General features: G+C 69.7%; 48 protein-coding genes and 1 riboswitch (1 of these 49 running past the window's edge). Of the genes, 14 read left to right on the top strand and 34 right to left on the bottom strand.

The features are described from left to right. Positions 1-37, top strand: the 3' portion of a protein-coding gene (mgrA, locus tag ACFQW8_RS15020) for an L-glyceraldehyde 3-phosphate reductase (protein ID WP_380088789.1). 1,010 nt of this gene lie to the left of the window's left edge; the window shows 37 of its 1,047 coding nt (coding positions 1,011-1,047); its start codon lies beyond the left edge, outside the window; it ends in the stop codon at positions 35-37. Here the strand turns inward: mgrA and ACFQW8_RS15015 are convergent. Then, entirely contained in the window at positions 26-439 is a 414-nt protein-coding gene (locus ACFQW8_RS15015) for a hypothetical protein (RefSeq protein ID WP_380088787.1), read from the bottom strand. The two genes, mgrA and ACFQW8_RS15015, sit on opposite strands and share 12 nt — an antisense overlap. Then, positions 432-794 (bottom strand): hypothetical protein, encoded by a 363-nt coding sequence (locus ACFQW8_RS15010; RefSeq protein ID WP_380088785.1) that lies wholly within the window; start codon positions 792-794, stop codon positions 432-434. The genes ACFQW8_RS15015 and ACFQW8_RS15010 overlap by 8 nt, the downstream gene beginning before the upstream one ends. Positions 795-876: 82 nt before the next feature. Here ACFQW8_RS15010 and ACFQW8_RS15005 point away from each other — a divergent pair, with 82 nt between their 5' ends. Then, a complete protein-coding gene (locus ACFQW8_RS15005) occupies positions 877-1,776 on the top strand; it encodes an alpha/beta fold hydrolase (protein WP_380088783.1) in 900 nt (299 codons plus the stop codon). On the opposite strand, the gene ACFQW8_RS15000 is transcribed toward ACFQW8_RS15005, so the two are convergent. From ACFQW8_RS15000 to ACFQW8_RS14980, 5 genes are all read right to left on the bottom strand, one after another. After that, a complete protein-coding gene (locus ACFQW8_RS15000; protein WP_380088782.1) occupies positions 1,739-2,536 on the bottom strand; it encodes a tryptophan-rich sensory protein in 798 nt (265 codons plus the stop codon). The two genes, ACFQW8_RS15005 and ACFQW8_RS15000, sit on opposite strands and share 38 nt — an antisense overlap. Positions 2,537-2,720: 184 nt before the next feature. Then, entirely contained in the window at positions 2,721-3,956 is a 1,236-nt protein-coding gene (gene rocD / locus ACFQW8_RS14995; protein WP_380088780.1) for an ornithine--oxo-acid transaminase, read from the bottom strand. 99 nt (positions 3,957-4,055) lie between these two features. Beyond that, positions 4,056-4,736 (bottom strand): pyridoxamine 5'-phosphate oxidase, encoded by a 681-nt coding sequence (gene pdxH / locus ACFQW8_RS14990; RefSeq protein ID WP_380088778.1) that lies wholly within the window; start codon positions 4,734-4,736, stop codon positions 4,056-4,058. A gap of 90 nt (positions 4,737-4,826) precedes the next feature. Then, positions 4,827-5,351 carry a TIGR03086 family metal-binding protein gene (locus tag ACFQW8_RS14985; RefSeq protein ID WP_380088776.1) on the bottom strand — a complete coding sequence of 175 codons (525 nt, stop codon included), beginning with the start codon at positions 5,349-5,351 and terminating at the stop codon, positions 4,827-4,829. A gap of 66 nt (positions 5,352-5,417) precedes the next feature. After that, entirely contained in the window at positions 5,418-6,137 is a 720-nt protein-coding gene (locus tag ACFQW8_RS14980; RefSeq protein ID WP_380088774.1) for a SprT-like domain-containing protein, read from the bottom strand. Positions 6,138-6,243: 106 nt separating this feature from the next. On the opposite strand from ACFQW8_RS14980, the gene ACFQW8_RS14975 reads away from it, so the two are divergent. After that, positions 6,244-7,164 carry an oxygenase MpaB family protein gene (locus tag ACFQW8_RS14975; protein WP_380088772.1) on the top strand — a complete coding sequence of 307 codons (921 nt, stop codon included), beginning with the start codon at positions 6,244-6,246 and terminating at the stop codon, positions 7,162-7,164. A gap of 90 nt (positions 7,165-7,254) precedes the next feature. Here the strand turns inward: ACFQW8_RS14975 and ACFQW8_RS14970 are convergent, their stop codons facing one another. After that, positions 7,255-8,844 carry an HNH endonuclease signature motif containing protein gene (locus ACFQW8_RS14970; RefSeq protein ID WP_380088771.1) on the bottom strand — a complete coding sequence of 530 codons (1,590 nt, stop codon included), beginning with the start codon at positions 8,842-8,844 and terminating at the stop codon, positions 7,255-7,257. Positions 8,845-9,047: 203 nt separating this feature from the next. Between ACFQW8_RS14970 and ACFQW8_RS14965 the strand changes: the two genes are divergently transcribed. The 4 genes from ACFQW8_RS14965 (at position 9,048) to ACFQW8_RS14950 (ending at position 15,223) form a co-directional block, all read left to right on the top strand. Beyond that, complete coding sequence (locus tag ACFQW8_RS14965) at positions 9,048-9,866, top strand: ceramidase domain-containing protein (RefSeq protein ID WP_380088770.1); 819 nt, start codon at positions 9,048-9,050, stop codon at positions 9,864-9,866. 9 nt (positions 9,867-9,875) lie between these two features. Continuing rightward, complete coding sequence (locus ACFQW8_RS14960; protein WP_380088768.1) at positions 9,876-10,790, top strand: NYN domain-containing protein; 915 nt, start codon at positions 9,876-9,878, stop codon at positions 10,788-10,790. Positions 10,791-11,142: 352 nt separating this feature from the next. Continuing rightward, on the top strand, positions 11,143-12,003 hold the full coding sequence (locus tag ACFQW8_RS14955) for a nuclease-related domain-containing protein (protein WP_380088766.1): 861 nt from the start codon (positions 11,143-11,145) through the stop codon (positions 12,001-12,003). 127 nt (positions 12,004-12,130) lie between these two features. After that, positions 12,131-15,223 (top strand): DUF3427 domain-containing protein, encoded by a 3,093-nt coding sequence (locus tag ACFQW8_RS14950; RefSeq protein WP_380089791.1) that lies wholly within the window; start codon positions 12,131-12,133, stop codon positions 15,221-15,223. 123 nt (positions 15,224-15,346) lie between these two features. On the opposite strand, the gene ACFQW8_RS14945 is transcribed toward ACFQW8_RS14950, so the two are convergent. The 5 genes from ACFQW8_RS14945 to ACFQW8_RS14925 form a co-directional block, all read right to left on the bottom strand. Next, positions 15,347-15,832, bottom strand: a complete 486-nt coding sequence (locus tag ACFQW8_RS14945) for a hypothetical protein (RefSeq protein ID WP_380088764.1) — start codon at positions 15,830-15,832, stop codon at positions 15,347-15,349. A 125-nt stretch (positions 15,833-15,957) separates the two neighbouring features. Continuing rightward, positions 15,958-18,942, bottom strand: coding sequence for a vitamin B12-dependent ribonucleotide reductase (locus tag ACFQW8_RS14940; RefSeq protein WP_380088762.1), 2,985 nt, complete (start codon positions 18,940-18,942; stop codon positions 15,958-15,960). Positions 18,943-19,078: 136 nt separating this feature from the next. Continuing rightward, positions 19,079-19,594 (bottom strand): transcriptional regulator NrdR, encoded by a 516-nt coding sequence (gene nrdR, locus ACFQW8_RS14935; RefSeq protein ID WP_380088760.1) that lies wholly within the window; start codon positions 19,592-19,594, stop codon positions 19,079-19,081. A gap of 301 nt (positions 19,595-19,895) precedes the next feature. Then, positions 19,896-21,545, bottom strand: coding sequence for an alkaline phosphatase D family protein (locus ACFQW8_RS14930; protein WP_380088758.1), 1,650 nt, complete (start codon positions 21,543-21,545; stop codon positions 19,896-19,898). Between the two features lie 265 nt (positions 21,546-21,810). After that, complete coding sequence (locus tag ACFQW8_RS14925; RefSeq protein ID WP_380088757.1) at positions 21,811-24,447, bottom strand: hypothetical protein; 2,637 nt, start codon at positions 24,445-24,447, stop codon at positions 21,811-21,813. A gap of 88 nt (positions 24,448-24,535) precedes the next feature. Here ACFQW8_RS14925 and ACFQW8_RS14920 point away from each other — a divergent pair, with 88 nt between their 5' ends. Next, entirely contained in the window at positions 24,536-27,016 is a 2,481-nt protein-coding gene (locus tag ACFQW8_RS14920) for a CHAT domain-containing protein (protein WP_380088755.1), read from the top strand. 61 nt (positions 27,017-27,077) lie between these two features. Here ACFQW8_RS14920 and ACFQW8_RS14915 read toward each other — a convergent pair whose 3' ends face one another. From ACFQW8_RS14915 to ACFQW8_RS14885, 7 genes are all read right to left on the bottom strand, one after another. Beyond that, positions 27,078-27,719 (bottom strand): hypothetical protein, encoded by a 642-nt coding sequence (locus ACFQW8_RS14915; RefSeq protein ID WP_380088753.1) that lies wholly within the window; start codon positions 27,717-27,719, stop codon positions 27,078-27,080. A gap of 249 nt (positions 27,720-27,968) precedes the next feature. Next, positions 27,969-29,477: a S8 family peptidase gene (locus tag ACFQW8_RS14910; protein ID WP_380088751.1), complete on the bottom strand. Its 1,509-nt coding sequence runs from the start codon at positions 29,475-29,477 to the stop codon at positions 27,969-27,971. A gap of 156 nt (positions 29,478-29,633) precedes the next feature. Beyond that, positions 29,634-30,497 (bottom strand): carbohydrate ABC transporter permease, encoded by an 864-nt coding sequence (locus tag ACFQW8_RS14905; protein ID WP_380088750.1) that lies wholly within the window; start codon positions 30,495-30,497, stop codon positions 29,634-29,636. Further along, positions 30,494-31,498, bottom strand: coding sequence for an ABC transporter ATP-binding protein (locus ACFQW8_RS14900; protein ID WP_380088748.1), 1,005 nt, complete (start codon positions 31,496-31,498; stop codon positions 30,494-30,496). The genes ACFQW8_RS14905 and ACFQW8_RS14900 overlap by 4 nt, the downstream gene beginning before the upstream one ends. Beyond that, on the bottom strand, positions 31,495-32,787 hold the full coding sequence (locus tag ACFQW8_RS14895; protein WP_380088747.1) for an ABC transporter substrate-binding protein: 1,293 nt from the start codon (positions 32,785-32,787) through the stop codon (positions 31,495-31,497). Before ACFQW8_RS14895 ends, ACFQW8_RS14900 begins: the two co-directional genes overlap by 4 nt. Next, on the bottom strand, positions 32,784-33,560 hold the full coding sequence (locus ACFQW8_RS14890; RefSeq protein WP_380088746.1) for a carbohydrate ABC transporter permease: 777 nt from the start codon (positions 33,558-33,560) through the stop codon (positions 32,784-32,786). The genes ACFQW8_RS14895 and ACFQW8_RS14890 overlap by 4 nt, the downstream gene beginning before the upstream one ends. Before the next feature lie 89 nt (positions 33,561-33,649). Next, positions 33,650-36,028, bottom strand: coding sequence for a WD40/YVTN/BNR-like repeat-containing protein (locus ACFQW8_RS14885; RefSeq protein ID WP_380088745.1), 2,379 nt, complete (start codon positions 36,026-36,028; stop codon positions 33,650-33,652). Positions 36,029-36,157: 129 nt separating this feature from the next. On the opposite strand from ACFQW8_RS14885, the gene ACFQW8_RS14880 reads away from it, so the two are divergent. The 3 genes from ACFQW8_RS14880 to ACFQW8_RS14870 all read left to right on the top strand — a co-directional run bounded on the left by ACFQW8_RS14880 (position 36,158) and on the right by ACFQW8_RS14870 (position 38,437). Continuing rightward, positions 36,158-36,628, top strand: a complete 471-nt coding sequence (locus ACFQW8_RS14880; protein ID WP_380088744.1) for a hypothetical protein — start codon at positions 36,158-36,160, stop codon at positions 36,626-36,628. A 69-nt stretch (positions 36,629-36,697) separates the two neighbouring features. Then, entirely contained in the window at positions 36,698-37,297 is a 600-nt protein-coding gene (locus ACFQW8_RS14875; RefSeq protein ID WP_380088742.1) for a GNAT family N-acetyltransferase, read from the top strand. A gap of 18 nt (positions 37,298-37,315) precedes the next feature. Next, positions 37,316-38,437: a winged helix DNA-binding domain-containing protein gene (locus tag ACFQW8_RS14870; protein ID WP_380088740.1), complete on the top strand. Its 1,122-nt coding sequence runs from the start codon at positions 37,316-37,318 to the stop codon at positions 38,435-38,437. Positions 38,438-38,583: 146 nt separating this feature from the next. Here the strand turns inward: ACFQW8_RS14870 and ACFQW8_RS14865 are convergent, their stop codons facing one another. Both ACFQW8_RS14865 and ACFQW8_RS14860 read right to left on the bottom strand, forming a co-directional pair. After that, entirely contained in the window at positions 38,584-39,027 is a 444-nt protein-coding gene (locus ACFQW8_RS14865) for a VOC family protein (RefSeq protein WP_380088738.1), read from the bottom strand. 259 nt (positions 39,028-39,286) lie between these two features. Beyond that, positions 39,287-39,694 carry a LysM peptidoglycan-binding domain-containing protein gene (locus ACFQW8_RS14860; protein WP_380088737.1) on the bottom strand — a complete coding sequence of 136 codons (408 nt, stop codon included), beginning with the start codon at positions 39,692-39,694 and terminating at the stop codon, positions 39,287-39,289. Positions 39,695-39,889: 195 nt separating this feature from the next. Here ACFQW8_RS14860 and lexA point away from each other — a divergent pair, with 195 nt between their 5' ends. After that, on the top strand, positions 39,890-40,636 hold the full coding sequence (gene lexA, locus ACFQW8_RS14855) for a transcriptional repressor LexA (RefSeq protein ID WP_380088735.1): 747 nt from the start codon (positions 39,890-39,892) through the stop codon (positions 40,634-40,636). 10 nt (positions 40,637-40,646) lie between these two features. Here the strand turns inward: lexA and ACFQW8_RS14850 are convergent, their stop codons facing one another. Next, positions 40,647-41,522, bottom strand: a complete 876-nt coding sequence (locus ACFQW8_RS14850) for a Sir2 family NAD-dependent protein deacetylase (protein ID WP_380088734.1) — start codon at positions 41,520-41,522, stop codon at positions 40,647-40,649. 339 nt (positions 41,523-41,861) lie between these two features. Between ACFQW8_RS14850 and ACFQW8_RS14845 the strand changes: the two genes are divergently transcribed. Next, positions 41,862-42,803 (top strand): LysR family transcriptional regulator, encoded by a 942-nt coding sequence (locus ACFQW8_RS14845; protein WP_380088732.1) that lies wholly within the window; start codon positions 41,862-41,864, stop codon positions 42,801-42,803. 3 nt (positions 42,804-42,806) lie between these two features. On the opposite strand, the gene ACFQW8_RS14840 is transcribed toward ACFQW8_RS14845, so the two are convergent. The 7 genes from ACFQW8_RS14840 to ACFQW8_RS14810 form a co-directional block, all read right to left on the bottom strand. Then, positions 42,807-45,185: a ComEC/Rec2 family competence protein gene (locus ACFQW8_RS14840; protein WP_380088730.1), complete on the bottom strand. Its 2,379-nt coding sequence runs from the start codon at positions 45,183-45,185 to the stop codon at positions 42,807-42,809. Next, on the bottom strand, positions 45,182-46,135 hold the full coding sequence (locus tag ACFQW8_RS14835) for a helix-hairpin-helix domain-containing protein (protein ID WP_380088728.1): 954 nt from the start codon (positions 46,133-46,135) through the stop codon (positions 45,182-45,184). Before ACFQW8_RS14835 ends, ACFQW8_RS14840 begins: the two co-directional genes overlap by 4 nt. A gap of 92 nt (positions 46,136-46,227) precedes the next feature. Then, positions 46,228-46,839, bottom strand: a complete 612-nt coding sequence (locus ACFQW8_RS14830; RefSeq protein ID WP_380088727.1) for a glycerol-3-phosphate acyltransferase — start codon at positions 46,837-46,839, stop codon at positions 46,228-46,230. A gap of 13 nt (positions 46,840-46,852) precedes the next feature. Then, positions 46,853-47,695, bottom strand: a complete 843-nt coding sequence (locus tag ACFQW8_RS14825; RefSeq protein ID WP_380088726.1) for a DegV family protein — start codon at positions 47,693-47,695, stop codon at positions 46,853-46,855. Between the two features lie 92 nt (positions 47,696-47,787). Then, positions 47,788-49,236 carry an aminotransferase class V-fold PLP-dependent enzyme gene (locus ACFQW8_RS14820; protein ID WP_380088724.1) on the bottom strand — a complete coding sequence of 483 codons (1,449 nt, stop codon included), beginning with the start codon at positions 49,234-49,236 and terminating at the stop codon, positions 47,788-47,790. Positions 49,237-49,279: 43 nt separating this feature from the next. Beyond that, positions 49,280-49,394: riboswitch (SAM riboswitch) on the bottom strand. Between the two features lie 70 nt (positions 49,395-49,464). Continuing rightward, positions 49,465-49,935, bottom strand: a complete 471-nt coding sequence (locus ACFQW8_RS14815) for an anthrone oxygenase family protein (RefSeq protein WP_380088722.1) — start codon at positions 49,933-49,935, stop codon at positions 49,465-49,467. Continuing rightward, positions 49,932-50,810, bottom strand: a complete 879-nt coding sequence (locus ACFQW8_RS14810; RefSeq protein ID WP_380088721.1) for an NmrA family transcriptional regulator — start codon at positions 50,808-50,810, stop codon at positions 49,932-49,934. Before ACFQW8_RS14810 ends, ACFQW8_RS14815 begins: the two co-directional genes overlap by 4 nt. Positions 50,811-50,890: 80 nt before the next feature. Between ACFQW8_RS14810 and ACFQW8_RS14805 the strand changes: the two genes are divergently transcribed. After that, positions 50,891-51,847 (top strand): AraC family transcriptional regulator, encoded by a 957-nt coding sequence (locus ACFQW8_RS14805; RefSeq protein WP_380088719.1) that lies wholly within the window; start codon positions 50,891-50,893, stop codon positions 51,845-51,847. 27 nt (positions 51,848-51,874) lie between these two features. Here the strand turns inward: ACFQW8_RS14805 and ACFQW8_RS14800 are convergent, their stop codons facing one another. From ACFQW8_RS14800 to leuS, 4 genes are read right to left on the bottom strand one after another with little or no spacing between them, the layout of a single operon-like run. Next, on the bottom strand, positions 51,875-52,819 hold the full coding sequence (locus ACFQW8_RS14800; RefSeq protein ID WP_380088718.1) for an NAD(P)H-hydrate dehydratase: 945 nt from the start codon (positions 52,817-52,819) through the stop codon (positions 51,875-51,877). After that, complete coding sequence (locus ACFQW8_RS14795) at positions 52,812-53,564, bottom strand: histidine phosphatase family protein (RefSeq protein ID WP_380088716.1); 753 nt, start codon at positions 53,562-53,564, stop codon at positions 52,812-52,814. Before ACFQW8_RS14795 ends, ACFQW8_RS14800 begins: the two co-directional genes overlap by 8 nt. Positions 53,565-53,573: 9 nt before the next feature. Then, positions 53,574-54,416, bottom strand: coding sequence for a DUF72 domain-containing protein (locus ACFQW8_RS14790; RefSeq protein WP_380088715.1), 843 nt, complete (start codon positions 54,414-54,416; stop codon positions 53,574-53,576). Positions 54,417-54,468: 52 nt separating this feature from the next. Next, positions 54,469-57,384 (bottom strand): leucine--tRNA ligase, encoded by a 2,916-nt coding sequence (gene leuS / locus ACFQW8_RS14785; protein ID WP_380088714.1) that lies wholly within the window; start codon positions 57,382-57,384, stop codon positions 54,469-54,471. Positions 57,385-57,671 lie beyond the last annotated feature (287 nt).

Genomic DNA, 57,671 nt, shown 5'->3' with positions numbered 1-57,671 from the left:
GGGCATCGACCTCTGGGCGACGTCCTCACGCGGCTGACGTCCGAACCCGGCTCAGCCACCAGATGCCGAGCATCGGCAGGAACAGCGGCACGTAGCCGTAGCCGGAACCGAAGTGCGACCAGACGGTCTTGTCCGGGAAGGCGTCCGGAACGGCATACGACAACGCTCCGACGACCAGGACACCGACGAGCTCGACGGTGCACGCGAGCAGGGCGATTCGGGTGCTCCGACGGTCGCCACGGGCCATGCCGACGGTGGCGACGAGATAGATGACGGCCGCGAGCGCCGAGAGGATGTAGGCGAGCGGCGCCCGCTCGAAGTACTCGACGATCTGCAGGATCGAGCGGCCGGTCGCCGCGAGGGCGAGCACGCCGTAGACGGCGACGAGGATCCGGCCGGGTCCCTGCGCGGAGTGGGCTTCTCGGAAGGCGTCAGGCATGGAGGTCCCAGATCTGCTGGAGGCGCAGGGTCATCACCGCGACGGCGAAGGCCCCCACGGCGATCGACCCCATCGCCCAACGGGTCTTGTCCTTGATGGCGCTCCACACGGTGATGGCGAGGACGAAGGGCAGGGTGACGAGGTATGCCGTGAACGTCGCCTTCGGCTCCGTGCCCTCCAACGAGGGAATGCCGACGAGCCCGCGGACGAGCTGGACGAGCACGCCCAGCTCGACGAGTGCCGCCAGCCCGAGCACGACGTTGCCGATGAGCCGGTCGAGGAGCGCGTAGGCACCGGCGACGACGGTCAGCAAGAGCGCTGCGGCGACGAGCACCTGGGTGAGCGGGAGGAGCACGGCGGACAGCCTACGTCTCGCGGATCAGCCGTCTGCGTCACCTCCTCGGGTGATGGTCAGCCTCGTTTGGTTTGATGCGATCATGACTTCCGCCGAGATCGGTGACCAGCGCATCGAGTACGTCATCGACGGTCCCGACGACGCCGAGCCGATCCTGCTCATCATGGGCATGGGCGCGCAGCTCGTGGCGTGGCCGACCGACCTCGTCGACCTCCTCGTCGCAGCGGGCTTCCGGGTCATCCGCTACGACAACCGCGACCAGGGGCTGTCATCGTTCACCGACGCGCCGCCCCCGACCCGGGGCCACGTCGTGCGTGGCCTTGCCGCCCGACGCTGGGCCACGTCGGACTACACGCTGGCCGACCTCGCCGACGATGCGGCAGGTTTGCTCGAGCACCTCGGCATCGACTCGACGCACGTCGTGGGTGCGTCGATGGGCGGGATGATCGCCCAGGAGCTGACCCTGCGGCACCCGCAGCGGGTGCGGTCGCTGTGCTCGATCATGTCCAACACGGGGCACCGCCGCTACGGACGGTCCTCCGCCCGGCTGCTCCCGGCGTTGCTCCGACAGGTCCGGGCGACGCCACCGACCACGCGCGACGAGGCGATCGCGGCGGGCGTGGAGGCGTTCCGCGTCATCGCCGGGCTCGACTTCGACGAGGTCGAGATGCGCGAGCTCGCGGAGGCGCACGTCACCCGTCGCGCCAACACGGCGACGAGCCGGGACCGGCAGCTCAACGCCATCAACGCCTCCCCCGACCGGACCGCTCGACTGCGCACGATCGCCGTGCCCACGCTGGTCATCCACGGGCTCCGCGACCGCCTCGTCCTTCCCAGTGGCGGCGCGGCGACGGCCCGTGCCGTCCCGGGGTCACGGCTGCTGATGTTCCCTGAGATGGGTCACGACCTGCCTCGTGGGCGCCGCGCCGAGATGGTCGACGCGATCACGCAGAACGCGCGCCGGGCCTCGCCCGCAGGGTGAAGACCACGGCTGCGGTCGCGATGGCTGCCGCAGCAAGGAGTGCCGTCACACCGACCACTGTCGACTGCGGCTCGTCGGTGAAGCGCCCGATGGCCAACCAGCCCAGGCCCCAGACGGCTGCGACCGCAACTCCCCAGCGGGTGGGCTCGGCGCGCATCAGCCCGATGACGAGGGCTGCCACGACGACGACACCGACGAGGGCCGCAGTGACCGCTCCCGCACCTCTTGTCAGGTCGACACCGCTGCCTGCCACGGCCGCTGCGATGTTGGCGAACGTCGCCACGGCCACCCACCCGAGATAGAGCCCGGCGGTCGCACGGGTGATCCACGTGCCGACGGCATCGGCAGGACGCTCACTCATTGCGGCCAGCTCGAGAGCCAGCCGCACGAGCACGAGCAGCAGGGTCGCGATGACGAGGACACTGAACCAGACCCACCCCTGCGGGGTCACGAGCAACCAGACGGCGTTGAGCACCATCGAAGCCGCGACCAGCCAGCCGGTGCGCCGGGCCAGCTCACTCCGGCCGGCCGCCGGGAGCCACTGCCACACCGTATAGGCGGCAAGGCCCACGTAGACGACTGACCAGATCGAGAACGCCGGGCCGGCCGGGGCGAGCAGGGTGGCGTCCGCCGAGAGCGAGCCGCCGGCGGACTCCGCGACCCGGGTGCCGATCACGCCGACCCCCACGAGGGTGCCGAAGACGCAGAAGATCTCGGCGAAGGTGACGGCGATCTGACGGGTCCGGTCACTGGAGGTCATGGCTCCAGCCTGCCATCGCGGGGAGTGCTCCCCATTGCCTCCCGGTCGCAGGACCCCTGGCGTTCGAGCCATGAGAGTTCGGGACGGCACCTCATCGGCCGCGTCACGGACAAGGTCCCGCAGGGCGGCATGGAGCACGCGCTCTGCGGGACCTTGTTTCGTCTGGCTGAAGGGGTGACGGCGGTCAGGCTGCGGTGAGGGAGTCCTTGACGGCGGCGACGAGCTGGTCGACCTCGTCCTCGGTGATGACGAGCGGTGGAGCGAGACGGATCGTCATGCCGTGGGTGTCCTTGGCCAGGATGCCGCGCTCCATGAGGCGCTCGCACAGCTCGCGGCCGGTGGGTCCGCCGGGCGTGACGTCGAGGCCCGCCCACAGCCCTCGCACCCGCACCGCGTCGAGACCGTTGCCGACGAGCGGCTCGAGGCCGGCGAGCAGTCGCGCACCCAGCCGACGGGCGCGCTCCTGGAACTCACCTGTGGCGAGCAGACGGCATACCTCGTGCCCGATCGCGGCAGCGAGCGGGTTGCCACCGAAGGTGGACCCGTGCGACCCGGGCGAGATGACGCCGAGGACGTCCTTGTCGGCGGCCACGGCCGAGACCGGATAGAGGCCACCGCCGAGGGCCTTGCCGAGGATGTACATGTCGGGCACGACGTTCTCGAGGTCGCACGCGAAGGTCGTGCCGGTGCGCGCGAGACCCGACTGGATCTCGTCGGCGACCATGAGGACGTTCTCCTCGGTGCAGAGCGCGCGGACGTCGCGGAGGAAGCCCTCCGGCGGGACGACGACACCGCCCTCGCCCTGGATCGGCTCGAGGAGCACGGCGACGGTGAACTCGTCGACGGCGGCACGCAGCGAGTCGATGTCGCCGTAGCGGACGGCCCGGAAGCCCGGCGTGTAGGGGCCGTAGTTGTCGTGGGCGACCTTGTCGTCGGAGAAGCTGATGATCGTCGTCGTGCGGCCGTGGAAGTTGCCCTCCATGACGATGATGTTGGCCTGGTCCTCGGGGACGTTCTTGACCTCGTAGCCCCACTTGCGGCTCACCTTGAGTGCGGTCTCGACCGCCTCGGCGCCGGAGTTCATCGGCAGGACCATGTCCTTGGCGGTGAGCTCGGCGAGGGCCTGGGCGAACGGCCCGAGCTGGTCGTTGAAGAAGGCGCGGCTCGTCAGTGTCAAGGTGCCGAGCTGCTGGCGGGCCCGCTCGACCAGCTGCGGGTGCGAGTGGCCGAAGTTCAGGGCGGAGTAGCCGGCGAGGCAGTCGAGGTAGCGCTTGCCGTCGACGTCGGTGACCCACGCGCCCTCACCACTGGCGATCACGACCGGAAGGGGGTGGTAGTTGTGCGCCGCATAGCGCTCGGTCGTCTCGATGTGCTGCTCGGTGCTCACTGCCGGGCTGGTGCCGGGCTGCTCGGGCGTCATGGCTGGGCTCACTCCTTCGTTGCGTGGTCGCGATCACTGTAACTGCGCTGGATCGCGCCGCCGAACCGCTCATCGGAGCCCCTCTGTCGCGCCGCGTGCTCAGGGCTGGCGGCGGCTGAGCGACCACGCCGACGCGTCGTCCAGGGACCCCTCGCGGACGCGGGTGAAGACGAGCCGGTCGTGCAACCGGTTGGTGCGGCCTCCCCAGAACTCGACCTCCGTGCAGGTGATCCGGTAGCCGCCCCAGAAGTCCGGGACGGGGACGTCGTCGGACTGACCACGGTCGGGCCACCGAGCGGCATACCTCTCGTATGCCGTCTCGAGCTCGGCTCGCGATGCCACCGGCTGGGACTGCTGCGAGGCCCACGCCGAGATTCGCGAGCCCCACGGCCTCGAACCGAAGTAGTCGCTCACCTCGTTGCGGTCGAGCAGGACCGACTGCCCACGGAACCGGATGGCGCGGAACATGGAGGGCCACGTGAGCGAGGCCGCGATGCCCCGGTTGTCTGCGAGCTCGGCTCCCTTGGTGGACAGCGTGTTGGTGAGGAAGCCGGGACCGCGCTCGTCGAAGAAGCGCATGAGGACGGTGCGGACGTTGGGCAGGCCGTTCTGGTCGACCGTCGCGACGGAGAGTGCGTGCGGTTCGGGCACGTCCGCCTGCGCACCCGAACGCTCGACGGCATCGTCGACCCAGCGCTTCGCCTGGACCCATGGGGTGGCGGCGACCTCGTCCTCGGAAAGACCGGTCCCGGTGTAGTCGATGCGCGTCACGTCGTTCACGAGGTCGAGCCTAGGGCCGACCAGGTGTCGGCGGGCGTCGCGAGGATCCAGCGACCCATGGGGCACCCGGATGGGGTGATCTCGGACTGCTCAGCGAGGCGTGCGGCCGGCGAAGGCTGCGAGTCGGTCGTGCACCGATGCGTCCGGTGCGGCGTCCACCTCTGGCTCGAACGCCCCTGCCCGGTTCTCCGGCGTGAGGTTGGCGGTCATGAAGGCGTAGGCGTGCTCGGCCACCTCGTCGTCGAGTGCCGTCCGGCTACCGATGGACCGCGCGAGGTCCCAGCCATGGACGGCGAACTCCGGGATCGCGGCGCCGGACGAGCGCCCGGACGCATCCGCGCGAGCGTGTTCGAGCAAGTCCGCGGCTCCCGCCCGGAAGTCCGCCGCAGGGTCGTCGCCGAGCTCGGGCGGGTTGGCCCAGTCGACGTCCTTGCCGGTGAACATCGAGACGAAGTTCCGCGGCGACGCGACGACGTGTCGGACGAGGTCGCGGACCGTCCAGTCCTGGCAGGTCGAGACGTCGTCGTACTGCTCCGGCGACACCTCGTCGAGCAGACGAGCCGTCTGGTCGAGTGCACGTGCGAGGAGCGTGCCGGCGTCAGGTTGGGCTTTCATGGCTGGCCTTCCGTCGACGATGAGCGGGCGGTTGCGACGCTACTCCCGCTCAGCATGGTCCCGTGGTCAGCTCGCCACGAGCTCGGCGCTGGCAAGAACCTCGTTGGGCACGGCATACAGCTCGTCGCCGACCCTCACCTGACTGCGTGTCGAGAACGCGCCCTCGACCTCTCCGACGAGGCCGTTCATCGGCCCGTCCGCGACGATGCGCACCATCGCCCCGACGGCGAAAGCAGCGTGCGCCGCTGCGGCAGCGTCCGACCCGGCACCCTTCGAAGCCTCGACTCCGAGAGTCAGCGCCTCGAGCTCCGCGCGATAGGCCTGCCCCATCGGGACCCGGCGCCCATGGAAGGTCCAGGTGAGGACGAACTCCGGGTCGAAGCCGTGGCGGCAGCGCGAGCAGCTCAGCACCCGGGTCGGCCGACGGTGCCGGGTCGAGACGTGGCCGTGGGGGCACACGCCGCGCCAGGGACCCTCGACGCTCGGCGCGCTCGTGGGGACGGTGCGCTCACCGGAGCAGCCGATCGCCCGGGCCTTCGCACGCCACACCTCGTCGTGCCCGTGGGCCGGGCCGACGAGAGCGTGAGCGATCTCGTGCAGGATCGTGTCGCGCACCTCGGCCTCGCCGTGGAGGCGGGTCAACGGGGCGCTGAGCGAGATCGTGCGAGACGCGAAGCGGCACACGCCGGCCCTGGTCTTGGCGCGATCGGTCGTGACGCTCCAGTGCTCCAGCCCGTGCTCACGCAGCAGGCGGCGCCCGAGTGCGAGTGCCGGTGAGATCTCCATGCACTCATGCTGTCAGCGAGCACTGACACTGCCCGCCCCCACACGAACCGCCCCTTGCCAGAAGCGACGTATAGGGTTTGTGGAATCTCGCCCACGAGGAGCTGCGATGGCAACCGCCGACGACACCGACACCACCCCCACCCGTTGGGACGAGCGCGCCCGCACCCAGCTCGCCCACGCCCTGCGTTCGAGGGTGGCGGGTGACGACGCCGCAGCCAAGGCTGCAGTGATCTGGGGAGCCGAGGGCGAGCGATGGTTCACGCCGGAGGACCCCATCTGGCGGGTCCACGCGGACGCCGCCATGTTTCCTGGCGGCATCCGGGCGCTGCTGCTCCAGTCGCTACACCCCCTCGCCATGGCCGGGGTCGCCGGTCACTCCGGGTTCAAGGGCGACCCGTGGGGGCGGCTCCAGCGCACGAGTGAGTTCCTCGCCACGACGACGTTCGGGACGATCGAGCACGCCGAGGTGCTCATCGAGCGCGTGCGCTCCATCCACGAACGGGTCCGCGGCAAGGCCGAGGACGGGCGCCCCTACGCCGCGAGCGACCCGCACCTGCTCCGCTGGGTCCACATCACCGAGGTCGACAGCTTCCTGACAGCGTTCCAGCGCTACGCCTCCGAGCCGCTCACCGACACCGAGGCCGACCTCTATGTCGAGCAGACGGCTGTTGTGGCGCGACGACTGGGAGTCATCGATCCGCCGCTGACCACCGCTGAGCTGGCCGCGATGATCGAGGACTACCGTCCCGAGCTGCAGTCCACGGCCGCATCGCGGGAGGCAGCGCGATTCCTGCTGCTGCACCCGCCGCTGCCCCTGGCTGCCAAGCCGGGGTATGCCGCCCTGGCTGCTGGCGCCGTCGCCCTCCTGCCGCGGTGGGCACGGCGACCGCTCCGACTGCCATGGCTGCCGTTCACCGAGATGTTGCTGGCGCGTCCGTTGGGTGATGCGGCGACCGCGACCGTGCGGTGGGCCATGACCGACCCAGCGGACGTGCGGACGGTCGCCACGGAGTCCCGCGCCGGCTGATCCAAGCTGTCAACACGAGGTGCCCACGCCCCGTGCCGGCGCCTCGCCGCGCCAGTGTTGGCAGCGGTGAGGACCGAGAAGTGCCTCAGGTCAGGCGGGCACGTCCCATCGGGCCAGGTCTGCTTCCCACTGCGCCAGGTGTTCGGCTTCGAGGTCGTCGGCGATCTCGAGAAGCACCCACTCGGGGACGGCATACGCCAAACCATCGGGTGGGCCTGTGTCGAGCGGTTGTCGTTGACGTCTCGCCCTGGTTCGCTCCCGAGCGCGAGCGAACTCCGCCAGTCGCTCTGGCAGCTGTCGGTCATAGCTGCCGGGGTTCAGGTCCCAGGTGACGGATCGCCCCTGTGCGTCGGGTGGATGGACGGTCGCGATGAGCCGCTGGTCGTGCACCTGCGTGTGGTGGCGCTGGCACAGCAGCGCCGCGTTCTGGAGGTCGGACGGACCGCCATCGACCCAGTGCACGAGGTGGTGCGCCTGAGTCCACGCTGCGGGCGCTCTGCATCCGGGGAAGGTGCACTGGCCGTCGCGGTGCCACAGGAAGCGGCGCTGTCCGGAAGTGAAGAGTCGGGTGACGCGGCCGAGGTCGGCCACCTCACCGTCCGCGCCGAGGACCACAGGGATGACGTCGGCGTCGCACGCTAGCTGTCGTACGGCCGAGGGCGCGAGCATCGTCTGCTGAGCCCGCGAGCCCATCACGTGGCCGGAACCCAACGCGCTGCCCTGCGCGCACCCCGACGCGTCCACCCGAGCGAGCCCCGCCAGCAGGTCCGCCAAGGTCACGGTCACGTGGACAACCGACGCCGCGCCTCCGGGACTCTTGCTCGCCGCAACAGTCGAGGCGGCGCCGGTAAGCACGGCGTCAAGGGCTTCCACCCGACGCTGGCCTGCGCAGCGCAGGTCCGCCTCACCCGTGTCCGGGTTGGGTGCCGGCTTCGACAACGGTCCGATCGCGGCCTCGAGCCGCGAGGCCTGCGCTGGAGTCATCGTCATCCGGTACTCGGTCAGGTCGCCGTCGGCAACGATCGGACTCGACAAGAAAGCGCCTGGCCGCAGTCGCCGCTGCTTGTCGTCGAACTCGCCCTCGCGTCCGTACTTCGCGAGCAGTCGCGGCCGGATCCTGCGGGCCTCGGCCTGCCCCCACTCGACGCCGTGGTCGAGGATCGCGGTGGTGACTGTAGGCAGGGCCTCCTTTGTCAGCAGGTCCTTCATCCGCGCCACCTCACGCAGGGCGGTCAGCGCAAGACCCGCACTCACCTCACCGGACAGCACGCGGCCCCACACGATCCCCTCCGGCCGACCCTCGTCGGCGAAGGCACCGGCGTCCGGACCACCACGCGACCACAGGCCACCGGGTGTCGATGCAGCCGCCTCCTGCGCGAGCTGGGCCACCTGACCGGCGCCGCCCTGGCGTAGCGAAGGCGCATGCTCCCGCACCCAGGAGTGCCCTGAGCCCACACCCCGACGCGCGGAGGCGAACTCACCACGATGCGCGGCTTCGGCGGTCACGCGCACCTGCGCGGCCGCCGCCTGGGACTTCACCTCGTCGGCGAGTTTCATGAGCTCGGCGAGATCGGTGGCGCTGAGCGATGAGAGCACGTCACCGATGTCGGCCAGCCGGTCACGAGCAGCGCCCAGCACCCCACGCAACGGCGTGACGGGAGCCTGCTGCTGCTCGTCCATCGATCCCCCTCCAACGAATGATCCCAACCTATCGGCGACCACTGACACCGGACTCACCGCGCGAGTCCACCACTCCCCCAACACAACTCACGCCGGACGGGACGCTGTGGCGGTCACCGTCGCTCACCTGAGACCAAACCTAGATCCCACCACTGACAGCCATCTCCGGACAGGTGTCACCGCACTGTGCCACGTTGGGCCGCATGCCAGTCGCCGACCCAGCCGCGCCAACCGAGCCAAAGGCCTCGCCCCGGTTCCAGCGTGCGCCGCTGGTGATCACCGCCGCAGCTGCCCTGGCATCAGTCAGCCTGCTCGCCACGGCGCTCGCCCTCGGTTGGTTGGGTCCGGACATCGGGCGTGGCGGGGGCTTCTGTGAAGCGGCGCGGGACGCTCTTGTCAGACAGCCAGCCAATACCTGGAGCAACGTCGGCTTCGTGATCGCCGGGCTCGCGGCATCTTGGCACGTCTCCCGCCGCGGAAGCGGCACGATGAGCGCACCTCTTGGCACGGCATACGCCGTCGTGGTCGTCCTGCTCGGCCCGGGAAGTGCAGCGATGCACGCGTCGCAGAGTGAGCTGGGTGGGCACCTCGACCTCTACAGCATGTATCTGCTCGCGAGCTTCGTCCTCGCCTATGCCGCCGCGCGGCTCCTACGACTCGCCACCACTGGATTCGTCGGGCTCTTCGTCGCTGCGCTGGGGTTGTGCACGGTCGCCGAGTTCACTTCTGCGGACGTCCCGGTGGTCATGACGTTGGGCAACGCGGTCTTCGCGGTGATGCTGCTCGCCGGCCTGGCCATGGAGGTGGTGCTGCGGACTCGTGGTGGTGTTCGACTCGACGTGCGATGGGGATTCGCCTCTGTCGCAGCCCTGCTCGTAGCCTTTGCGATCTGGAACACCGGCAAGGACGGTGGCCCGCTCTGCGATCCGCACTCGCTCCTGCAACCGCATGCGGTGTGGCACCTGCTCGATGCTGGGGCCGCGTGGCTCCTCTTCCGCTACTACGCGAGCCGTCGGCCGTAGGGTCAGCCCATGCCAGACACCTCCCGGGTTGCGGTCTACCTCGACTTCGACAACATGGTCATCTCCCGCTACGACAACCTGCACGGTGTTGGGTCCTGGCGCCGTGACAACGCGCGGGAGCACGCACCCGGCGGCAGTGACGTCGCTGCTGAGCGGCTGGCGCAGGCCGTCGTCGACCTGGGCGCGATCATCGACTACGCCTCGTCCTTCGGGACCGTCGCGCTGACCCGCGCCTATGCCGACTGGTCGGTGCCCGCGAACGCGGCCTATCGGTCCCAGCTCATCGACCGAGCCGTCGACCTCGTGCAGCTCTTCGCCACGTCGGGGACCAAGAACGGCGCCGACATCCGGCTGTCGATCGACGCCATCAACGACCTCGTGGACCATGCGGACCTGACGCACGTCGTCATCGTCGCCGGGGACTCCGACTACATCGCGCTGGCGCAGCGGTGCCGTCGGATGGGCCGCTTCGTCGTCGGCATCGGGGTCACCGGGTCGACGAGTCGGGCGTTGGTCGCCGCCTGCGACGAGTTCAGCGACTACGGCGACCTGCCCGGCGTGCGAGCGATCGTGCCGGCCAAGAGGGCCGAGCCAGTCGCGAAGAAAGCGGTGACCAAGAAGGCGTCGGCCAGGACCGGCGCGGCCTCGAACAAGGCACCCGCCCGCAAGGCTCCGACCGCGGCCGAGAAGACGAACGACAAGGCAGCTGAGCTCCTCGTCCGGGCGATCAGGGTCGGGATGGAGAAGAGCGACGACGAGTGGCTGCACTCCTCGTCGGTCAAGAGCCAGATGCAGCGCATGGACTCGACCTTCAAGGAGAAGTCGCTCGGCTACTCCTCGTTCCGGGCTTTCGTCGAGTCGCACGGTGACCTAGTCGAGCTGCAGTCCAAGGAGAACGGCCAGCTCACCGTCCGCCTGCGCTGACGCATCGCTGTGGAGAAGTCCGCGGCGGGCTCGCGGTTTTCACCACTTCCGTGTCATGACTTCGAAGCGCCGGTATGCCGTGACCGCCCTTGCTGGTGCGGCCCTCCTGCTGCTCGGCGCCTTTTCGCCGGCCGACTCCTCGGAAGGTGAGCCCACCCCCAAGGTCACCAGGACAGGACCGGACCATGGCCAACACCCTGCTTTCTAGACGGCATCCGTCCGACGAATTGGCCCATGTGCGCTGTGCCGCGATTGCATACCTAGCGCAAGGCTCAGCCACCCCTGGCCTGGTGCCGAAGCGGCAGTCCTGGGGTTGGCAGCAACGATGACTGGCAATCGCTATCGTCTGGATGTGGCCGAGGCGTCCGACGAGAAGCAAATGAAGCTCCGATACGCGGGTCGATGTCGTGTCTGTGCCGAGTCTCTTCCAGCGCGAACTGAAGCCATCTATGAGCGCAGGAGCAAGACTGTGCGTTGCCTGACCTGCGCTTCCTCGGAAGACCCGGTCGTAGGGAAAGAGGCCGACTCCGTCAACGCCGTGGACCACCCTGAGGACGTTCAACAGGTCGAGGCCGGCAGCCCGGGGCACTCGGCTCGGCGCGAGTTTGAGCGGCGCCACTCCAAACGTGAGCAGCGTATCCGCGCAAAGCACCCAAGGCTCGGCGGCCTCATTCTTGCCCTCAGCGAGGATCCTCAGTCGACAACAGCTTGGGACACCGGCGCCGTCGGCGAGGAGCGCGTGGGCGACGGACTTAACGAAAGGTCCTCCCCAAACCTACGGGTTCTCCATGACCGTCGCATTCCTGGTACGCGGGCCAACATCGACCACATCGCGGTGACTCCCAGCGGGATCTATGTCATCGACCCCAAGCGATATCTGGGCAAGCGTCCAACGCTGCGGATCGATGGGGGACTACTGCGACCTCGAACCGAGACGTTGATGGTGGGTGGGCGCGACCGCAGCAAACTCGTCGCCGGCGTGCTGAAGCAGATCGAGGTTGTGCGAGCGGTCGCCGGCCAGGACGTGCCGGTGACCGGCGTTCTGTGCTTCGTCGAGTCCGATTGGCCCCTGATCGGAGGTGACTTCACGACTCAAGGCGTGGTGGTCACGTGGCCCAAGAGGCTCTACTCACTGCTCGCTACGGGCGGACCTCACGTGGCTGACATCGATGCGCACCACCGCCGCCTCGCAGAGCACTTGCCACCAGCCTGAAATCTGGCCGCACTGACCTTTCAGTTCGTGGGACCACAGATGTGGCCCCACATTTACGTCGAATGGGCCGACCCCTTCCGCGAGTCCTGGCAAGCTGCAACACGTGACCGGGGATCCGAACGACAGCTTGCTGGAAGGGCTCTACGAGAGTCTCATCACCGCAGAGCTCGAGGCCCAGCTCGCTGCGGACGGGCTTCACCTTGTTGGCCGAGGACCTGTGGATGAGGGCGACGAACCCGAGATCCTTGCCCGCCACATCCGAGATGCCGCCTTGCGCGCCCTGCGCAGCGAGCGCGACAGGGGCGCTCGGCTCGCTCTGGTCAACCGCCTTGTCGATCACCTTGGCGCGCCGGACCTGAGTCTTGCCGCAGCATCGAGCCAACTTCTCTCCGTTTCAGGGCCAACGGCTCCTGGCCTGGACTCACGCAACTTTGGTGATCGCCCGGCCACTCCCCTGTCCGATGCGGCATTGCTCACCAACGCGCATGGGGAGCCCTCGGTGGGTCACGAGATCATCGCCGAGCTCGCGAGCGCCGATCGCGTCGACGTGATCATGGCGTTCGTCAAGTGGTACGGCCTGCGCCTCCTTGAAGACCGTCTTCGGGAGATCCAGAGTCGTGGCATCCCACTCAGGTTGATCACCACTACCTACATGGGCGCGACCGAACGCGCTGCACTGGACCGCCTCGTCCGAGACTTCGGCGCTGAGGTCAAGATCCAGTACGACTCGCAGCGCACTCGCCTCCACGCCAAGGCGTGGCTCTTCCGTCGGAACACTGGCTTCGACACGGCATACGTCGGTTCAAGCAACCTGTCTCGGGCGGCGATGCTGGACGGCGTCGAATGGAACGTCCGCCTGTCTTCCGTCGCAACGCCAACGCTCATCCAGAAGTTCGGCGCGACGTTCGACAGCTACTGGAACGACCCAACGTTCGAGACCTATGCCCCGGACACGGACCGGGATCGACTCGACGATGCCTTGGCTGAGGCAAGCGGAAGCAAGACCTCTGACCGCGTTACGCTCACTCTGTCTGGCCTGGAGGTTCGGCCATACGCCTACCAGCAAGAGATGCTCGACCAGCTCGAGGTCGAACGGGTCGTGCACGGTCGCCACCGCAACCTCGTCGTCGCAGCAACGGGAACGGGGAAGACCGTCATCGCGGCGCTCGACTACCGACGTCTGGCCGCCGAAGCACCAGTGCGGCCGAGCTTGCTGTTTGTCGCCCATCGACGCGAGATCCTCGAGCAGTCCTTGCGGACGTACCGCGAAGTACTTGCCGATCCCAACTTCGGTGAGCTGTACGTCGGCGGTGCAAGACCGGAACGCTGGGAGCACGTGTTCGCATCCGTGCAGTCGCTGACGGCGTACGGCATCGACAACATCGCACCGGGCGCGTTCCGCATTGTCGTCATCGACGAGTTTCACCATGCCGAGGCGAAGACCTATCGACGGATACTTGAACGCCTTAACCCTCGCGAACTCCTGGGTCTGACCGCGACACCCGAACGCGGAGACGGCGTCGACGTTCGACAGTTCTTTGATGGCCGAACTGCGGCCGAGCTGAGGTTGTGGGATGCACTTAAGGCCGATCTCCTGACGCCCTTCCACTACTTCGCCATTGCTGACGGACTGGACATGAGGGGTGTGGACTGGAAAGCCGGATCGTACGACCCGTCAGCACTGTCAAGCCTCGTGACCGGCAACGACACCCGCGCTCGGATCGTGCTCAACGCTGTCCGCGACAAGGTCGCTGACCTGAGCACCATGAAGGCTGTCGCCTTCTGCGTGTCTCAGGATCACGCGCGATACATGGCACAGGTTTTCAACACTGCAGGCATCCGTGCTGCGACGGTCCTTGGGGACACACGGGCCGACGACCGCGATACAGCAATCGCGAATCTGCGAAGCGGCGCGGTGCAAGCGCTCTTCACAGTCGATGTCTTCAACGAAGGCGTGGACGTGCCTGCCATCAATACCGTGCTCTTCCTCCGCCCCACCGAGAGCGCCACAGTCTTCCTCCAGCAGCTCGGTCGAGGTCTGCGTCGGGCCCAAGACAAGGCCGTCCTCACGGCCCTCGACTTCGTTGGGCACCACCGAACAGAGTTTCGATTCGACCAGCGCTTCCGGGCGATGACGGGAAGCAACCGCGCCCAGCTCGAGCGCGACATCGAGCGGGGCTTCCCCTTTCTCCCGCCGGGGACTCAGATCGTTCTCGATCGGCAGAGCCAGGAACTCGTTCTCCAGAATGTGCGTGCCCAGGTCATCAAGCGTTGGACCAACATCGCGAGGGAGCTGCGAGCCCACCCCACGGCAGACCTCAGACAGTTCCTCAGTGACTCTGGCGTCGAGCTCTGGGACGTCGTCCGGGGCGACCGCTCCTGGTCACGTCTCCGTCGGGAGGCAGGCGTGGCCGTGCCTGAGCGCGGCGCTCGCGAGGACACACTCCTCAAGCGAGCACGCGCCTTGGTCCATGTCGACGATCCTGACCGCGCCGCGGCGTACCTGCGGTGGCTGAGCAATGACGCCCCCACCTACGAATCCGCGGATCCGGGCCTTCAAGCCTTCGGTCGAATGCTGTTCTTCTCGTTGTGGCCCGACGGTGGCGGATTCAATTCGTATGCTGCTGGGCTGGCATCACTTCGCCGGGAACCTGCCGCCCGTGATGATTTGCGGGCGATCATCCAGCTGGGCCTCGACACGGCCGAGCGCGTCAGCACTCCCTTGAGCGGCGACCTGCGGCTGCGCCCACTTCGTGTCCATGCGCGCTACACGCGCGAGGAGATCGTCGCCGCCCTGGACTACGTCTCCGTCATGGGCCGCAAGGCTAATAGCTTCCGTGAGGGGGTCCTGTTCTCGCCCGCAGCAAACGCGGACGCCTTCCTTGTCACTTTGAACAAATCTGAGGCTGAGTACTCGCCGACGACGATGTACCAGGACTATGCGATCAGCCAGGATCTCTTCCACTGGGAGTCTCAGTCCGTCACGACTGTCGACTCTCCGACCGGGCAGCGGTACCTGAACCATCGAGCGAGAGGGAGCCACGTCCTTCTGTTCGCTCGCCAACAGAAGGTCACCGAGTTCGGCACGGGCGCCCCGTACCTGTTCCTCGGCGAAGCCGACTACGTCGAGCACCGCGGAGAACGTCCTATCGCCATCACCTGGCGACTACGTACCGCCATGCCGGCAGCAGACTTCACGGCAGCCAGCGTCGTTGCGTGACGAAGTGAACTGCCGCTTGAGGCCCACGTCTGTCAGCTGCCCGAACGGCCCCGTAGGGGAGATCCTTCCTGGCCGAGCGGTCGCTGGCATTCAGTTCATCCCTACCAGAAGTAGGCGAGCTACTTAGCCCGAGAGCTCTTCAAGAGCGTGCCCGATCGAGTCGAGAACTCGCTCGCCATCCTGGCCCTCTGCCACCAAGCTGCTCACGCCCGAGGCCACGACGTAGGCCATCAAGTAGCAAGCATTTCCCTTGTAGTTCTTGTCCAGGTCCGCCAACGAGGGGCCGGGAGCCAGCTCGTCGGTTTGGGCGCTGTCGGCTTCCTGCACGCGCATGAACAGGCTGTTGAGCATGTCGAGCGCCTCCTCACCGCGGCGTCTCCCAGCCAAGATGATGACCTCGGACGGCGGACGCGGAATCACGCCCACCCCATCCTCGTCATTCGTCCCCGCGGCTCCGTAGTTGTCGCCGAACGCCACGAGCGCCATGAAGCACGCGTACGTCAACGGGTAGCCATGCTCGTCCCAGGCCTTGCGACTGGCATCCAGCAACTGAGCCGGGGACTGCGGTGTCGAGATGAGCTCTAACGCACGTTCGGCGGATGGGTGCACCCCTTCACCCTAAGTCTCCGGTTGTCCGCCGGCCCCTCGGTGGCCCCGGTCGAGCCGCGCCTCAGCCATGGGCAAGAGAACGGCCCCGAGGAAGTCCTCGGGGCCGTTCCCATGAGACTGCTAGATCAGCTGCAGCCGCTGGTGCTTCCGCAGCCTTCGCAGACGTAGCAGGACCCTGCCGGGCGCATCTTCGTGCCGCAGGTCATGCACATCGGCGCGTCCGCGGAGACGCCCTGGAACTTCTCGAGCAGCTCGGCCGAGCTGTGCACGTCACCGGAGACGACGCGGGCCGAGGCCGCACCGGCGCCGGACTTCACCTCGCTGGCGTGCTCCACCGAGTCCACGGCCGGCGACTCGCCCGCCGTCTTCGGAGCCGCCTCCGCCGTCTTCTTCGGAGAGGACGCACCGACACCCTGCGAGTACGACTCGATCTCGTCCTCGAACGCCTCGGAGTCCTCGCCATCCACCGTCGACGGGGCGTAGGAGCCCGTCTCCAGCTGGCGCTGACGCTCCTCGGCGGTGTGGATGCCCATGAACGACCGGGTCTCGAAGTCGAGGTGGTCCAGCGCCAGGCGGCGGAAGACGTAGTCGACGAGCGACTGGCCCATCCGGATGTCCTGGTCGTCGGTCATGCCGGCCGGCTCGAAGCGCATGTTCGAGTACTTCTCGACGAAGGTCTCGAGCGGCACGCCGTACTGCAGGCCCACCGACACCGCGATGGAGAAGGCGTCCATGACACCGGCGAGCGTCGAACCCTGCTTGCCGAACTTGAGGAAGACCTCACCAAGGCGACCATCGGCATACGTGCCGGCAGTCAGGTAGCCCTCGGCGCCACCGATCGCGAACGAGGTCGTCTGCGAGGAGCGACGCTTCGGCAGACGCTCACGCGTCGGGCGGTAGACGACCTTCTCGACGACCTGGGCCTCAGCAGCACCAGCGGCCGCAGCAGCGACCCCGGCAGCCTTGTCCGTGGCGGCGTCCTTCGCGGTGGAGCCACCGTCGGAGAGCGGCTGACCGACCTTGCAGGAGTCGCGGTAGACCGCGAGCGCCTTGAGGCCCATCTTCCAGCCCTGCATGTAGACGTCCTGGATCTCCTCGACCGTGGCGTCCTCGGGCAGGTTCACCGTCTTGGAGATGGCACCGGAGAGGAACGGCTGCGTCGCTGCCATCATCCGCACGTGACCCATCGCGGAGATGGAGCGCGCACCCATGGCGGTGTCGAAGATCTCGTAGTGCTCGGTCTTGAGGCCGGGCGCGTCGATGACGTGACCCTTGTCGGCGATGAACTCGACGATCGCCTCGACCGTCTCCTCGGTGTAGCCGAGCTTGCGCAGGGCACGCGGGATGGTGAGGTTGACGATCTGCATCGAGCCGCCACCGACGAGCTTCTTGAACTTGACGAGCGAGAAGTCCGGCTCGATGCCGGTCGTGTCGCAGTCCATCATGAAGCCGATGGTCCCGGTCGGGGCGAGCACCGACGCCTGGGCGTTGCGGTAGCCGTTCTTCTCGCCGACCTTGACGACGGCGTCCCACGCCTTCGTCGCCGCACGGTGGATGTCCTTGTCCATCGTGTGCAGGGTGCGGATCGAGTCGTTGGCCGACGCGTGCTTGCGCATGACCCGCTTGTGCGCGTCCGCGTTGCGGGCGTACCCGGCATACGGGCCGACGACCCCGGCGATCTCGGCGGAGCGCTTGTAGGCAGCACCGGTGAGCAGCGAGGTGATCGACGCGGCGAGCGCGCGGCCACCGTCGGAGTCGTAGCCGTGACCGGTCGCCATGAGCAGCGCGCCGAGGTTGGCGTAGCCGATGCCGAGCTGGCGGTAGTCGCGCGTGGTTTTGGCGATCGGCTCGGTCGGGAAGTCGGCGAAGCAGATGGAGATGTCCATCGCCGTGATGACGAGCTCGGCGACCTGCTGGAACTTCGCGACGTCGAAGGTGTCGTCGTCCTTGAGGAACTTCAGCAGGTTGAGCGAGGCGAGGTTGCACGAGGAGTTGTCGAGCGACATGTACTCGGAGCAGGGGTTGGACGCGGTGATGCGACCGGTCTCCGGGTTGGTGTGCCAGTCGTTGATCGTGTCGTCGTACTGGATGCCCGGGTCGGCGCACTCCCACGCGGCCTTGGCGATCTTGCCCATGAGCTCGCGGGCGTCGATGGTCTCGATGACGGAGCCGTCGCCGCGGGACTTGAGCCCGAACTCGGTGCCCTCCTCGACGGCGCGCATGAACTCGTCGTTGACGCGCACGGAGTTGTTGGCGTTCTGGTACTGCACGGACACGATGTCCTTGCCGCCCAGGTCCATGTCGAAGCCGGCGTCACGCAGCGCGCGGATCTTGTCCTCCTCACGCGCCTTGGTCTCGACGAACTCGACGATGTCGGGGTGGTCGACGTCCAGGACGACCATCTTGGCCGCACGACGCGTCGCTCCACCGGACTTGATCGTGCCCGCGGACGCGTCGGCGCCACGCATGAAGGACACCGGGCCCGAGGCCGTGCCACCGGAGGACAGCAGCTCCTTGGAGGAGCGGATGCGCGACAGGTTGAGACCCGCGCCCGAGCCACCCTTGAAGATGAAGCCCTCCTCCTTGTACCAGTTGAGGATGGAGTCCATCGAGTCGTCGACGGCGAGGATGAAGCAGGCCGAGACCTGCTGCGGCGAGGCCGTGCCGACGTTGAACCAGACCGGGCTGTTGAAGCTGAAGACCTGGTGGAGCAGGGCGTGGGTCAGCTCGTGCTCGAAGATCTCGGCGTCCTCGTCGGAGCTGAAGTAGCCGTGCTCCTTGCCCGCCTTGACGTAGGTGAGGACGACGCGGTCGATGAGCTGCTTGAGCCCGGTCTCGCGCGCCTCGGTGCCGACGGCGCCGCGGAAGTACTTCGTCGTGACGATGGTGGAGGCGTTGACGCTCCAGAAGTCGGGGAACTCGACACCACGCTGCTCGAAGATCGTCTCGCCGGACTTCCAGTTCTGCTGGACGACGTCGCGCTTCTCCCAGGTCACCGCGTCATAGGGGTGCACACCGGGAGTGGTGAAGATGCGCTCCACCGTGACTCCGGATCCGCCCTTCGTCGAGTTCTTGCGCGCTCCTGCACGTGCGCCGGCGGTCTCCGTCATTGCCTGACTCCCTCTTCTGCCCGGCTCAAACCCGGGCGTTCCATTGACCTGATGTCGATTCTTGCGGTGACCACTGACAGTGGTCGGGTGTCGCTCGAGGAGCGACCGAAGTGCTGTTTCCTGCGGGGTATGCCGCTCAGTCCCGTGGGGTGAGCGGGGCACCCGAGCCGCTGGCCGGCATACGTTCGGGTTCGTGTCCCGTCGCGTCCCGCTCCACGCGGAGCAACGTGATCGCCTGCTCGAAGTCCTCGAGGTTGTCGAAGGCCTGGTAGACGCTCGCGAACCGCAGGTAGGCGACCTCGTCGAGGCTGCGCAACGGTTCGAGGACGGCCAGGCCGACCTCGTGGGCGTCGATCTCGGCCTGCCCGGCCCCACGGATGCTCTCCTCGACCTGGTGGGCGAGGAGGGCGAGCTGGTCCTCGGTGACCGGGCGGCCCTGACAGGCCTTGCGGACGCCGACGAGGACCTTGGCCCGGCTGAACGGCTCGGCAGCGCCGGACCGCTTGACCACGGACAGTGCCGCGGTCTCGACGGTCGTGAAGCGCTTGCCGCACTCGGGGCACTGACGGCGGCGGCGGATGCTGGAGCCGTCGTCGGTGGCGCGCGAGTCCATGACGCGGGAGTCGGTGTGGCGGCAGAACGGGCAGTGCACGGACCGGCTCCTTTGCGCCTGATGGGACCTTCGGTGGGGACAAGTCTGGGGACGAGCTGGGGACAACGTGTGGAGAAGCGTCCCGCCCCTGTGAACCATATGTGGATAAACTACATCGGTGTAACCACTAGATGTAGTGGCAAGTATGCGCCGCTGGACCGCGCGCCGCAAGCCCATCCGGCAACTTCTGCGTGTCGCGCGTGGCACCGGCGTGTCGCCCGGTCTCCCCCGGCCCTGCGCCCCCACCTCCTGCACAGGAAGGGGGGCGATCACCCCCCTTCCTGTGCGGGAGGTCCGCCACTCAGTCGTCGACGCGGTGCGCTCCCACCGTGCCCGAGGCGATGCGGAACCGCCCGGCCGAGGCGACGGGTCCGTCGCGTCGGGTGGTGTCGTTGCCGACGAAGAACTCGCTCACCCAGTCCCGGCGACCGACCGTGCACTGCAGGTAGCCCCGCTGCGGCTGGCCCCCCTCGATGAAGGTGGCCCGTTCGATCGTCGTGCCGGCCCCGTCCGTCGGTTCGCCGGTGTGGATGAGCTCTCCCCACTTCACGTCTCCCCCGGAGCTGGCCGGGGCCGTGACGAACTCCGTGGCGATGAAGTCGCTCACGTCGTCGTCGTGGCGACGCACCGCGTTGACCATCCCGCAGTGGAGGTCGCCGCCGAGGCTGACCCGGTTCGGGCGCTCGGCGAGGACTGCCGTCACCGCCTCGCGGTCGCTGTCGAACTGGCACCACTCGATGTTGCGCTCGCCGAAGACCGCGATCGGCCCGCCGCTCGCGACCGCGCTCCACGTCGCGGTGTCCTCGCGCAGCCACTGCACGACCTGGCCGAGCTGGGCCTCGCCGAGCATCGTCGTGTCGTCGATCCGCCGGTGCTGCCGCACGTCGACGAGGACGAGGTTGAGGTTCTTGCCCCAGCGCACGCTGCGGTGCAGCTCGAGACTGCCCTTGGTCCTGGTGTTCGGGCGACCGTCGACGAGGGTGTCGACCGGACGGGCCCGCATCGGCATGTTCTCCCAGTAGGCCTGGGTGGCGGCGTTGAACCGCTCGAACCTCGACCGGGCGATGGTGCCGCCGTAGATGTCGTTCCACCACTCGTGGTCGTCCGGCACGCCATACATGGGGTAGTTGCGGTGGAAGTCCTGGAGGTCGGGCCGAGCCTTGTACCAGGCGTAGCGCAGGCGGTACTCGTCGAGCGTCTCGCACGGCCGCTGCAGGGCGACGGCATCCTGGCCGGTGGCCCACTTCCCGCCGAACTCGTACATGTAGTCACCGACGAAGACCCCGAAGTGCGGCAGCGGACCGGCGTCGAGCTCACCGGCGGTGCGCTGGCGCAGGTGGTTCTGGCCGATCGGGAAGAACTGCTGGTTCTGCCCGAAGCTCTGGCAGCCCATGACGACGAACCGGGCCTCGGTGTCGGCGTCCTCGTCAGGGGCGGTTCGCGTCCGACCGGTGCTGCGCCACGTCGTGCCGTCGGGACCGGGGACCGCGAACTCGTAGGAGTACTCGCCACCAGGGACGAGCCGGCCGCCACCGACCGCGGTCTCCACGTCGAGGTGGACCGAGAACCCCTCGTCCCGGCGACATTCGACCGTGCCGGAGTAGCGCGGCTTGTGCACCGTGCCGGGCGTGACCCTGGACACCGACCAGTGGACGTCGACGACGTCGGGGAGCTGCGCCGTCCCTGCGTCGAGGGCATGGGGCGCCGGTGCCAGGCGGGTCCAGAGGATGACGCTGCGGCTCGTGGCATCGCCCGAGGCCACCCCGAGACGGAACGGGTCGACGGCAAAGCTCGCCGTCTCTGCGGCCCACGCCGGAGAGGCCATGGCACCGAACGAGACGGCGATCGCCGCGGTGCCCGTGGTCCGCAACAGGTCGCGGCGGCTCACCCCGAGGTGGGAGGGTGTCGGGTTGTCGGCGTGGTGAGGTGTGCCCTCGGTCGGTGCCTGCATGATGGGTCCCTTTCGTTGACAGATGAACCCAAGTCAAGCTCCGGCCGGCGGCCTGCGTCCGGTGGGCGCGACCGATGTCGCCACCGCTGTTCCCAGACTTCCCCTCCCGGTCATCGACCGGTCACCGCTGGTTCGCCGTCGCCCCTTCGCGCCCTCGTTCGGCGACCGACGAACACGTATGCCGCCCCGCACATTCACGCAGGGCGTGCGCACTTTCGTGCGCGGACGGCATACCCGCACTCTCCTCGAGCCGGCTCTGCGCGGGTCAGTCCGTCAGGGCCGTGAGGATTCGGCGGGCAACGTCCGGGTCGGAGAGGTAGCCCGAGATGCCGTGCCGATTGGGGGTGTCGTTGGTGACCTCGAGGTTCTCGATGTCGGGCGTGACCGGGAAGTGGCTGGCGTCCAAGGGATGGAGGGAGACGACGTCCCGTGAGTCATAGGCGTTGAACCACTGCTGCACGCCGTCGGGCGTGGCTATCGGGGCCAGGGCCTCGACGATGGTCCGCACCGCCAACGGGCTCCCCAGGGTGATGAAGGTGGGGACGGTCCACCCCTCCGACGCAGCCCGCCGCTTGAGGACGTCGTAGGCCACGACCGAGCCGAGCGAGTGCCCGACGACGACGCACTCGCTCTCGCGGTCGAACGCCTGACGCACGCCGGCCTCGATCATGGTCTGGATACCTGGGTTGCGCAGGTAGGTGTAGACGTCCCGGGTGGCCAGGGCGAGGCTCACACTGCCCAGCCCGCGGACGTTCTCGAGGGCCCGCAGAGCAGCGAGCACCCAGGGCCAGTTCTGCACACCCTGCTCGACGACGGCACCGTCGACAGCGTGGGCGCGGATGTCCTGCTCGCTCAGGCCGACGCTCTCGACGGTCTCGCTGACCACTGCCGCGATGAACTCCTGCTCCGCGGCGTTCGGTTCACCCGCCGACTGGACGACCACTGCTGCGGCCTTGCCCTCGACGTCCGTGACCAGGTCGTCCAGCGTGTCGCCGTAGTAGGGGAACCGCACCTTGTCATCAGGCACGGTGACGTCCGAGCCCGCCGCCCGCAGGCCCCGGTGCAGTGCATCGAGCCACTCCTGCTTCAACGCCTTGCTGTCCTTGCCCTGCTGTGAGCGGCCGTGGACGAGGACGAGGGTGCGCATGGTCTGCTCCTGTGGGTCTGGCGTGAGGTGGGTGAGCAGCGAGTCGAGCGCCTCGGGTGAGCCGGTGCGGAAGACGGTCCACAGCGAGGGATGCCGGCTGGGGAGCGAGGGCGTCGGCGCGATGCCGTCGGCGCCCAGCAGCGACCACCCCTCGGCGAGCGTGGGGACCGCCGGGCCGTCATGGTCTGAGGGGTCCTCGGCCAGCAGCGCAACGTCGTAGGGCACGGGCGAGCTCTGCGCACGCAACCGCTCGAGAAGCTCCGGGACGCGTGACCTGTAGCCCTCCTGGACGAGGCCGTAGGCGACGTAGACCGGGACGGACGGGTCCTCGTCCGCGACCGCCAGGGCCCGGTCGATGGCGTCGTCGGGGTCGGTGAGCCAGTGCAGCCCGAACCGGGTACGGCTCGCCACCGCGGACCGCCACTCGAGGTCGTGCGCCGCCTGCTGACCTGATCCCGGCACCGACGTCGACGGCGAGTGCCACCTGACATCGACGACGACGTCCTTGTCGAGGGTCACGGTGCAGCGGTGGTCACCCACGACCGGAAGCAGCAGTGCCAGGTCCCCCGTCGTCACAACCATCGCGCTCCTGGTGCGGCGAACCACCGCCATGTCTGTCCGCTCCGGCGGGGCATCCGCCGACAGTCGGACGCCGGTGACGTCCGCGTCGCCGATCTGCGCTGCTGCCGCCACGAGCTGTGCCGCAGCGGCCCGGGCCTGGTCCTCGGTGGGATCCGCGATCGCCACCGGGGGTGGTGTCGGCACGGGCGTCGAGGGGACGTGTCCCCCCGAACCCGGCCTGGGCCTGCGCCCGCGCGGTCGCCGTGGTGGCGGAGGTGGGATGTCGCCGTCGCCCGGAGGCGCCCCGACATCGTCCGCCGGCAGACCCGCGACGTCGTCCCCGGGCGGCTCCCCTCCACCTCCACCAGGGTGACCTCCTTGTCCTCGCGGCACCTGCGACAGCCACACGGCCTTGGGGTCCGAGGTGATCCGGCTCTCGGGAGACTGCACGACCCGGGTCGCCACGCCCAGCTCGGAGAGCCGGCTCGAGAGCAGCTCCGGCAGCGCGTGGTGCAGCGACCATGGCCGCACGACATCGAACTCACTCTCGGTCGCGCCTAAGGGTTCCAGCAGCTGGGGGTGCGCGCCACTGAGCGCCTCGGCAACCACTTCGGACCACACGGCATGGAACGCCTTGGCGGCCTCCGCCACCGCCGCGTCGGCTTCCTCCTCACTGACCTGGTGGGCGTTCTCCCCCACGCGAGTCGCATAGAAGACATCGACCTTGCGCGATCCCGGCGTGGGCGGGTTGGGGAAGACGGAGGAGCCGGTCACCTCGCCGAACTGCAGCGACGCGGCGGGGCTGCGGCACGCGTCGGAGAGCAGCACGACGTGGGGAATGGAGCCACGCTCTGCCAACCGCACCGACTTCGCGACGTTGACGGCCTCACTGGGATCGTCCGGGGCGCCGGACAGCAACCACAGCTCGCTCCCGTCGTTCACCACGCCGTGCCCGCAGAAGTAGAGGGTGAGCTGCTCCACCGTCCGGCTGTCCGCAAAGGCCTTGACCGCCGCGAAGACGGCGGCCGCGTCGACCACACCGCCGTCGGAGTCGTCGAGACATGTCACGAGCTCGTCGGGCACCCCCTGGTCCCGGATCCACCTGCGCATGGCCGCAAGTCCCTCGGCGACGGCGGGCAGGGGACGCAGGCGACCGGTGCGGCTCACTCCGACGAGCACGTAGGCGCGCTTCACCCCTCGCACGCTACTCAGATCCGCCACGCGTGTCAGTGGGTTCGACTCGCCTCTAGGCAAGCGCCCCCGGCCTCGGTAGGTTGCGGCCATGTCGGACGACGGTCCCGCCCTCGAGTCGTCGGCCACCGGAGCCACGACGAACCTCGCACACGATCTGCTCGAGGTGGCTGTGTCCGCCCCGGACCAGTTCCCCGCCCGGCTGGACGCGGTCGAACCGCTCAGCTCCGAGCTCGCCGTCGAGCTGGCACTGTCCGGCTTCTCCGCCATCGACGCCTCTGACCTGCCCCGCGCGAAGGCTGCGTTCGGGGCCGCGATGGTGGTCTTCAGCCAGCTCCAGGACTGGCCACGCGCGGTGGACTGCGGAGTCCGTCAGGCCGAGGTGACCAAGGTGCTCGCCGTGACGGTCGAGGAGCACGAGCTCGCGCGCGAGAGCGCACGGGCGATGATGGGGCTGGCTCGACGCCTGCGTCTGCCCTCTCTCGTGTTCCACGCGAGCGTCGTCGTGGCGGACAGTGCCTACTTCGCCGGGCATGCCGCACGGGAGCAGCGAGACCAGGACTCCTACCGTCGGTGGTTGCTCGTCGCGCTCGACGACTGCGTGGAGGCACTCGCCCTGATCGAGGCGGACCCCGACAGCGATCGGGCCCGGATGCTGGTCTCCCTCGTCGGCGTGACGGTTCGCGAGGTGCGACAGCAGCACTGGTTCGACGAGCAGCGCGCGGACATGGACCGGTCGCTGAGGAACGTCGCCCTGGCGACCGAGTCGTTCGTCGCACCCGGGACACGGAGCTTCACCGGCGAGGACCCTAATCCGTCGACGCTCGAGATGGTGCTCGCCAAGCTCTCCTACGAGGCCGGCAGTCCCGACTCCGGACGCGAGCGGTTGCTCCGGGTCCTTGAGCTGGCGGAGGAGCAGGGGGACCTCGACACCTTCATGTCAGGGGCGGCTGTGCTGTATGCCGGCGAGCGCTCCTCCCACCGGCCACATGCCGAGCTGACGGCCATTCGTGAGCGGTTCGCCGGTGCTGTCGACTCCTTCCGCACCCGGTCGCGTTCGCGTGCCGGGCGACTCTGGATGGCCCAGCAGCTGGATGAGCTCAACGGCGACAGCGTGTCCGACGAGTTCTCCATGCTGCTCGGCCGCGACGTCGACCGGGCCCACCACGCGCTCGAGCGCTGCCGCGCCCGCACCCTGCTGGACGAGATGACCGGCCGGACCCGGGACCTGGACGAGGCGCAGCAGTCCCGCGCCGCAGCACTAGAGGCCGACGTCATGCACCTCGAGGCGCCGCCCAGCCTGCGCGACGAGGTCGGCGAGCAGATCCGGCTGACGAGCCGACTCCCCATCGGTGGACTGACCCCGTCGCCGGAGCGCCTCCAGTCGCTGGCCGAGCTCGAGTCGCTCTATGCCGCGCACGATGCCGGCTTCGTCGGCACGACACCAGTTGGCACCATCGACACGGTCATCGAGTCGTTGGGGCCGGACGAGGCCGTCGTCAGCTACTACCTCCCCTACAACCCGCTCGATCCGGCGGGCGAGCTCCTCATCCTGGCCATCACGTCGCACGGAGCACTGCCCGTGCACCTGCCCCTCCGGGGTGACGGCGGCAGCGGGTTCACCGGTCGCATCCAGGCCGACGGCCGGCAGCCCATCGACGCCAGTCCGCTCGGGGAGCTGATCATCAACACCCGCCTGTCGATCCTCAACGCCGAGGAGGACGACGCCAAGGCCCGGTTGGCGGAGCTCTACCGGATCCTGGTGACGCCCCTCGAAGAGGTCGGGATCTCGGTGAGGGGCTGGAAGACGCTCTACGTCGTCCCGCACGGGATCCTCCACGGCGTGCCGTTCGCAGCGCTGCGAACCCCTGAGGGCACGTTTCTGGCCGAGGAGGTGGCGACCGTCGTGGTGCCGAGCGTCTCGGTGTGGGAGGAGCTGCGCCGTCGGCCTCCCGCGCGGCCCACGAGCTTCCTCGGCTTCGCCAACCCTGTCCTGGAGGACTTCGAGCCGTTGCCGGACACCGAGCTGGAGCTGGCTGACGTCGGGGCCACCTTGTCCGGACTCGACTCACGGGTGCTCGTGGGCGCAGAGGCCACCGAGGCGGCACTGCGTCAGGAGGTGGCCGGTCGCAGCATCGTCCACTTCGCCACCCACGGCGAGTTCCCCGAGGCAGACGTGCTCAACATGCACCGCATCATGCTGACCCCCGCCAGCGACCACGACGGCCACGTCAACGCCGAAGAGCTGCGGGGCATGGACCTGCGGGCGGCACAGCTCGTCGTCCTCAGCATCTGCGACGGAGGCGTCTATCGCTTCGGACCCGGCGATGAGCCCTACGGACTGCTGTCGGCACTGCTCACTGCCGGTGCGCGCACCGTCCTCGGTCCACTGTGGGTCATCGACGACACCGAGGCCCGGCTCCTGGTCACCGCGTTCTACGGCTCGTTGCTCAGCCATGGACCGGCGTTGGCCCTGCAGGACGCAGCCGTGCAACGCATGAGGGCCGGTGCCCAGATCCGCGACTGGGCCGGTTTCGTGGTCTTCGGTGCCGGCACCTGGTCCACACCCTGAGGACGCAGGTATGCCGCCCGCTCGCGTCGAGCGGGCGGCATACCTGACCGTCGTGGTCGGGTCAGGCCGTGGGCCCCTGCGAGCGGAGCTTGTCGACCTCGCTCATGGCCTCGCGAAGCTGTCCGAGCCACTCGTCCGCGTGCTGGCCCACGAGACGGACCGACCACGCGAGCGCGTCGCTGCGGGAGCGGGCGACGCCGGCATCGACGAGGGTGTCGAGGACCTGGCGCTCAGGCTGACGCAGGCGCGTCATGACCGGGGCGGCGAGGTGCGTGAAGAGCGCCTCGGTCTCACCGAGCCGCACGCCCCACGACACCTTGCGCTCGTAGCGGTGCTCGGCCTCGCGGGCGATCTCGATCCGCTGCTCCTTGGTGTCGGCGCGCCACCGGCTGATGCGGCCCTCGGAAACGGCACTGGTCTCGGCGCCGCCCTCGGTGTCCGGCAGGGTGCCGATGACGGTGATCTCGTCCCGGTCGACGTTGACCTCGACCTCGGTGAACCAGTCCGTGGGCAGGCGCCCGCTGAACCAGTCCCGGGCGTCGTCTGCGCTGGGGACGTCGGCCTGCTGCCAGCCACCGGGTCGGCCCATGCCGGGCCCGCGCCCGCCGCGACCGCCGCCGCGTGGACCGCGACGTTCGCCGCGGCCACCTCGGGGGGTGTCCTGCGAGTCCTCTGGGCTGAAGTGTGTGTGGTGGGACCTCATGGTGGGTCTCCCTTCCTGGGGGAACTGCATCATCTTGCAGTGCTTACATAGTTACACAACTACAAAACGGACGCTGATGTTCCCGGTACCCGCTGTGCACTGCTGCGCCACAGCGAGGCAGCGCACAGCGCGGCGCGGCACCGATGAGGGTCGTCGATCCCTGGGCGGACGCAGAACTGCCGGGGGTGAGCGAGGTGCTCACCCCCGGCAGTCGGGGATTCGTCTACGTCAGTCGACGAACCTGTTGGGTCAGCTGACCGCCTTGAGGGCGTCGATCATGCCCTCGCCGAAGTAGCTGTTGTCCTCCGGCGTACCCACGCATGCAGGACCGGTCGCCGTGGAGCAGGCCTTGTCGGTGGCGTCCGCGCGAAGCTTGGCGACCATCTGCTCGGGGGTGAGCTCCGGGTGGACGGACTTCATGAGCGCGAGGACACCCGCTGCGTGCGGTGAGGCCATCGAGGTGCCGCTCTTGGTGCCGTAGCCGTTGTTCGTCACGATCGTCGAGAGGATCGAGCTTCCGGGAGCGGAGACGTCGATGACGCCCAGACCGCGGTTGGAGAAGTTCGACAGGACGCCGGTGCGCGTCGCGGACGACGTGGTGACCACGCCGGGGAGCTCAGCGGGGATGTCGTGGCACTCGTTGTTGATCGTGCGCACGACCGGGGTGCTGTCGTTCGGGCTGCCCGTGTCCTGGAACTTCGTCTTGTCGGACAGGTCCTTCGCCGAGTTGCCGGCAGCGGCGGCGTGCACGACGCCCTGCTTGGTGGACCATGCGACCGCGCGGGTCACGGCCTCCTTGGCAGCGGCCTGGTCGGGCTGGTCACTGCACCAGAACTCGAACGGGTCGATGTAGTAGCTGTTGTTCGTGACGTCCATGCCCTTGAGACCGGCCCAGACGAAACCGCAGACGGCGTACTCCGGGTAGATGTAGCCCTCGTCGCTGACGACCTTGACCGCGGCCATCCGCACGTTCGGAGCGACACCGACGATGCCGACGCCGTTGCGCGGAGCGGCGATGGTGCCTGCGACGTGCGTGCCGTGGTCACTCGTGGTGGGGTTCCACCCGGTCGCCGAGGTGTCGGGACGACCGCCGTCGGTGCAGTTGACCGAGGTGGCCAGGTCGATGTTGGGCTGGAGGTCCGGGTGGTCCGGGTCGATGCCGCTGTCGAGGACGCCGACGAGCACGTTGCGGGAGCCGTCAGTGATCTTGTGGGCCTGGTCGGCCTTGATCATCTGCATGTCCCACTGCTCGCCCTCACGGGTGTCCAGGGTCTCGGCCGGGGTGGTGGGAGCCTCGACGTCACCGTTGGTGGGCTTGGACGCCCCCTTCTTGTAGCCATTCGCGCCGGGGCCCCACGGAGCCTGCGCGGCTGCCGGGGTTCCCTCGAGGACCTCGGCGGTGCGGGACGCGCCGACCGAGTCCAGCGCGTTGCCGCCGGCGGCCCGGACGTCGGCCCGGAAGGCCGAACGCTGGGAGTGCGCGACGACCACGCCGATCTGCGGCCAGCTCTGGACGACCACGCCGCCGGCCTCGGTCACGGCCTTCTCGACGAGGCGGGTCTGGCCGGGGTTCGCGACCTTGGTGTTGAGGATGTAGCTCATCGTCATCCCGTCCGGCGCCGCGATCGGCACCGGGGTGGACATCTCGGTGATGTCGGCGGTGGCCACGGTGGGGGCGGCGCCGAGCAGGGCTACGGCAGCTGCCGCTGATGCTGCGACGGCGAAGGTTGTCCGCCGGCGTGCAGTGATACGAGTCATTCTCACTCCGTTGTGAAGGGTGCAACCATCCGTTGCACGTCAAGGGCCGCCCCTCATCGGGGCAGCAGCGTCCATCCTTGCTGGATCCGGGGGCTATTTCTAGTACCACCCGAACGAATCATGGATCATGGCCACATTGGAGGCCGGGCGGATCGGTCAGGCGCGGCTGCGCTGGCGCAGCGCCAACCGCGACGCCAGCCAGAGCGGCAGGGCAGCGGCCAGTACGGTGAGCACGAGCAGGGTGACCGACAGCGTCGACGCGTAGCCGAGCTCGCCGTACTCGAACGCCCGCTGGTAGAGGTGCAGCGGCGCCGTGACGGTCGCGTTCGCCGGACCACCCTCGGTGACGAGCAGGGCCGGGACGAAGGCGTTCTGCACCACGACGACCACGTCACGCACCGCGAGGACGAGGACGATCGGCGCCATGAGCGGCAGCGTCAGCCGTCGTGTCGCGAACCACGCCGAGCCCCCCTCGACCGCGATCGCCTCGTAAAGCCGCGGGGGGATCGCCGCCCGTGCCGCCAGCGCCACGACGAACGCCTCGCCGACCTGGAAGGCCATGACAAGCACCAACCCGAGGCGAGCGCCCCACGGCTCGGTGAGGAACCCCGGATCCGGCACACCCAGCGCCCGCAGCAACGCGGGCAGCGGGCCGTAGAGGGGGTTGAGGATCCACAGCCACAGAAGGGCCCAGGCCGCCTCCGGGATGACGGACGGCAGGTATGCCGCGACCCGCCCCACCGACGCCCCCGCACCCCTGCGGGCGAGCAGCAGTGCTGCCCCGACGGCGAGGGCGAGCCGCAGCGGCACGGCGACGGCGGCGACGACGGCGCTCACCCCCACCGACCGCCAGAACGGCGCGTCACCGGTGAGCCGCGCCCAGTTCTCCGCGCCGGTGAAGACCGGTGCCCGGAAGCCGTGGTAGCTCGTCGACGCGAGGTAGCCGGCGAGGACGAGTGGCACCCCGACGAGGAGCAATGACCCGAGGAGGTAGGGCAGGGCCAACGGCGAGCGCCTCACGCGACCCGCTCCCCCGTCGTCGCGTTGAAGCGGTGCTCATGGGCGGGGTCCCAGGACAGCCGCACCTGGTCACCGGGTCGGGGTTCGGAGCCGCGCGGCACCCTCGCCACCACGGCCGTCCCCTCGGGCGCGCAGACGAGGTGGATGAGCGAGTCCTCCCCCGCAGGCTCCCTCTCCATGACGGCGCAGAGGGGCCCCGAGCCGCTGGGGTCGAGCCGGACCCGCTCAGGACGCACCCCCACGCACACGCCACGCTCCGGCGGCAGGATGTTCATCGGCAGCGGACCGAAACCGCGGGCGACGGCGACGTGGGACGGCGCGGCATACAGCGCATCAGGGGTGTCGCACTGGACGACGCGGCCCCGGTCCATGAGCGCCACGCGGTCACCGAGTGCCATCGCCTCACTCTGGTCGTGGGTCACGTGGATCATGGGCACCCCGAGTCGCCGCTGCACGTCACGGATGACACCACGCATCCGACCACGCTGCTCCGCGTCGACCGCGGCGAGTGGCTCGTCAAGCAGCAGGGCGCGGGGGGAGCGGATCATGGCCCGCGCCAGGGCCACCCGCTGTCGCTCGCCGCCACTGAGCTCGGAGGGCGTGCGGTCGAGAAGGTCCTCGACGTCCAACGTTGCCGCGACCTCGACCACCGCCGCCTCGGTCACCTTGCGGTCGGCACCGCGGGCCCGCTCGCCGATCCCGATGTTGTCGCGCACCCGCAGGTGCGGGAAGAGCGCGGCCTCCTGGAAGACGAGCGCGACGCCCCGGGCACCCGGTGCGGTCGCCGTGAGGTCCTCCCCGTCGAGAAGCACCCGCCCCGAGTCGAGTGGCTCGAGCCCGGCGACCACCCGCAGCAACGTCGTCTTGCCCGAGCCCGAGCGGCCGACCACGACGAGCAGCTCGCCCTCGCCCACGGTGAGGTCGACCCCGTCGAGCGCCACGACGTCATCGCGACCGCGCGCCCGAAATGCCCTGTGCGCAGCCTCGATCCGCAGGCTCATGAACCCTTCGCCAGGAGGGGGTCAGCCTGTGACCGGATCTCGCTGATGACCTCGTCGAGCGGCACGCGGTCCTCGAAGGCGCGTTGCAGCTGCGTCCCCATGATGTCCTCGACCTCGGGCCACACCGGCGTGACCGGGGTGTGCTGCAGGTGCGGGATGGCGTCGAGGAAGACCTGGGAGGACGCGGGAGCGCGGTCGGGGCTGAGGAACGCCGGTGAGGTCGCGACCGACCTCAGCGACGGCACGGTCCGCCCACCCAGGGCGGTGACGGTCTGGCCCTGCTGCCCCACGGCATACGCGATGAACTTCGCGGCGGCCTCCTTGTTGGGCGAGCCGGCGGCGATGCAGTAGGCGTCAGAGTGGAGCACCGAGGCGGGCTGGCCGAGCGACGGCAGCCCGGCGACGTCGAACTCCAGTCCCTTCTGCTCACGCAGCGCCGGGACCTCGACGCGCGAGCTCATGAACATCGCGATCTTGCCCGTCATGAACTGCTCCTCGAGCCCCTGCGCCGCCATCTGCTCCTTGGAGGGAGTGGAGCCCGAGGCGATGAGGTCGACGACCTCCTGCAGCGCGGCCCGGGCTCCGGGCTCGTGCAACGTCGTGCGCGTCGGCTTCGCCGTGTCGTCGACGACCGTGCCGCCCCTGCTCCAGATGAGTGGCGCCATGCGCGTGATCGAGGGGTCGATGCCGACGCCCTTGACGGCGCCCTTGGTGAGGGACGCTGCGGCAGAGGCGAACTGGTCCCACGTCCAGCCCGGCTTGGGCGCCTCGACACCGGCCGCGGCGAAGAGCTTGGTGTTCCAGTAGACGACGAGCGAGGAGATGTTCTGCGGCATGCACTGGAGGTCGCCCTCGTAGGTGAACGCCTTCAGCGGCTCCTCGTAGTAGTCGCTGCGGTTCATGCCGTTCTCGGTGAGCATCGGCCCGATCGGCTCCACCGCACCCCGCTGCACGAACGGCGCGTACTCGCGGTAGTTGATGAGGAAGACGTCCGGTGCGTCCCCCGAGGCGAACGCCGTGGACAGCCGGGTCAGGTGGTCCTTGCGGCCCACCGGGATCATCTCGACGTCGCCACCACCAGAGCCCTGGTATGCCGTGACGAGACTGCGATAGACCGCCGCCTCCTCCGGTTCGGCCTTGACCTGGAAGGTGATCGGAGCGGTGGCAGCGGCGCCACCACCGGCTGCCGCCTCGTCGCCACCGGAGGGGCCCGGGTCACCACACGCCACCAGACCGGCGGCGACCACCGCAGCGCCCGCGATGGCGCTGCCCCATCGGCGGCGCCTCATCGCTTCACCACGGAGGCGAAGAACGCCCGCTGGCTGACGAGGAACGCGAGGAGCGCCGGCGCGGTGACGATGACCGCGGCGGCGAGATAGATCGGATACAGGGCAGCCTCCATCTCACTGAGGTTCCGCAGGCCCAGCGCCACCGGCCAGTGGCGCGGGGACGCGACGAGCGTCAGCGGATCCATGAACGTGGACCAGTAGTACACGAAGCTCAACGCGGCGACCGCGACGGCCGCCGGGCGGACGAGCGGGAACGCGATCCGCCGCCACACGGCATACGGGCTCATGCCCTCGAGCGTCGCGGCCTCGAGCACCGAGATCGGGATGCGCGAGTAGGCCAGGGCCAAGAGGAGCACGTAGAACGGTGTCGTGCCGGCGAGAGCGAGGAGCGCCACCGTGAGCGGGGTGTCGGTGAGGCCGAGCGTCCGCAGCACGACGACTCTCGGCACCCACAGGGCGGAGGCGGGGACGAGCATCATCAGCACCGAGACTCCGGCGAGGAGGGCGCGCGTGCGACCCCGAGACGTGACCAGCGCCAGCCCCGCCATCGACGTCACGAGCACGGTCACCGGGACCGCGACCGCGACGAGAAGCAGCGAGTTGAGCATGAGCCGGAGCAGGGGCATGAAGTCGGCGACGCTCCCGTAGTTCGACCAGGTCGCCGGGTCGGGCCAGAGGTCGAGCCCGTCCGGTGGCGGCTGCAGGGGACGCTGCAGCGAGCCCAGCCCCATGACGGCGAGCGGGGCGAGGAAGAGCAGGCACAGCGCGGCCACCCCGACGCCCCGCCCGAAGGCGGGACGTCGGGGTGGCCGACTGCTGGTCGTGGTGCTCAGGGCGACTCAGACCTCGAGACGTCCTGCCCTCAGCTCGCCTCGGCGAGTGAGGTCGTCCAGATGCTGCGGCCGTAGGTCGCGGCGTAGAGCGTCTCGCTGCCGTCAGGCAGGTCGATGTCGTTGATCGGGACGAGCGGGAGGTTGGCCCCAACCTTGATCCAGGTCTTGCCGAGGTTGGTCGTCCGGTAGACGCCCACGTCGGTGGCGATGAAGAGCCAGTTGGCCTTGGTGGGGTGGCGGATGACGTCGTTGATGGGCGCCTGCGGAACGCGCTTGCCCACGATGTCGGACCAGGTCCTGCCACCGTCCCTGGTCATGACCAGGTGCGGGTAGCCGTCACCCGAACGCCAGCCCGAGAAGCTGGCCCAGGCGACCTTCGGGTTCTGCGGGTCGATCGTGACGCGGGTGACCCAGCGGCCCGGGAAGGTCGGGCTCTCGATCTTGGTCCACGTCACCTCGGCTGCCGGTGCCATCGCGTTGCGCGACACCCACATGAGGCCCGAGTCGGTGCCGGCGTAGACGAGGTTGGGGTCAGCCTTGGTCGTGCCGATCGCGGTGATCGTGCCGAACCCCGGCGCCCGAGGCTCGGTGCCCTCGGTGAGGTCCGGGCTGATCTGCTCCCAGCGACGCTGGCCCACATCCGTGTTCATCCGACTGACGTACTCGCTGGCGCCGAACATGATCCGCGGGTCGGCAGCGAACTCCAACGGTGCGACCCAGTTCTTGCGCAGGCCGGGGATCGTCATGTTGAACGCCGACTGTCCCGTGTCCGTGCCGACGAAGCCGCGGCAGCCACCGTTCTGTGAGCAGCCGTAGTACTTGCGGTCGTTCGTCGGGTCGATGCGGTTCATCATCCCGTCGCCACCCACGAAGTTGAACCAGTCGCCGTTGGTGCTGTTGTCCAGGTTCCACGACTTCAGCGAGCCGTTGTCCTGAGCACCTGCGTTGAGACGCTGCGGGTTCTGGAGGGAGACGTCCATCGCGTAGAACTGCGTGACCGGCAGGTCCGGCGTCTTCTGCCAGAGCCCACGAGCCGCGCCGTTCTGCGTCGACCAGTAGAAGCCGCCGTCGTTGCCGAGGTAGACCTTGTCCTCGACGAACGGGTCCCACTCGACGCCGTGCTGGTCGGCGTGCGGCGTCTGCGACGTGGTCCAGGTCTGGCCGCCGTTGAGGCTCTCGGCGAGCTGGACACCGGCGACGAAGACGTGCTGCGGGTCCTGCGGGTCGACGTAGACCCGGCCGAACCACCAGGCGAAGCCGCCGCTGACGTTCTGCAGCGTGCCGGTGCTCGTCGAACCCACGGCCGTCCACGTGGCGCCGGCGTCGGCGCTGGTGAAGAAGCCGTTGAAGTTGCCGCGGGCCGTGCTGGAGATCAGGTACGCGCGGTTGGGGTCGCTGTCGGAGAAGTCGACGCCCATGCGACCGACGAGGTTGTCCGGGGTCTGCAGCGCCGGGTTGGTCTCGCTCTGGGGCAGCGGGGCGTCCTGGACCTCGGTCCACGTGCGACCGGCATCGGTCGAGCGGTAGAGGTAGGAGTGCGGCCCGTAGATGCGCGACTTCTCGTCACGGATCTTGTCCCAAGTGGTCGCGAGCATGACGTCGGGGTTGCTCTTGTTGATGCTGACGTCGATCGCGCCGGTGGCGGCGGAGCCGGGGACGATGACGCGCTCCCAGGTGGAGCCGCCGTCCTCGGTCAGGAAGAGGCCGCGGGTCGGCTCGGTGTCGTGCAGGGCGCCCATGACGGCGACGAAGACGCGGTCGTCGTCGCGCGGGTCGATGACGATCTGGCCGATCGTGTCGCTGTCCTTCAGACCCATGTTGGTCCAGGTCGCCCCGTCGTCACCCGACTTGTAGACCCCGTTGCCGTAGTAGGCCGAGCCACCACCGTGGTCGGGCTCGCCGGTGCCGGCCCACACGACGCCCTTGGAGTCGACAGCAACCGCACCCATGGACTGGGGCAGCTGGTCGTCCCACGCGACGTCGAACGTCGCGCCGCTGTCCGTGGACTTCCAGAGGCCGCCGGTGCCGGTCGCGATGTAGGACACGCCCTGGGTCGTCGGGTCGGCCGCGATGTCGCGGATGCGGCCACCGATGTTGGACGGGCCGAGGTTGCCCCACACCTGGTCGGTGCTGGGACTGCCCTGCGACGCCTTGCCCATGGAGGTGGACTGCGCCACAGCCTCCCTGACTGCGTCCTCGGGGATCGACCCGTCGGCGTTGGCACGCTGGAGGTACATCCACTCCTCGGCACCGGTCGGGTCGGCCGAGGGCCGCTCCTGCTGCTTCGCGGCGCTGGTGCGTCGCTTCTTGTCTTCCGATTCCGCCACGGAGGCCGCCGAGACGCCGACCGGTACGGCCAGAGCTGTCACGGCGACGAGCGGCCACCACTTCTTGTGTGCGAGTGCCACTTGCATTCCTGCCTGCAGGGTCGGGTCGGCCCCGTCGGCGGACCACGATCTGGTCAACCTAGTCGTCACAACTGACTAGGTCGAGTGTCTGGACGAACTACCTGTGAGTTCTGTCCATAGACTTGTCCAATGCCCCTCTCCCGGACCCGTCTCGCGGCGCTCCTGGGGGTCGGTGCCGTCGTCGTCAGCGCCTTGGTCGGGTGTTCCTCCGGACCTGGTGAGGGTCAGGCCTGTCCGGCGCCCAGCGCTGCTCCGGCAGCCGAGCTCGCGCTCCTGCCGTCGGGCCTGTCCTTCGACGGGGTCGGCGAGGTCACGCGCGTCACCTCGACCCAGGGCCACGTGAACGCGCGCGCCGTCTCGACCCAGCCACTCGAGGAGCTCACCGTCTCGATCCAGGACGCGGTCACCGCGGCCGGCTTCCGACCCGCTGGCATGGACAACGAGGGATTCGAGGCCGAGGTGTTCTTCACCTCCGGGACGTATGCCGCGGGGCAGGCGCTCGTGCGCGCAGCCGACTGCGAGGGCCAGTGGGAGATCGACCTCGTGCTCGTCGACCCCAGCCAGCTGCCGAGCGCCACTCCCAGCCCGACCACGAGCTGAGCAGCTCCTGTCGCAGCCCGACCACGAGCTGAGCAGCTCCTGTCGCAGACCGCGGGCATCATGGGTCCCATGACCTCCGAGCCCGTGTGGGAGACGCATCCGGTCACGCCCGACCGGTTCGAGGACTTCGTGACCGTCGTCAACAGGAACCGCCGCACGACGCACTGCTGGTGCCTCTCCCATCGGCTCACCGCGGCCGAGGTCACCGAGCTCGGCGGCACCGGGGAGGACCAGCGCGAGCTGGCGATGCGCGCCCTCTGCGAGCGTGAGCACCCGCCGGGCGTCATCACCTATCTCGACGGCGAGCCGGTCGGCTGGTGCAACATCGGGCCCCGCTCCGAGATCACCCGCCTCGAGCGGTCCACACTCATGCCTCCGACCGACGACCTCCCGGTGTGGAGCATCGTCTGTGTCGTCGTCCGCAGCGGCTTTCGCAGACGCGGGGTGACCCGGCACCTCATCGAGGGTGCGGTCGACTACGCGAGGGCCAACGCAGCGCCCGCCGTCGAGGCCCATCCCGTCGACCCGCAGGGCCGCATGGACCTCACGCTGGCGTTCGTCGGGACCAGGGCGATGTTCGGGCGCTGTGGCTTCGAGGTGGTCGGAACGACCGGGGCGACGGCCAGCAAGATGCCTCGCCTCACGATGCGCCGAACCCTGCTGGCCTGATCGCGGCAGGATGTGGCCATGCCCCGACACGTGACCCGCGACTGGGTCATCCGGCGACGCCTCGCTGTCCAGCGCCTCTCGTCCGCGCCGCTCCCCCAAGCTGCCGACGCTGTCCGTCTGCTCACCTGTGTCCAGAGCCAGGACGCACCTCTCGCAGCGCACTCCCTCGCCATGCGCTCACGCGCCATCACGTATGCCGCCGTGCTGGCCGAGCAGTCGGCCGGCGGCTGGGTGCGCACGCACATCCTCCGACCCACGTGGCACCACGTCGCGCCCGAGGACCTTCGCTGGATCCAGGCGCTCACCGGCGGCAAGGTCGAGGCCGCCATGCCCGCCCGCCACCGCCAGCTGGGACTCACGCCCGAGATCGTCGACCGGGGCATCGACCTCCTGCGCGAGCTCCTTCGCGGAGGGCGGACCATGACCCGCAAGGAGATCGGACCGGAGTTCGCGGCTGCAGGCCTGCCGGGACCGGGCGAGACGATGGCACACCAGCTGATCTGCGCCGAGGTGAGAGCCGTCATCTGCTCCGGGCCACCCCGAGGCACCGAGCACACCTACGCCCTGGTCGACGAGACGATCCCGGCAGCGGAGGCGGACACGTGGTCGCGTGAGAGGGCACTCGTCGAGCTGACCCACCGGTTCCACGCCGGGCACGGCCCTGCCTCCGAGCGCGACCTCCAGCGCTGGAGCGGCCTCACCCTCACCGAGATCCGCTCTGCCACAGCGGAGATCATGACCTCCAGCTCGCTGCAGTCGACGCACCCTCTCGAATCCGTCGAGTGCCAGGGCGAGACCCTCTGGTACGACCCCACGGTGACGGCGCGCACGTCGCTCAAGCACACGGCATACCTGCTGTCGACCTTCGACGAGGCGGCACTGACCTATCCCACCACCGGCTTCCCCAGGAGCAACCCCGACACGGACCGGACCCGACTCATCTCCGAAGCTGCCGGTGGGATCGTCGTCGTCGATGGGCACGACCTCGGCACGTTCAAGCGCAAGACCGAGCCCAGGCGCGTCACGGTCACCGTCCGCCTGGAGGCCGACCTCGACCCCGCGGAACGCGATGGCATCGCCGAAGCCGCGCAGTTCCTGGCGGCCTTCCACGACCTACCTCTGAACCTCGTCTTCGCCTGAGCGCGAGGCGTCTGACGCCTCGCTGAGCAGCCCATCTGTAGCCCTAGATCCAGCCGGGCTGGGAGTGCCAGAAGTCGCGGAGACGCCAAGGCTGCTGGCCGGCCCCATGTGCAGCGCGCGACACGCTGGTTCGCAAGTGGATCGGGTCAGGCGTCGTTGGTGCCGAACCCGTCGCGCTCGGCCCGTTCGTGCGAGTCCTCGGTCTCCTCGAAGAAGGTGACCGTGAGGCCCGCCGGAGCGTCGACTCTGGAGTTGAGCGACATCCATGGGGTGAGGACCGGCTCTGCGACGACGGTTGCTCCAGCACTCTCCGCCTCGCGAGTCGCCGACTCGGCGTCGTCCACCTCGAACGCGATCCGGATCTTCGGGCTCGGCGTTCCCGCCGCCTCGACGGCGTCGATCGCCACCTTGTGCGCTGGACTCGCGATCTCAAAGGTCGCCCGGCCAGCCTCGAGGATCGCGACCCGGTCCTCCCCTCCCGAGGAGAACGCCGCGATCTCGTCCATGCCGAGGACGTCGCGATAGAACCGGACCGCGGTGTCGTAGTCCTCCGCCTCCACGACCACTCGCAGCTGCTTGACCTTCTGCACTCGCCCACTCGACTGATCTGTCATGAGAGGTCCAAGCCCCGCCGGCCCGGACTTATTGCCCAGCAGCGACACCCGATGCCCCGATTGCGGCCCAAGGATGGCGCTCGTGCGCCACACGTCGCGGACGACGCCGGGCACAGCAAAGGGCGCCCCGCGCGAAGACTGGCGGGGCGCCCTCCATGCTGAGTCGGAGAGGGGTCGAAGCTCATCCAAGGACTCAGGACCGAACCGGGGTCGAAGCGGCTCGGAGCGTGGTGCGTCAGCCCTGGGGGATGACGATGGTCTGGCCGACCCTGACCTGGGCCGTGGCAAGGTCGTTGGCCGCCTGCAGCTCGGCGACACCGGTCGCGACCGACACCCCGGCGAGGTGCTGGGCAGCGATCTCGGAGAGGGTCTGCCCCTGCTGCACCGTCACCGTCACGGCAGGCGCCGACGCGGCCGCTCCTCCCGTGAGAGCGACGAAGGCGACCACCAGGGCAACCAGGAGCACCATGGTCGTCAGGACGAGACGACCGGCTCGGGTGACCCTCAGCGCCGGCGCCGCGAACACGGGCACCGACGCCCCGGTGGGGATCGACACGAGGCGCGGCTGCGTCGAGCGACGCGGAACCGGACGCGGCGCGGCATACCCGATGGTCGTGCCGTCCAGCACTGCAACTGCACTCATGGTGTCCTCCTGGATCGGTGTCCCGCTCGAAACGGTGTTCGAACGAACGCTTGTACGATTTCTAGCACGGATGTTCGAGGAGTTCAAGACACGCGTCGAACAGATGTTTGAAACACCTGCTCGAACTCCGTAGGCTGTGCTCATGTCAGAAAGCCAATCAGGCGCCACTGACAACGCCTTCTGAGGAGACGAACCATGAGCGACAAGCGCCGCCAGGACGACGCCGACGTCCACCAGCTGCCCGACCGGGACCCGGGCGACGGCACCCTGACGGTGCGTCAGCGCAAGGTTCTCGACGTCATCCGCAACTCGGTCGACCGCCGTGGCTACCCGCCGAGCATGCGTGAGATCGGCCAGGCCGTCGGCCTCACCTCTCCCAGCTCGGTGTCGCACCAGCTGCACGCCCTCGAGAAGAAGGGCTACCTGCGCCGCGACCCCAACCGGCCCCGTGCGCTCGAGGTCATCTCCCCCGACACGCCGAGCGACATCCGTGGCTACCGGGGTGGAGCAGCTCCCGACGACATCGACGCCGACCTCGACCCGACCGGCTCGGGCGACGCGCGGCCCGAGGCCAGCTATGTGCCCGTGCTCGGCCGGATCGCCGCCGGTGTGCCGATCATGGCCGAGGAGATGGTGGACGAGGTCTTCCCACTGCCCAAGCAGATCGTCGGCGAGGGCTCACTGTTCCTGCTCAAGGTCGTCGGTGACTCGATGGTCGACGCCGCGATCTGTGACGGTGACTGGGTCGTGGTGCGTCAGCAGCCGAACGCCGACAACGGCGACATCGTGGCCGCCATGCTCGACAACGAGGCGACGGTCAAGACGTTCAAGCGCAAGGACGGCAAGGTCTGGCTCATGCCCCACAACCCGTCCTTCGACCCCATCGACGGCGACCACGCGACGATCCTCGGCAAGGTCACCGCAGTCCTGCGTCGCATCTGAGCGGCTGGGCTCACCCCAGCCGCGCGGCCAGCTCCCGCGCCAAGGCGGTCAACGTGACGCCGAGCGGCGCATCGATCCGATGTGTCGTCTCGGCGTCTCCACGCGTGGGGCCCAACGTGACGACGACGACGGGTATGCCGTGTGCCGCGGCGCGGCGCACGAACCGGTATCCACTCATCACCTTGAGCGACGACCCGAGCACGACGAGGACCGGCGCGGCCTCGGTGAGGGCGAAACACTGCTCGACCCGTGGTTTGGGCACCGAGCCGCCGAAGAAGACGACGTCTGGCTTGAGGGTGTCGTCCCCGCACACGAGACAGCGAGGCGGGACGAAGGTCTGCACGGCGTCATCGGCAAGGACGATGTCGCCGTCGGGCCGGATCTGGCTGCTCACCCTGGAACCGTCGCCGACGAGTCCCAGAGCGAGAGAAGCGAACCCGGGGTTGGCATCGTCCATGAAGGCCTGCACGAGGTCACGGTCGGTGCGTTCGCCGCAGGTGAGGCACTCCACGTCGGCAAGGCTTCCGTGGAGCTCGATGACGTCGCGCGTGCCGGCGTCCTGGTGGAGGCCGTCGACGTTCTGGGTGATGACGGTGCCGATCGCGCCGACGCGCTGGAGCTCGGCGACGGCCCGATGCCCGGCGTTGGGTTCGGCGACGGAGAAGCGCTGCCAACCGATGAAGCTGCGCGCCCAGTAACGCTGTCGCGCAGCACTGGTCGCACAGAACTCCTGATGCGACATCGGCGTCACCCGCCGCTGGCCGTCAGGCCCGCGGTAGTCCGGGATGCCACTCTCGGTCGAGAGGCCGGCGCCGGTCAGGACCAACGCAGGGCCGCGGTCGCGCAGGAGCGATGCGACCTCACCCACGGACACCTCTCGACTCACCCCACCATCGTAGGTCGCCCCGAGCGGGCCCGGACTCACTCGCCGGGGCAGGCGCTCTGGTGGACCAGCGCTCCCGTGACCATCCAGCGCCAGTCGGTTGCCGACCCGCCCGCGTACGCTCCGGCTCCGCACTGACACCTCCAGTGCCACCGGCCGAGGGCGTCACAGCTGACGTCCGGGTGGTGGCTGCGGCGGGCTGTCCGCCTTCGCATCGTGGCCTTCATGCTGGAGAGGAGGGCTCGGCACCACCGCCAGATACGCCCTGCCCTCGTCCGTCAGCGCATCACGCGGTGTGCAGAGGACTGGCCCTTTGATAACTGGGCGTTATAGGATTCATCCATGATCGATGCAGCCGGCCTCCGCGTCATGCGGGCCATCGCCGACGAGGGCAGCTTCACCGCGGCGGCCCTCTCCCTCGGATACTCCCAGCCCGCCATCTCACAGATGGTCCGTCGCCTCGAGACCCGCACGGGCACGACACTCGTCGAGCGCATCGGCCGCAGCGTGCGCCTCACCGAGGCCGGTGCCGTGCTGGCCCGCCACGCCGGACCCGTCCTGTCGGCCCTCGACGCCGCGGAGGAGGAGGTCGCTGCCATCGCCGGCCTGCGCTCCGGCCGCGTCCGTCTCATGGCCTTCCCCAGCGCCTCGGCGACCCTCGTCCCCAAGGCCCTGGCCAAGGTCAAGGCCGAGCACCCGGGCGTCTCCATAACCTTCAGCGAGGGCGAGCCGCGCGAGTCGCTGGCCGCGCTGCGTGCCGGGGAGTGCGACCTCGCGGTGGCCTTCGTCTACGAGGGCACCGACCTCGGCCGCGGCGAGGAGGATCTCGACGCCTTCGTCACCACCCCCCTCCTCGACGACGAGGTTCTGCTCGCGGTGCCGCGCACCCACGACCTCGCCCGTGCCAAGCACGTCGACATGGCCGCCCTCAAGGACGAGACGTGGATCGCCGGCTGTCCCCGCTGCCGAGGCCACCTCCTCCAGCTCGCGAGCACCGCGGGCTACGTCCCGGACATCGCCTACGAGACCGAGGACTACGTGGCGGTCATGGGACTCATCGCCGAAGGGCTCGGCGTCGCGGTCATCCCCGACCTCATCCTCAAGACGGTCCACCACGAGGACGTCGCGGCACTCCCGATGACCCCGGCCTCGCGCCGCCACATCGTCGCCGTGACCACGCCCGACCTCCAGCGCGTCCCGGCGGTCAGGGCCACGCTCGACGCGCTCGTCGAGAGCGCCAAGGCGTCGGCGGCCAAGACCCGCAAGAAGGCCGCTGCCCGCTGACCTTCACCTGGCGGTGACGACCTGGAGCCGGTCGCCCCGCTCCACGACGGCGATGTGGCCCCGCTGGTCGGTGCGGTAGGCGGCATACCCGTTGCTCCTCAGCATGCTCAGGTGTGCAGCTGTCGGGTGTCCGTAGTCGTTGTCCTTGCCCACGCTGATGACCGCCACGGGCGCTCTGACGGCGGCCATGAGGGCGGGGTCGAGGTTCGCGCTCCCGTGGTGGGGTGTCTTGACGACGTCCAACTCGCCCGCAGCAGAGGCCATCTCGGGGTCTCGTCGCATCCTGAGCACGAGGTCGTGCGCTGCCTCCCGCTCCACGTCGCCGAGCAACAGGACGTCGACCTCACCGACGTGGACGGCGAGCACGATGCTCGCGTTGTTGGGCACCGAGCCGGCCGCGATGCGGCGCACGGGCGCCCACACCTCTGCGGTGGCCTCGCCGAACGAGAGCCGGTCCCCCGCCGCAACGGCAGAGACGGGTATGCCGCGTGCTCGCGTCCAGCCGGTCACCTCACCGACCTGGTGTCCCGGCTCCGCCACCGGTGAGACGAGGACCTGTCCGACCTCCCGACCGCCGAGCACCCCGGGCAGGCCCTCGACGTGGTCGGCGTGGAAGTGCGTGAGGACGACGGCGTCGACGACCTCGACACCGAGCGAGTCGAGACAGCCGTCGGCAGAGGCCGGCTCGGGCCCGACGTCGACCACGAGCGCGCGCCGAGGGCCGGTGCGGACCACTGCCGCGTCACCCTGGCCGACGTCGCAGAAGGCAACGCGCCAGCCGTCGGGAGGCCACGTCACGACCCGCGTCGGGATGGTCATCGCCGCGCTGAGGGCGACGACGGCGAGGGCGAGCAGTGGTCGCACGACCGCGGCACGCCCGAGCCATCGCCCGGTGACCAACAGTGTCAGGGTGAGCCCTGCGAGCAGCAGCGCACCCGGTGGGCCGTCGGGCCAGGGCAGCGTGCCGCCCGGGACGTCAGCCATGACGCGCGCGGTCCGAGCGATCACCAGCGTGGGCACGGCTCCGAGCCAGCCGAGGAGCTGGGCGGGCGCGTCGGCGACGACCGACACGAGAGCGGCCGCCACCCCTGCGACCGTGGCCGGAGCCACCAAGGGCGCGGCGACGAGGTTGGCGACGACCCCGACGATGCTCACCGACCCCTGGAGCAGGACGATGAGCGGGGCGCACATCGCCTGTGCCGCAACGGGTATGGCGATGGCCGGGCCCATGAAGGCCACCCTGGGGTGGAGTCTCGCGGCGATGGCATCGCCCCACGGTCGGGTGAAGAGGAGCAGGCCGAGGGTGGCGAGGGCCGACAGGGCGAACCCGAAGGACCGCGCCATCCACGGGTCGATGACCAGCACCACGACGATCGCGCCGGAGAGGACCGGCAGCCCGGCGGCGCGGCGCGATCGGCTCATCCCGATGAGCCCGATGAGACCCATGGCGGCCGCGCGGACGACGCTCGGCTCGGGTCGGGCAAGGACGACGAACCCGAGGATCGCGAGCGCGACGACGAACGGGCGCCACCGCCGTCGCACTCCTATGAGGACGCAGAGCCCGAGCACCAACCCACCCACGACAGCGATGTTCGAGCCGCTCACCGCGGTGAGGTGGGTCATGCCCGTCGCCTGCATGGCGTCCGTGAGGTCGGCCGGGGTGCGGCTGGTGTCGCCGATGACGAGCCCGGGCAGCAGGCCGCGTGCGTCGGCCGGAGTGGGGTCGACGGCCCTGCGCAGTCCCGCCCGCAGGTGCTCGGCGACCTGGGCGACGACGCCCGCCGGCTTCGTGACCTCCTGGCTCGAGACCCGCAGCACCGCCACCTCGGGGTAGCCCGGCTGCGGCGGTGCCAGACGCCCCCGCAACCGCACGCCCTCGTGCCACTTCAGCCGGAGCAGGGTCGCGTCGCCCCTCAGCGAGATCGGCGCGTGCGCGGACGTCGTCCTCCCCCGCCCGTCGACCCGATGGGCGCTGGCCCGTGCCATGACGACCGGCTCACTCCCGCCCCTCGCCTCGAGCAAGACCGGATCCGAGGTGATGGTCGCCTCGACCGTGACCACTGCCCGGGCCGCCGTCAGGTCGTCGAGGTCCCCCAGGCCGCGCAGAGCGTGCTGGCCGTTGCCGGCGACCTGCACCAGCAGAGCGACACCCAGCACGAGGACGAGTGGGCGGCCGCGACCCCAGAGCTGCAGCACGAGCACGAGGAGCACGAGCGCGACGGACACCGCCCATCGCGGCCCGGCTGACCAGGTCAGCGTGCCTGCCAGGAGGGCCCACGCCGCGAGCGCCGGGACGAGCAGCCGGACGTCACTGAAGCGGATGACCTCGCGCGTCCACGCGTCCCGACGGGCCCGCAGCTCCGCGGCATCCGGATCCGTCACAGTGTGACCTTGGGGGTCAGCTGGGCCAGCAGCTTCTCGCCGATCCCACTCACCTCGCCCAGCTCCTCGACGCTCGTGAACCGGCCATGCTCGGTGCGCCAGTCGAGGATCCGCTGGGCGAGGACGGGTCCCACACCGGGCAGGGTGTCCAGGGCGGGCAGGTCAGCCGAGTTCAGGGAGACCGTGCCGCTGGCAGGAGCGGCGCCGGAACCCGCTCCAACGCCCCCGGCGGCACCCGAGCCAGCACTGGCTCCTGCCCCGGGCCCGGCGACGACCTCGCCCGGCCTGGGCACGACGATCTGCTCTCCGTCGACGAGCACCCGTGCCAGGTTCACCGCTGTCAGGTCGGCCGTCCGAGAGGCCCCACCCGCCGACGCCACCGCATCGCCCACCCGCGCACCGGCGCTCATCCGGTAGACACCGGGCCTGGCCACCTGCCCGACGACGTGCACGACTGCGGTGCCGCTGGGACCAGCGCCACCAGCGCTTCCGGAGGCACCGGGCGCGCCCGCGGTCGCGGCTGCACCGTTTCCGCCCCCACCGCCTGAGCTCGAGCCACTGGGCGAGGCTCGCGACAGGGTCGAGGTCCCGCGGCTCACCCCCGTGGGCTCCGTCGCAGCACCTGTGGTCAGGGATGCCCCGCCACCACCACCAGCCAGCCAGACCCGCACGCCGAAGACGACGGCCACGAGCACGACGAACACCAGCACCGCCATCACCGCCGACCGGCTCGGCACCCAGCGAGCCCCGCGCAGGCTCACCGGCAGCTCGAAGACCGGACCGCGCGGCACCTCGAGCGGTCGGTGCCGACCACGGTCGTGGGCGTCGAGCCGGGCATCCTCGCCACCCTCGTCCCGGCCACCGCCACCACGGCCACCGACGGTGGCGCCACCTCGCACCCTCGCCAGAGCGCGCGGTGAGACGGCATCTGGATCACGGCGGGGCGGCATACAGCGACGTTAGGAACGCCGGGCGCGTGACCCAACTCCGTCCGGACCATCTGTGGACGGCCACCGGCCGGCCGCCCGTCTGTGGACAAACCTCAGCCGCCGAGACGCCCCGCCCACGCCGCGATGTTGCGGCGGTGCCGGGCCAGCACGATGAGCGACACGAGCCCGAGCCAGACGCCCACCCCCCGGTCCACCGTCGTGCCGGCCCGCACCGTGAGCCACACCCCCGCGCCGAACAGGAACGTCGAGGCGATGACCGACGCGTTGCCGAGCCGCCGGACGAACGGCAACGCGGCCAGGAAGACGACGAACGCCGCGAGTGCCACCCAGGGCACGACCGCCAGCATCGCCCCGAGCGAGGTGGCCACGCCCTTGCCACCTCGACCACCGAGGTAGGGGCTGTAGATGTGCCCGAGCACGCACGCCACCCCAGCGGCGAGCGCGATCCACGTGCCCAGGGTCCGCAGCACGACGAACGTCGGCACGAATCCCTTGAGCACGTCGAGCAACCCGACGACGATCCCCCACTTCCTGCCGGCGACACGGCCGAGATTCGTCGCACCGGGGTTGCGCGAGCCGACCTGGGCCACATCGATGCCGCGGGCCCGGCCGATGATGGTCGCCGGGTTGATGCCCCCGATGGCGAAGCAGACGGTCGCGACGAGCAGCGTCACCACGACCAGGCCGGGGACGGTCAGGCTCACGGCGCGCCCGCAGTCAGACTCGTGGACTGACCGCGATGGCCAAGGTGCCCGGGCCGACGTGCGCGCCGACGACGGCACCCAGCTCGACGATCATGAAGTCCTTGATGCCGTCGATGCGCGACTGCAGTCGCTCGGCGAGCTTCTCGGCCCGCTCGGCCGAGTCGAGGTGGTGCACGGCGATGTCGACCGCCTGCGTGCCGGCTGCCTCGACCGCGAGCTCCTCGAGCCGGGCGATGGCACGGGAGGAGGTGCGCACCCGTTCGAGGGGGACGATCGAGCCGTCCGCCAGACCGAGGATCGGTTTGATCGCCAGGGCCGAGCCGACGAGGGCGTTGGCCTTCCCGATGCGCCCGCCGCGCCGCAGGTGCTCGAGGGTGTCGACGTAGAACACGACGGTCGCAGCGGCACACCTGGCACGCACGGCCTCCGCCACCTCCTCGGCCGACACGCCACGGGAGGCGAGAGCCGCACCGGCGAGGACGGCATACCCCATCGCCATGCCCATCGACCGGCTGTCGATGACGGTCACGGGGACGGGCGAGTTCTGGGCGGCGAGCTGCGCCGAGCCCAGCGTGCTCGACATGTCGGCCGAGATGTGGACCGAGACGATCGAGTCGGCGCCCTTGTCGGCGAGGTCGCGATAGACGTCGAGGAAGGCCTGGGGCGCCGGCCGCGACGTGGAGACGGGGCGGAACCCACGCAGCGCCTCGGCGACCTCACCCGCCGCGATGTCGACTCCCTCACGGCGCTCCTGTCCGCCGACGACGACGTGGAGGGGGACGACACCGATGCCGTGCGCCTCGACGAGGTCAGCAGACAGGTATGCCGTGGAGTCGGTGACGAGAGCGGTGGGCACGATCCGAGGCTAGTGCTCAGGCGGAGCCGCCGTGGTCATCACGCACGCACTGGTCCGGTGCGCTCGTCCAAGACCTCGGGTATGCCGTCAGGTCACCAGGGCAGGTCGACCAGCGTCTCGCGCTGGTCACCGACCGGCACCCAGCCGCGCCCGTCGACCTGCTCGTAGGCGACACCAGGGCCGCTGGCCGCGAGCGACGCCACTGCCGCGAGGAGCCGGTCGACGTGCTCGTCGGTCGTGGCCAGCCCGGCGCTGACGCGCACGGCAGTCGTGACGTCGGCGTCCTCGTCGGCTAGGAGGCTGTCGACGAGCAGGTGCGCGCAGAACTTGCCGTCACGCACGCCGATGCCGTGCTCGGCCGACAGCACCGCGGAGACGAGCGACGAGTCGACGTCCTCGACGGTGAAGGTCACCACCGGGGCACGCTCGGCGTCGGCGCCGAAGATGCTGAAGGTCTCGACACCGTCGATGGCGCGCAGTCCGTCGACGAGGCGGGTGGACAGGCGCGACTCGTGGCTCTCGACGGCCCCCCGGTTCTCGCGGATGGCGGCACAGGCCGCGGCGACGGCCACGGCCCCGAGCACGTTGGGGCTGCCCCCCTCATGACGGGCCGGACCGGTCTGCCAGGTCGTGCTGAGCGGACCCACCTTGGCGGTCGCGCCCCCGCCGGCGAGGTAGGGCGGGGCGGCGTCGAGCCAGTCCGCGCGACCGACGAGCACGCCCGTGCCGTAGGGGGCATAGATCTTGTGGCCGCTGAACGCCACGTAGTCGACTCCCAGGGTCTCGAGGTCGATGCGGCGGTGCCCCGCGAGCTGGGCGGCGTCGAGCGCCACGCGGGCACCGCGCTTGCGGGCGGCGGCGGCGAGGCGTGCGACCGGCCAGTACTCCCCGGTGACGTTGGAGGCGCCGCTCAGGACGACGAGGACGCTGGAGCTGGTGGCGCGCTTGAGGGCCTCGACGAGCAGTGCCTCGGCATCCGTGTGCGTCAGGGGCACCGGCAGGCGGGTGGTCCTGCGGGCCTCCCACGGCAGGAGCGTCGCGTGGTGCTCGGTGGCGAAGACGATGACCTGGGTGCGCCGCGGCAGCGACCGGGCCAGCAGGTTGAACGAGTCCGTCGTGTTCCTGGTGAAGACGACCTCGTCGCTCTCCCGGGCGCCGACGAAGCGGGCGACCTCGTCGCGTGCGGCCTCGTAGTAGTGGCTCGACACCTGGCTCGTCCAGCCCTGTCCGCGGTGGACGCTCGAGTAGGTCTGCGTCGCCCTGTCCACGGCTGCCTTGACGCTCACGAGGGCGGGGGTGGAGGCGCCGTGGTCGAAGTTCGCGTACTCGACGAGCGTGCCGTGGCAGGTCGGGACGCGCGGTGCGGCGACGACGGCCGGCACCGTGGTGTCCGTCGATGCCGGTGCCTTGGTGGCAGTGTCCGTATCAGTGGCAGGGTCGGTCGTGGCGGCGGGCACGGGGGCCGGCGCGGGGACGGAACGCAGCCACGGCTGGCGGCGCTCGCGGGTGAACGTGTGCGGGATCGAGCTGGCGATGGACATCCGGTGCTCCCTGGAGAGTCGTTGGACTCCCGAGGTGCTCGCGAGTCCGCGCTTGCCGGCTGCGTTGCTGCAACCGACCAGGTCGTCACCCGGAGCACCCCACCGCGGAGGAGGGTTGCCGACCAGCAAGCCGGGGCTGAACACTGGTACTCGTGACCTTGGTTGAGGAGTCTAGGCCTGGCGAGTCCGCCTGAGGGACCCCACGTCCACCATCTGGAACTTCACCGGTCACGCGCGCGCAGCGGCGACGGCCAGCAGGACGCCGCCGGCGAGACCGGTGAGGGAGCGCGCGGCGTTCCACGCGAGCCACGGACCGGCGAAACCCTGCCAGTCCACCGCGGTCGCGACGTCCGCATCGACGCCGGCCAACTGGTTGTTGAGCGGGATGTTGCCGATGCCCGTGATGGCGACGGACGCGAGCGCGAGCAGCGCGCCCACGATCCTCACGGCACGATCCGGTCCGTCACCCGCGAGCGCCATGACGACCACGGCGACCGAACCCACCCCCACCCCTCCCATCGGGAGGAGCAGCAGGCTGGCGGGCGCCCGGACGTTCATCGCCTGCATCGCAAGGATCCCGTCACGCGGCGCCAGGTCACCCAGGGCCGGGAGGACGAACGCCGAGAAGGCGAACATCGCTCCGGCGAACACCGTCGACGACACGGCGGTGGCGGCCAGGACCCAGGCCGTGTCGCTCATGTCTCGGTGCTCCAGACGCCCTGTGCCGCAGCATCTTTCGCCCACTCGCCAAAAGCGCGCGGCTCACGTCCCAGTGCGTCACGAACCCCAGTGGTGGTAGCGACGTTGCGTCCGTCGAAGATCTCGGAGAAGAGTCCCGCGAGGAAGGCCGCCGTCGGCTGGTCGAGGCCAGCATCCACGGCCTTTTGCGTGAACTCGTCCTGTGTCACCTGGACGTACTCGACCGGACGACCACTGACCTCGGCCAGCTGCAGGGCCACCTCGTCCAGGGTGACCGACTCCGGCCCGGTGAGCTCATGCACGACCCCGCCATGCCCGTCCTCGGTCAGGGCGAGCACGGCGACGTCGGCCACGTCGTCGAGGTCGACGAACGGCTCGGGCACGTCACCCGGGGCAGGTAGGACGAACACCCCGCTCGGCACGGCGCCGGCGAGCGCCCCCTCGGTGAAGTTCTGGGCGAACCAGGCCACCCGGCACACGGTCACGCCGTCGTGCGCTGCGAAGGCGGCCCTCTCCGACGCGATCGCTCCCTCCTCACCCCGACCGGACAGGAGCACGAGGCGCTCGACGCCCAGCGTCGACGCGAGCGCGGCGATCTCGCCGATCCGCTCCGCCGCCCCGGGGGCAGCGAGGTCCGGTTGATAGGCGAGGTATGCCGCCCGCGCACCTTCCAGCGCACCTCGCCAGGTCGTCGCGTCCTCCCAGTCGAAGGCCGGGCTGGTCGAGCGTGAGGCGAAGCGGGTCGGGACGCCGCGCGCCTCGAGCCGGTCGGCGACTCGCCCTCCGGTCTTGCCGGCGCCGCCGATGATGACGACCGGGCTGCTGGTGCTGTCGGCGGTGGTCCGTGATGTCTGGGGATCCTGTGTCGTGGTCATGTGCCCAGTTCACCTTCTGCCGGGTGGACGATCCATGGCCCGGAGGATCACATCCATACGCCAGCGTCTACGCTGTGCGCATGGATGCCTTCAGCGCGGTGCTGGATGGTCCTCGGGCCCGAGGAGCCTTCCTGCTGCGCCTCGTGCTGTCGCCGCCGTGGGGTGTGCGGGTCGAGGACGAGGCACCTCTCACCGTCATCACCGTCGTCTCGGGCTCCGCCTGCCTCGTGGACGAGGACGGTGAGCCGCTCAGCCTCACAGCCGGCGACGTCGCCCTCGTCCGAGGTCCGCGGCCCTACCTCTTCGCCGACTCCCCCGACAGCCAGCCGCAGGTGCGGGTCGACCCCGAGCAACGCTGCTGGTCGCTCGAGGACGGACGCAGCCTCGTCGACGAGATGAGCATCGGGGTGCGCACCTGGGGCAACGCCGACCTCACCGATGACGACGCCGACGTGTGCCTCGTCGGCGCCTACGACCTGACCAGCCAGATCACGCCGCTACTGGTGGGGCTCCTCCCCCGGAGCGCGGTGACCCGGGGCCATGACTGGACCTCGCCGGTGCGGGACCTGCTGGTCGCAGAGGTCGGGCGCGACGCGGCCGGACAAGGCGTCGTCCTCGACCGGCTCCTCGACCTCGTCCTGATCGAGGCCCTTCGGCACTGGTTCACCACGCGCGCCGCCGACGCCCCGACGTGGTGGTTGGCGGCCGAGCACGACCTCGTCGGACCGGCGATCCGGGCGATGCAGACCGACCCGTCCCGAGGGTGGACGGTCGCGGTCCTCGCACGCGAGGCCGGCATGTCCCGTGCTGCCTTCGCCCGACGCTTCCATGAGCTCGTCGGCACTCCACCGATGACGTTCCTCACCCAGTGGCGGCTCTCGCTCGCCGCCGACCTGCTGAGGGACACCGACGTCACGGTCGCCGCGGTGGCGCGTGACGTCGGCTACGGCAGCCCGTTCGCGCTGAGCGCGGCGTTCACCCGCCGATACTCGGCCAGCCCCACGGCATACCGTCGACACGCTCGACGGCCGGCGTGACCAGCGGCTGATGGGCGCCGACGTGCCTCAGTCGCCCCGCAGCGACCCGAGCACGAGTGGCAGCTCGGGCGGGATCTCGCTGGCGAGGTAGCCGACCCGGCCGAACCGCGCCATGAGGACGTCTCCCGCCGCGGCGTGGACGTACTTGGCCCAGACGAGGGCCTGCGCCAGGCCGGCGCCACGGCACAGCAGACCCAGGGCAGCACCAACAACGACGTCACCGCTGCCCGACGTCCCGAGCCCGGTGTCACCGGTGGTCACCTGCCACACGTCGCCACCCGCGACGACCCAGGTGCTGCAGCCCACGACCGCGCCGAACCGATGGGCCACCGCGATCGCCGCCTCGACGACGTCGTCGTCGGACAGGTCATCCTCGCCGGCGAGCCGGGCGAGCTCGGCGGGGTTGGGCGTGAGCACCAGCCGCCCGGCCAGACTGGAGGTGACCGCCGCGTCGACGTCCGGCAGCACGGTCGCGGCAAAGGCGTCGAGGACGACCGGCGTGTCGGCCGGTAGGACCGCCACGATCTCGCGGAGAAGTCGGGCCGCGCCCTCGGCGTCCATGAGGCCCGGCCCGACGAGCAATGCGTCGGCCCGGGAGAGCTCGCGTTCGAGGAGCGCTCCGGAATCCACGCCGGTGATCGCACCCTCGTCGTCCTGCGGCAGCCCGGTCGTGCCGCACTCGGGCACCGCCACGGCCACCTGCGTCGCGACCCCCTCCGCCGTGGCGAGGTGCAACCTCCCGGCACCCATGCGCAGCGCGGACGTCCCGCCGAGCATCGCCGCCCCGGGCGTCGAGCAGGATCCGCCCACGACGAGCGCCAGGCCCCGGCTGTACTTCGTGCCGTCCGGCGCCGGCAACGGCCATGACCGCAGCAGTGCAGGGGTGACCAGCCTGGGCGACGCGGGTGACCCCCCTTCGACCCCCGAGGGGAGCTCGTCGTCGACTCGGCGGGGACCGCGGTCCTCAGACATGCTCACCCCCGACCTCGTCGGAGGCCCCGGGCTGGTCGGTCACCTCGAGACCCTCCTCGCGAAGGTGGGTGTCCAGGTTGTAGTCCGTCACGACCCATCCGGTTGCGGAGTCGTCGTCGCGGCGGATCCGGCAGATGGCGGCGTTGCGCAGTCCGTTGGTCCTCGCGCGGTCGAGCACCTGCTTCTCGTCGAGGCCCTCGGCGACATAGCAGAAGAGCAGAAGGACGACGTCGTGACCGGTGACGAGCACCCGGTCGTGCTTCTCGCTGCCCGCGAGGTCGGTGAGCACCGCGCGCACCCGCCCGGCGACGTCCGCCCACGACTCACCACCCGGCGGTCGGTAGTAGAACTTGCCCAGCCACTCCCTCCGCTCCGCCTCCTCCGGGAACTGGGCGGTGATGCCCTGCGCGGTGAGCTGGTCCGTGATGCCCATGTCGCGGTCGCGCAGCCGCTCGTCGACGCGGTAGTCGAGCTCCACCTCGGCGATGGCGAGGGCGCGCTCGGCGGTCTCACGGGCCCGGCGATAGGGGCTGGTCCAGATGACCTGGGGCTGCTCGTCCGCCGGGAGCCGCGTCAGCCATCGGCCGACGGCATCGGCCTGCTCTCGCCCCAGCGGCGACAGCACGACGTCGGGGTCGCGGGCCGGGACGTCGATCCGGTCCTGACGCTCCCGCTGGGCCAGCTCGGCGGCCACATTGCCCTCGGACTGACCGTGCCGGACGAGGATGAGTTGGGTCAGCGCCATGGAGCGAGCCTAGATCAGCGATGGGCCCGCGGGAGGTCCGACGCCGAGCCGCTCCTGGAGTCGCAGCGCGTCGTGCGGCGCGTGCACCCTGACGTCGTTGTCGAAGTAGACGAACACGTCGAGGCCGGTGGCCGACCACTGCTCGACCCGGTCGGCCCAGTGGTCGAGGGCCTCCTCGCCGTAGCCACTCACGTAGAGCTCCTGGTCGCCGTGCAGGCGCACGTAGACGAGGCCACTGGTCACCGCGTCGAGGAACGGCCAGGTGCCGGCGGAGTCGGCGAGGACCAGACCGATGTCGTGCGCGGTCAGCAGAGTCACGAGGTCCGGGGTGCAGAACGACTCGTGCCGGACCTCGATGACGTGGCGCAGCGGCAGGTCCACGGGCGCGGTGGTGTCCCCGTGACCCTTCAGGCGGGCGGGCTCGTGATGCGTGGTCGCCCGCCTGGCCGCGTCGCCGGTGCGTCGTGGCAGGAGGTCGAAGAAGGCGGAGAGCCGTTCGGGGTCGTAGGCCAGCTGGGGTGGCAGCTGCCAGAGGATCGGCCCGAGCCGGTGGCCGAGGGAGAGCACTCCCGAGGCGAAGAAGTTCGCCAACGGCACCTCGACTCCCCGGAGCTTCTTCATGTGCGTCACGAAACGTGGGCCCTTGACCGAGAAGACGAAGTCCTCCGGCACCGAGGCGGCCCACCGGCTCCAGCTGCTGGCGCGTTGCAACGAGTAGAACGACCCGTTGATCTCGACGGAGCCCAGTCGCTCCGCGGCGAACTCGAGCTCTCGGCGCTGCGGCAGCCCCGCCGGGTAGAAGACGCCTCGCCACGCGGGATAGCGCCAACCGGAGATGCCGACCCGGATCATCCTGCGATCCTGCCCCACCACGCGGCCGTGCGTCGCGTCCAGGACGACCGGTTCAGAGGGGGACGACGTTGACGAGCTTGGGGGCTCGCACGATGACGGTGCGCACTCCACCGGCCGTCGCCTCGACAACCTTGGGCAGGGCGAGTGCCTTCTCGCGCAGCTCGTCCTCGCTGATGTCGGCGGCGACCTCGATCCGGTCACGCACCTTGCCCTTGATCTGGATGACGCAGGTGACCGACTCCTCGACGAGCAACGCCGGATCGGCGACCGGGAAGTCCTCGTGGGTCAGCGACTCCTCGTGCCCGAGGCGTGACCACAGCTCCTCCGCGATGTGCGGGGCGAGTGGCGCGACCATGAGCACGATCTGCTCGGCTGCCTCACGTGGGACGGCGTCGAGCTTGGTCAGCGCGTTGTTGAGCTCGATGAGTCGGGCGATCGCCGTGTTGAAGCCGAGCTCGTCGTAGTCCCGTCGCACCGCGTCGATGGTGCGGTGCAGCACCCGCGCCGTGGCCTCGTCGATCGGACGCTCTGAGACCCGCACGTCGCCGGTCTCCTCGTCGACGACGTTGCGCCAGAGGCGCTGCAGGAAGCGCTGCGAGCCGACGATGGCCCGGGTGTCCCATGGCTTGCTCTGGTCCAGGGGGCCGAGACCCATCTCGTAGAGCCGCAACGTGTCCGCACCATAGGCGGCATACATGTCGTCCGGGGAGACCATGTTCTTGAGCGACTTGCCGATCTTGCCGAACTCACGGGTGACCGGCTGGCCCTGCCACGTGAAGGTCGGGTGCCCGTCCTCGCCCGGGCCCTCGTCGACCTCGGTGGCCTCGACGGGCTGCCCTCGGTCGTCGCGGAAGGCCGCCGCCTGGATGTAGCCCTGGGCGAAGTAGGTCCGGAACGGCTCCTCGCTCGACACGTGGCCGAGGTCGAAGAGGACCTTGTGCCAGAAGCGCGCGTAGAGCAGGTGCAGCACGGCATGCTCCACACCACCGATGTAGAGGTCCACGCCACCGGGGTCGCGGCTGCCGGCGGGCGCACCGTCTACAGGGGTGTCCCGGGGGCCGATCCAGTACTCCTCGTTCGCCGCGGAGACGAGCTCCTCACGGTTCTCGGGATCGAGGTAGCGCAGGTAGTACCAGCACGAGCCGGCCCAGTTGGGCATGGTGTTGGTCTCGCGACGGTAGGGCTGCACGCCCCGCCCGTCGCCGAGGTCCAGCTCGACGTTGACCCATTCGTCGACCCGACCCAGGGGCGGCTCCGGGGAGCTCTGGGCGTCCTCGGGGTCGAACGTGCGTGGGCTGTAGTCCGGCACCTCCGGCAGCTCGATCGGCAGCATCGACTCGGGGACCCCGTGCGCGGTGCCGTCGGCGTCGAAGACGATGGGGAACGGCTCACCCCAGTAGCGCTGGCGCGAGAACAACCAGTCGCGCAGCTTGTAGCTGACCGTGGCCTCACCGTGCCCACGCTCGACCAGCCAGTCGAGCATGGCGGCCTTGGCCTCGGCGATCGGTCTGCCGTTGAGGTCGATCGAGTCGTTGGCGGAGTTGATCGCCGGGCCCTCACCCGTGAACGCCTCGTGCTCGGGGTGACCCTCGCTCGGCTGCACCGTGCGGATCTTGGGCAGGTCGAAGACGTCGGCGAAGTGCCAGTCCCGCTCGTCCTGCCCGGGCACGGCCATGATCGCCCCCGTGCCGTAGCCCATGAGGACGTAGTCGGCGACGAAGATCGGCAGCTCGGCGCCGGTCGCCGGGTTGACCGCGTAGGCGCCGGTGAACACACCGGTCTTGTCCTTGCCCTCGATCTGGCGCTCGACATCGCTCTTGCGGGAGGCCGCCCTCCGGTATGCCGTGACCGCAGCTTCCGGTGTCGCCTCGCCACCCGTCCAGCTCGGGTTCGTACCCGGAGCCCACGCGCCCTCGCTGACGAGGCCGTCGACGAGGGGGTGCTCGGGCGCCAGCACCATGAAGGTCGCTCCGAACAGGGTGTCCGGCCGGGTCGTGAAGACCTCGATCGACTGGCCGTCCACAGGGGAGCCGACGACCGGGAACGCGACCCGCGCCCCGTGGCTGCGACCGATCCAGTTGCGCTGCATGGCCTTGACCTTGTCGGGCCACTGCACGCGGTCCAGGTCGTCGGCGAGGCGATCGGAGTAGTCGGTGATCCGCATCATCCACTGGCGCAGGTTGCGCTTGAAGACCGGGAAGTTGCCACGCTCGGAGCGGCCGTCGTTGGTGACCTCCTCGTTGGAGAGCACCGTCCCCAGTCCCGGGCACCAGTTGACGGGCGCCTGTGAGGCGTACGCCAGCCGGTGGCTGTCGACGATGTCGGCCCGCTCGACCTCGCTGAGGTCGGACCAGTCGCGGCCGTCGTCAGCGGGCAGTGGCCGCTCGCCCGAGGCGTACTGGGCGACGAGCTCGCTGATGGGACGGGCACGTCCGCGCTCACCATCGGGCCGCTCGGCGGTGCGGTCGTACCAGGAGTTGAAGATCTGCAGGAAGATCCACTGCGTCCAGCGGTAATAGTCCGGGTCCATCGTCTCGATGGAACGCCGCTGGTCCAGACCGAGCCCCAGGCGCCGCAGCTGGCGGGCCATGATCACGATGTTGGCCTCGGTGGTGATGCGCGGATGCTGGCCCGTCTGCACGGCATACTGCTCCGCCGGCAGCCCGAAGGCGTCATAGCCCAGGCAGTGCAGGACGTTCTTGCCGAGCATCCGGTGATAGCGCGAGAACACGTCGGTCGCGATGTAGCCGAGAGGGTGCCCGACGTGGAGGCCGGCGCCGCTGGGGTAGGGGAACATGTCGAGCACGAGCAGGTGGCCCGCGTCATGGCGAGCGACCGCGGCCGGGTCGCCGTAGGGACCATCCGGGTTGGGCGCGTTGAAGGTCCCGCTGGCTTCCCACCGGTCCTGCCACGCCAGCTCGATCTGGTCGGCCAGCTCGGCCGTGTAGCGGTGCGCCGTCTCGCTCATGTCCTACCTGTCTGTTCAAGAACTCTGCCCGGTTCGATGGCTCTGCCGTGCTCGGGCGACTGGCCACAAAAAAGCCCCTCACACTGGAGGGGTTCGCCGCGGTGACGTCCGTGGAGGGGCGTCAGCGCGGCCACGGAAGAAACTGCTGCGACCTTGCCATGACGTCAGGGTATCGCAGCGCTGCCGATGCCCCCAAATGCGAAATGGCCCGCCATTGTTGGCGGGCCATTCCGGTGAATGTTTGTCCGGCTGCGTCCTACTCTCCCACACCGTCACCAGTGCAGTAC

It is taken from the genome of Knoellia altitudinis (genome assembly GCF_042666355.1).
Lineage (GTDB): Bacteria > Actinomycetota > Actinomycetes > Actinomycetales > Dermatophilaceae > Knoellia > Knoellia altitudinis.
The sequence above is the reverse complement of the archived record's forward strand: the minus strand, read 5'-3'. Positions and strand labels throughout refer to the sequence as shown.

Bases quoted from the DNA above. Each gene is read 5' to 3' on its own strand.
- ACFQW8_RS15015 (WP_380088787.1), bottom strand. From the start codon at position 439: ATGCCTGACGCCTTCCGAGAAGCCCACTCCGCGCAGGGACCCGGCCGG.
- ACFQW8_RS15005 (WP_380088783.1), top strand. From the start codon at position 877: ATGACTTCCGCCGAGATCGGTGACCAGCGCATCGAGTACGTCATCGAC.
- ACFQW8_RS15000 (WP_380088782.1), bottom strand. From the start codon at position 2,536: ATGACCTCCAGTGACCGGACCCGTCAGATCGCCGTCACCTTCGCCGAG.
- rocD (WP_380088780.1), bottom strand. From the start codon at position 3,956: ATGACGCCCGAGCAGCCCGGCACCAGCCCGGCAGTGAGCACCGAGCAG.
- ACFQW8_RS14985 (WP_380088776.1), bottom strand. From the start codon at position 5,351: ATGAAAGCCCAACCTGACGCCGGCACGCTCCTCGCACGTGCACTCGAC.
- ACFQW8_RS14980 (WP_380088774.1), bottom strand. From the start codon at position 6,137: ATGGAGATCTCACCGGCACTCGCACTCGGGCGCCGCCTGCTGCGTGAG.
- ACFQW8_RS14975 (WP_380088772.1), top strand. From the start codon at position 6,244: ATGGCAACCGCCGACGACACCGACACCACCCCCACCCGTTGGGACGAG.
- ACFQW8_RS14970 (WP_380088771.1), bottom strand. From the start codon at position 8,844: ATGGACGAGCAGCAGCAGGCTCCCGTCACGCCGTTGCGTGGGGTGCTG.
- ACFQW8_RS14965 (WP_380088770.1), top strand. From the start codon at position 9,048: ATGCCAGTCGCCGACCCAGCCGCGCCAACCGAGCCAAAGGCCTCGCCC.
- ACFQW8_RS14960 (WP_380088768.1), top strand. From the start codon at position 9,876: ATGCCAGACACCTCCCGGGTTGCGGTCTACCTCGACTTCGACAACATG.
- ACFQW8_RS14940 (WP_380088762.1), bottom strand. From the start codon at position 18,942: ATGACGGAGACCGCCGGCGCACGTGCAGGAGCGCGCAAGAACTCGACG.
- ACFQW8_RS14930 (WP_380088758.1), bottom strand. From the start codon at position 21,545: ATGCAGGCACCGACCGAGGGCACACCTCACCACGCCGACAACCCGACA.
- ACFQW8_RS14920 (WP_380088755.1), top strand. From the start codon at position 24,536: ATGTCGGACGACGGTCCCGCCCTCGAGTCGTCGGCCACCGGAGCCACG.
- ACFQW8_RS14915 (WP_380088753.1), bottom strand. From the start codon at position 27,719: ATGAGGTCCCACCACACACACTTCAGCCCAGAGGACTCGCAGGACACC.
- ACFQW8_RS14910 (WP_380088751.1), bottom strand. From the start codon at position 29,477: ATGACTCGTATCACTGCACGCCGGCGGACAACCTTCGCCGTCGCAGCA.
- ACFQW8_RS14900 (WP_380088748.1), bottom strand. From the start codon at position 31,498: ATGAGCCTGCGGATCGAGGCTGCGCACAGGGCATTTCGGGCGCGCGGT.
- ACFQW8_RS14895 (WP_380088747.1), bottom strand. From the start codon at position 32,787: ATGAGGCGCCGCCGATGGGGCAGCGCCATCGCGGGCGCTGCGGTGGTC.
- ACFQW8_RS14880 (WP_380088744.1), top strand. From the start codon at position 36,158: ATGCCCCTCTCCCGGACCCGTCTCGCGGCGCTCCTGGGGGTCGGTGCC.
- ACFQW8_RS14875 (WP_380088742.1), top strand. From the start codon at position 36,698: ATGACCTCCGAGCCCGTGTGGGAGACGCATCCGGTCACGCCCGACCGG.
- ACFQW8_RS14870 (WP_380088740.1), top strand. From the start codon at position 37,316: ATGCCCCGACACGTGACCCGCGACTGGGTCATCCGGCGACGCCTCGCT.
- ACFQW8_RS14860 (WP_380088737.1), bottom strand. From the start codon at position 39,694: ATGAGTGCAGTTGCAGTGCTGGACGGCACGACCATCGGGTATGCCGCG.
- lexA (WP_380088735.1), top strand. From the start codon at position 39,890: ATGAGCGACAAGCGCCGCCAGGACGACGCCGACGTCCACCAGCTGCCC.
- ACFQW8_RS14845 (WP_380088732.1), top strand. From the start codon at position 41,862: ATGATCGATGCAGCCGGCCTCCGCGTCATGCGGGCCATCGCCGACGAG.
- ACFQW8_RS14835 (WP_380088728.1), bottom strand. From the start codon at position 46,135: ATGCCGCCCCGCCGTGATCCAGATGCCGTCTCACCGCGCGCTCTGGCG.
- ACFQW8_RS14820 (WP_380088724.1), bottom strand. From the start codon at position 49,236: ATGTCCATCGCCAGCTCGATCCCGCACACGTTCACCCGCGAGCGCCGC.
- ACFQW8_RS14815 (WP_380088722.1), bottom strand. From the start codon at position 49,935: ATGAGCGACACGGCCTGGGTCCTGGCCGCCACCGCCGTGTCGTCGACG.
- ACFQW8_RS14810 (WP_380088721.1), bottom strand. From the start codon at position 50,810: ATGACCACGACACAGGATCCCCAGACATCACGGACCACCGCCGACAGC.
- ACFQW8_RS14805 (WP_380088719.1), top strand. From the start codon at position 50,891: ATGGATGCCTTCAGCGCGGTGCTGGATGGTCCTCGGGCCCGAGGAGCC.
- ACFQW8_RS14800 (WP_380088718.1), bottom strand. From the start codon at position 52,819: ATGTCTGAGGACCGCGGTCCCCGCCGAGTCGACGACGAGCTCCCCTCG.
- ACFQW8_RS14795 (WP_380088716.1), bottom strand. From the start codon at position 53,564: ATGGCGCTGACCCAACTCATCCTCGTCCGGCACGGTCAGTCCGAGGGC.
- ACFQW8_RS14790 (WP_380088715.1), bottom strand. From the start codon at position 54,416: ATGATCCGGGTCGGCATCTCCGGTTGGCGCTATCCCGCGTGGCGAGGC.
- leuS (WP_380088714.1), bottom strand. From the start codon at position 57,384: ATGAGCGAGACGGCGCACCGCTACACGGCCGAGCTGGCCGACCAGATC.